45 protein-coding genes and 4 pseudogenes are annotated in these 43,582 nt (G+C 51.6%); 24 read left to right on the forward strand and 25 right to left on the reverse strand.

Annotated elements, in window-relative coordinates; genetic code table 11:
• A pseudogene (locus tag BHE85_RS26130) lies at nucleotides 1-224 on the forward strand (IS110 family transposase); the annotation flags it as partial.
• Nucleotides 225-411: 187 nt separating this feature from the next.
• Here the strand turns inward: BHE85_RS26130 and BHE85_RS26135 are convergent.
• The 6 genes from BHE85_RS26135 to epd all read right to left on the reverse strand — a co-directional run bounded on the left by BHE85_RS26135 (nucleotide 412) and on the right by epd (nucleotide 6,763).
• Nucleotides 412-1,152, reverse strand: coding sequence for an oxidative stress defense protein (locus tag BHE85_RS26135; RefSeq protein ID WP_000669834.1), 741 nt, complete (start codon nucleotides 1,150-1,152; stop codon nucleotides 412-414).
• 92 nt (nucleotides 1,153-1,244) lie between these two features.
• Entirely contained in the window at nucleotides 1,245-1,880 is a 636-nt protein-coding gene (argO, locus tag BHE85_RS26140) for an arginine exporter ArgO (RefSeq protein WP_000493373.1), read from the reverse strand.
• 138 nt (nucleotides 1,881-2,018) lie between these two features.
• Entirely contained in the window at nucleotides 2,019-2,879 is an 861-nt protein-coding gene (gene mscS, locus BHE85_RS26145; protein ID WP_000389818.1) for a small-conductance mechanosensitive channel MscS, read from the reverse strand.
• A gap of 357 nt (nucleotides 2,880-3,236) precedes the next feature.
• Nucleotides 3,237-4,316, reverse strand: a complete 1,080-nt coding sequence (fbaA, locus tag BHE85_RS26150; protein ID WP_000034377.1) for a class II fructose-bisphosphate aldolase — start codon at nucleotides 4,314-4,316, stop codon at nucleotides 3,237-3,239.
• A 214-nt stretch (nucleotides 4,317-4,530) separates the two neighbouring features.
• A complete protein-coding gene (pgk, locus tag BHE85_RS26155) occupies nucleotides 4,531-5,694 on the reverse strand; it encodes a phosphoglycerate kinase (RefSeq protein WP_000111269.1) in 1,164 nt (387 codons plus the stop codon).
• Nucleotides 5,695-5,743: 49 nt separating this feature from the next.
• The gene (gene epd / locus BHE85_RS26160; protein WP_000218480.1) at nucleotides 5,744-6,763 is read right to left on the reverse strand and encodes an erythrose-4-phosphate dehydrogenase; all 1,020 of its coding nucleotides are present in this window, start codon (nucleotides 6,761-6,763) and stop codon (nucleotides 5,744-5,746) included.
• Nucleotides 6,764-7,134: 371 nt separating this feature from the next.
• On the opposite strand from epd, the pseudogene BHE85_RS26165 reads away from it, so the two are divergent.
• From BHE85_RS26165 to BHE85_RS26185, 5 genes and pseudogenes are all read left to right on the forward strand, one after another.
• Nucleotides 7,135-7,565, forward strand: a pseudogene (locus tag BHE85_RS26165) (PPC domain-containing DNA-binding protein).
• A gap of 22 nt (nucleotides 7,566-7,587) precedes the next feature.
• Nucleotides 7,588-8,166, forward strand: a complete 579-nt coding sequence (locus BHE85_RS26170; protein ID WP_000124312.1) for an ECF transporter S component — start codon at nucleotides 7,588-7,590, stop codon at nucleotides 8,164-8,166.
• The gene (locus BHE85_RS26175; protein ID WP_000553222.1) at nucleotides 8,167-8,874 is read left to right on the forward strand and encodes an energy-coupling factor transporter transmembrane component T; all 708 of its coding nucleotides are present in this window, start codon (nucleotides 8,167-8,169) and stop codon (nucleotides 8,872-8,874) included. It begins immediately after the preceding gene.
• A complete protein-coding gene (locus BHE85_RS26180; protein ID WP_000256969.1) occupies nucleotides 8,862-9,539 on the forward strand; it encodes an ABC transporter ATP-binding protein in 678 nt (225 codons plus the stop codon). The genes BHE85_RS26175 and BHE85_RS26180 overlap by 13 nt, the downstream gene beginning before the upstream one ends.
• Nucleotides 9,533-10,210: an ABC transporter ATP-binding protein gene (locus BHE85_RS26185; protein WP_000956893.1), complete on the forward strand. Its 678-nt coding sequence runs from the start codon at nucleotides 9,533-9,535 to the stop codon at nucleotides 10,208-10,210. The genes BHE85_RS26180 and BHE85_RS26185 overlap by 7 nt, the downstream gene beginning before the upstream one ends.
• On the opposite strand, the gene BHE85_RS26190 is transcribed toward BHE85_RS26185, so the two are convergent.
• From BHE85_RS26190 to tkt, 7 genes are all read right to left on the reverse strand, one after another.
• Nucleotides 10,182-10,895, reverse strand: coding sequence for a nucleoside/nucleotide kinase family protein (locus tag BHE85_RS26190; protein WP_039064260.1), 714 nt, complete (start codon nucleotides 10,893-10,895; stop codon nucleotides 10,182-10,184). The genes BHE85_RS26185 and BHE85_RS26190 overlap by 29 nt on opposite strands.
• Nucleotides 10,892-11,401, reverse strand: a complete 510-nt coding sequence (fumE, locus tag BHE85_RS26195) for a fumarase E (protein WP_001096659.1) — start codon at nucleotides 11,399-11,401, stop codon at nucleotides 10,892-10,894. Before fumE ends, BHE85_RS26190 begins: the two co-directional genes overlap by 4 nt.
• A 21-nt stretch (nucleotides 11,402-11,422) precedes the next feature.
• Nucleotides 11,423-12,388, reverse strand: coding sequence for a class II fructose-bisphosphatase (gene glpX / locus BHE85_RS26200; protein WP_000987291.1), 966 nt, complete (start codon nucleotides 12,386-12,388; stop codon nucleotides 11,423-11,425).
• Nucleotides 12,385-13,662, reverse strand: a complete 1,278-nt coding sequence (locus BHE85_RS26205; RefSeq protein ID WP_000853236.1) for a zinc-binding dehydrogenase — start codon at nucleotides 13,660-13,662, stop codon at nucleotides 12,385-12,387. The genes glpX and BHE85_RS26205 overlap by 4 nt, the downstream gene beginning before the upstream one ends.
• A gap of 14 nt (nucleotides 13,663-13,676) precedes the next feature.
• Nucleotides 13,677-15,065 (reverse strand): PTS mannitol transporter subunit IICB, encoded by a 1,389-nt coding sequence (cmtA, locus tag BHE85_RS26210; protein ID WP_000428796.1) that lies wholly within the window; start codon nucleotides 15,063-15,065, stop codon nucleotides 13,677-13,679.
• A 27-nt stretch (nucleotides 15,066-15,092) separates the two neighbouring features.
• Nucleotides 15,093-15,536, reverse strand: coding sequence for a PTS mannitol transporter subunit IIA (gene cmtB, locus BHE85_RS26215; RefSeq protein WP_001239649.1), 444 nt, complete (start codon nucleotides 15,534-15,536; stop codon nucleotides 15,093-15,095).
• Nucleotides 15,537-15,849: 313 nt separating this feature from the next.
• Nucleotides 15,850-17,841, reverse strand: a complete 1,992-nt coding sequence (gene tkt, locus BHE85_RS26220; RefSeq protein ID WP_000098609.1) for a transketolase — start codon at nucleotides 17,839-17,841, stop codon at nucleotides 15,850-15,852.
• Nucleotides 17,842-18,118: 277 nt separating this feature from the next.
• Between tkt and loiP the strand changes: the two genes are divergently transcribed.
• Nucleotides 18,119-18,877: a metalloprotease LoiP gene (loiP, locus tag BHE85_RS26225; RefSeq protein WP_000701842.1), complete on the forward strand. Its 759-nt coding sequence runs from the start codon at nucleotides 18,119-18,121 to the stop codon at nucleotides 18,875-18,877.
• Nucleotides 18,878-19,081: 204 nt separating this feature from the next.
• Here the strand turns inward: loiP and speB are convergent, their stop codons facing one another.
• The 5 genes and pseudogenes from speB to yqgD all read right to left on the reverse strand — a co-directional run bounded on the left by speB (nucleotide 19,082) and on the right by yqgD (nucleotide 22,854).
• Complete coding sequence (speB, locus tag BHE85_RS26230; protein ID WP_000105566.1) at nucleotides 19,082-20,002, reverse strand: agmatinase; 921 nt, start codon at nucleotides 20,000-20,002, stop codon at nucleotides 19,082-19,084.
• Nucleotides 20,003-20,138: 136 nt separating this feature from the next.
• Entirely contained in the window at nucleotides 20,139-22,115 is a 1,977-nt protein-coding gene (gene speA / locus BHE85_RS26235; protein ID WP_001295380.1) for a biosynthetic arginine decarboxylase, read from the reverse strand.
• 8 nt (nucleotides 22,116-22,123) lie between these two features.
• Nucleotides 22,124-22,255: an acid stress response protein YqgB gene (yqgB, locus tag BHE85_RS26240; RefSeq protein ID WP_001297406.1), complete on the reverse strand. Its 132-nt coding sequence runs from the start codon at nucleotides 22,253-22,255 to the stop codon at nucleotides 22,124-22,126.
• 93 nt (nucleotides 22,256-22,348) lie between these two features.
• On the reverse strand, nucleotides 22,349-22,492 hold the full coding sequence (gene yqgG, locus BHE85_RS28160) for a protein YqgG (RefSeq protein ID WP_005043917.1): 144 nt from the start codon (nucleotides 22,490-22,492) through the stop codon (nucleotides 22,349-22,351).
• A gap of 110 nt (nucleotides 22,493-22,602) precedes the next feature.
• A pseudogene (gene yqgD / locus BHE85_RS28165) lies at nucleotides 22,603-22,854 on the reverse strand (protein YqgD).
• Between the two features lie 55 nt (nucleotides 22,855-22,909).
• Here yqgD and metK point away from each other — a divergent pair.
• From metK to ruvX, 8 genes are all read left to right on the forward strand, one after another.
• Complete coding sequence (metK, locus tag BHE85_RS26255; RefSeq protein ID WP_001062133.1) at nucleotides 22,910-24,064, forward strand: methionine adenosyltransferase; 1,155 nt, start codon at nucleotides 22,910-22,912, stop codon at nucleotides 24,062-24,064.
• A 435-nt stretch (nucleotides 24,065-24,499) separates the two neighbouring features.
• The gene (gene galP / locus BHE85_RS26260) at nucleotides 24,500-25,894 is read left to right on the forward strand and encodes a galactose/proton symporter (protein ID WP_001112301.1); all 1,395 of its coding nucleotides are present in this window, start codon (nucleotides 24,500-24,502) and stop codon (nucleotides 25,892-25,894) included.
• A 76-nt stretch (nucleotides 25,895-25,970) separates the two neighbouring features.
• Nucleotides 25,971-26,468 (forward strand): SprT family zinc-dependent metalloprotease, encoded by a 498-nt coding sequence (locus tag BHE85_RS26265; protein WP_001300769.1) that lies wholly within the window; start codon nucleotides 25,971-25,973, stop codon nucleotides 26,466-26,468.
• A gap of 94 nt (nucleotides 26,469-26,562) precedes the next feature.
• The gene (gene endA / locus BHE85_RS26270) at nucleotides 26,563-27,270 is read left to right on the forward strand and encodes a deoxyribonuclease I (RefSeq protein WP_000286500.1); all 708 of its coding nucleotides are present in this window, start codon (nucleotides 26,563-26,565) and stop codon (nucleotides 27,268-27,270) included.
• 79 nt (nucleotides 27,271-27,349) lie between these two features.
• Nucleotides 27,350-28,081, forward strand: coding sequence for a 16S rRNA (uracil(1498)-N(3))-methyltransferase (gene rsmE / locus BHE85_RS26275; protein WP_001222508.1), 732 nt, complete (start codon nucleotides 27,350-27,352; stop codon nucleotides 28,079-28,081).
• Between the two features lie 12 nt (nucleotides 28,082-28,093).
• The gene (gene gshB, locus BHE85_RS26280) at nucleotides 28,094-29,044 is read left to right on the forward strand and encodes a glutathione synthase (RefSeq protein WP_000593283.1); all 951 of its coding nucleotides are present in this window, start codon (nucleotides 28,094-28,096) and stop codon (nucleotides 29,042-29,044) included.
• Between the two features lie 108 nt (nucleotides 29,045-29,152).
• A complete protein-coding gene (locus tag BHE85_RS26285; protein ID WP_004986431.1) occupies nucleotides 29,153-29,716 on the forward strand; it encodes a YqgE/AlgH family protein in 564 nt (187 codons plus the stop codon).
• Complete coding sequence (gene ruvX, locus BHE85_RS26290) at nucleotides 29,716-30,132, forward strand: Holliday junction resolvase RuvX (protein ID WP_000017111.1); 417 nt, start codon at nucleotides 29,716-29,718, stop codon at nucleotides 30,130-30,132. Before BHE85_RS26285 ends, ruvX begins: the two co-directional genes overlap by 1 nt.
• A 175-nt stretch (nucleotides 30,133-30,307) precedes the next feature.
• Here ruvX and BHE85_RS26295 read toward each other — a convergent pair whose 3' ends face one another.
• Nucleotides 30,308-31,288 carry a PilT/PilU family type 4a pilus ATPase gene (locus BHE85_RS26295; protein ID WP_071844792.1) on the reverse strand — a complete coding sequence of 327 codons (981 nt, stop codon included), beginning with the start codon at nucleotides 31,286-31,288 and terminating at the stop codon, nucleotides 30,308-30,310.
• Between the two features lie 17 nt (nucleotides 31,289-31,305).
• Here BHE85_RS26295 and yggS point away from each other — a divergent pair, with 17 nt between their 5' ends.
• Genes yggS through hemW form a run of 5 tightly spaced genes read left to right on the forward strand, consistent with a single transcriptional unit; the run spans nucleotide 31,306 to nucleotide 34,611 of the window.
• The gene (yggS, locus tag BHE85_RS26300; RefSeq protein WP_000997795.1) at nucleotides 31,306-32,010 is read left to right on the forward strand and encodes a pyridoxal phosphate homeostasis protein; all 705 of its coding nucleotides are present in this window, start codon (nucleotides 31,306-31,308) and stop codon (nucleotides 32,008-32,010) included.
• A gap of 17 nt (nucleotides 32,011-32,027) precedes the next feature.
• Complete coding sequence (gene yggT / locus BHE85_RS26305; protein ID WP_001094829.1) at nucleotides 32,028-32,594, forward strand: osmotic shock tolerance protein YggT; 567 nt, start codon at nucleotides 32,028-32,030, stop codon at nucleotides 32,592-32,594.
• Nucleotides 32,591-32,881 carry a DUF167 family protein YggU gene (yggU, locus tag BHE85_RS26310; protein WP_000994920.1) on the forward strand — a complete coding sequence of 97 codons (291 nt, stop codon included), beginning with the start codon at nucleotides 32,591-32,593 and terminating at the stop codon, nucleotides 32,879-32,881. The genes yggT and yggU overlap by 4 nt, the downstream gene beginning before the upstream one ends.
• Before the next feature lie 7 nt (nucleotides 32,882-32,888).
• Nucleotides 32,889-33,482 carry an XTP/dITP diphosphatase gene (locus BHE85_RS26315; RefSeq protein ID WP_001174735.1) on the forward strand — a complete coding sequence of 198 codons (594 nt, stop codon included), beginning with the start codon at nucleotides 32,889-32,891 and terminating at the stop codon, nucleotides 33,480-33,482.
• Entirely contained in the window at nucleotides 33,475-34,611 is a 1,137-nt protein-coding gene (gene hemW, locus BHE85_RS26320) for a radical SAM family heme chaperone HemW (protein WP_000239922.1), read from the forward strand. The genes BHE85_RS26315 and hemW overlap by 8 nt, the downstream gene beginning before the upstream one ends.
• A gap of 154 nt (nucleotides 34,612-34,765) precedes the next feature.
• On the opposite strand, the gene BHE85_RS26325 is transcribed toward hemW, so the two are convergent.
• From BHE85_RS26325 to trmB, 5 genes are all read right to left on the reverse strand, one after another.
• Nucleotides 34,766-35,773, reverse strand: a complete 1,008-nt coding sequence (locus BHE85_RS26325; RefSeq protein WP_000745224.1) for a DUF1202 family protein — start codon at nucleotides 35,771-35,773, stop codon at nucleotides 34,766-34,768.
• 116 nt (nucleotides 35,774-35,889) lie between these two features.
• Nucleotides 35,890-36,936 carry an L-asparaginase 2 gene (gene ansB, locus BHE85_RS26330; RefSeq protein WP_000394125.1) on the reverse strand — a complete coding sequence of 349 codons (1,047 nt, stop codon included), beginning with the start codon at nucleotides 36,934-36,936 and terminating at the stop codon, nucleotides 35,890-35,892.
• A gap of 175 nt (nucleotides 36,937-37,111) precedes the next feature.
• Nucleotides 37,112-37,831 (reverse strand): YggN family protein, encoded by a 720-nt coding sequence (locus BHE85_RS26335; RefSeq protein ID WP_000984796.1) that lies wholly within the window; start codon nucleotides 37,829-37,831, stop codon nucleotides 37,112-37,114.
• A 183-nt stretch (nucleotides 37,832-38,014) separates the two neighbouring features.
• Nucleotides 38,015-38,341: a YggL family protein gene (locus BHE85_RS26340; protein WP_001107564.1), complete on the reverse strand. Its 327-nt coding sequence runs from the start codon at nucleotides 38,339-38,341 to the stop codon at nucleotides 38,015-38,017.
• Nucleotides 38,341-39,060 (reverse strand): tRNA (guanosine(46)-N7)-methyltransferase TrmB, encoded by a 720-nt coding sequence (gene trmB / locus BHE85_RS26345; RefSeq protein WP_000786903.1) that lies wholly within the window; start codon nucleotides 39,058-39,060, stop codon nucleotides 38,341-38,343. The genes BHE85_RS26340 and trmB overlap by 1 nt, the downstream gene beginning before the upstream one ends.
• 160 nt (nucleotides 39,061-39,220) lie before the next feature.
• Here trmB and mutY point away from each other — a divergent pair, with 160 nt between their 5' ends.
• The 4 genes from mutY (at nucleotide 39,221) to nupG (ending at nucleotide 43,178) form a co-directional block, all read left to right on the forward strand.
• Nucleotides 39,221-40,273, forward strand: coding sequence for an A/G-specific adenine glycosylase (gene mutY, locus BHE85_RS26350; protein WP_001295382.1), 1,053 nt, complete (start codon nucleotides 39,221-39,223; stop codon nucleotides 40,271-40,273).
• 27 nt (nucleotides 40,274-40,300) lie between these two features.
• Nucleotides 40,301-40,576, forward strand: a complete 276-nt coding sequence (locus tag BHE85_RS26355) for an oxidative damage protection protein (protein ID WP_000091700.1) — start codon at nucleotides 40,301-40,303, stop codon at nucleotides 40,574-40,576.
• A gap of 64 nt (nucleotides 40,577-40,640) precedes the next feature.
• Complete coding sequence (mltC, locus tag BHE85_RS26360) at nucleotides 40,641-41,720, forward strand: membrane-bound lytic murein transglycosylase MltC (RefSeq protein WP_001298916.1); 1,080 nt, start codon at nucleotides 40,641-40,643, stop codon at nucleotides 41,718-41,720.
• A 201-nt stretch (nucleotides 41,721-41,921) separates the two neighbouring features.
• Nucleotides 41,922-43,178, forward strand: a complete 1,257-nt coding sequence (gene nupG / locus BHE85_RS26365; protein WP_039064259.1) for a nucleoside permease NupG — start codon at nucleotides 41,922-41,924, stop codon at nucleotides 43,176-43,178.
• A 49-nt stretch (nucleotides 43,179-43,227) separates the two neighbouring features.
• On the opposite strand, the pseudogene BHE85_RS26370 reads toward nupG, so the two are convergent.
• Nucleotides 43,228-43,485: pseudogene (locus BHE85_RS26370) on the reverse strand (Orn/Lys/Arg family decarboxylase); the annotation flags it as partial.
• Between the last annotated feature and the right edge of the window lie 97 nt (nucleotides 43,486-43,582).

The raw sequence follows: 43,582 nt of genomic DNA on the forward strand, positions 1-43,582 counted from the left end.
GCGGTGAGCATCCCTCGCGACGGGGTAATAAAGCTCTCAAACGGGCGTTGTTCCTGTCGGCCTTCGCCGCGCTCAGGGATCCGCTCTCCAGGGCTTACTACACCCGCAAAATGAGTCAGGGAAAACGACACAATCAGGCGCTTATCGCCCTGGCGAGACGACGCTGCGACGTTCTGTTCGCCATGATGCGCGACGGGACTTTTTATACCCCGCAGGGGTCATAACATGCTTGACAACTTAATAGGGGCACCTCCCCGCATCCTTGTCCGCTTAACCGTTTCAGTCAGCCTATCCTTGATGAAACCGCGAGCAAAGATAGGTGATTACGTCATGGTTTTACAGAAAATTACAGAAAAAGGAGGCAATATCGGGTAAAGGCATTAGCCCGACGAATACGTCGGGCTACAAGTATTATTGTGCTGCAGGTGTTTTAGCGGGTTGTTGATCCACAGGTTCTAACTGGAAGACCACATCGACCTGATCATCAAACTGAATAGCGGCCTGCTCGTAAGTTTCCTGGGCAGACACCGGCGCGGCATCGGCTTTCATCATCCGCACCATTGGGCTGGGCTGATAGTTGGAAACATGGTAGCGCACGCTATATACCGGCCCCAGTTTACGATGAAAGCCGTTCGCCAGTTCCTGCGCCTGATGAATCGCGTTATCAATCGCTGCCTTACGCGCTTTGTCTTTATAGGCATCCGGCTGCGCCACGCCCAGCGACACTGAACGAATTTCGTTAAGACCCGCCTTCAGCGCGCCATCCAGCAAGGAATTCAGTTTGTCTAACTGACGGAGCGTGACTTCCACCGTTCTCACAGCGCGGTAGCCTTTCAGGATACTTTTACCATCCTGATAATCATAATCTGGCTGGGTGCGTAAATTCGCTGAGCTGATATCTTTTTTCGCGATCTGATTGAGTTCAAGGAAGGAAATGTATTGTGCGACGCGCTCATCTGCCTGTTTCTTGGCTGTAGCGGCATCCTTCGCGGCCACGTTAACTTCAATCGCAAGAGTGGCAATGTCTGGCACCGCATCCACACTTGCCGTACCGGAGGTGACAATATGCGGTCCATCCGGCAATTCGTTAGCCTGCGCTGCCATCCCGCTAATACCCATTAATGCCGCTAGGGCGATAACTTTGAACTTCACGTTAGTCTCTCCGTGTTAATTGACTTGCCCAAAATTCAGGACCTCTGGAGGCAAGCTTAGCGCCTCTGTTTTATTTTTCCATCAGATAGCGCCTAACTGAACAAGGCTTGTGCATGAGCAATACCGTCTCTCGCCAGCTGCAAGGCTATAAACCACATGACACATCCCACTACCAGATTGATAATGCGCTGTGATTTTGCCGTGCGCAGGCGCGGTGCCAGCCAGGCTGCGAGAATAGCCAGACCAAAGAACCACAGGAAAGAGGCGCTAATTGTCCCGAGCGCAAACCAACGTTTTGGTTCGACGTCAAGCTGCCCGCCAAGGCTGCCCAGTACAACAAAAGTATCCAGGTAAACATGCGGATTCAGCCAGGTCACTGCCAACATGGTGGCGATAATTTTCCATCTGCCTTGCTTCAGGACTTCGGCACTAGCTAACTCAATATTACTACTCATCGCTGTTTTAAAAGCGCCAAAACCATACCAGAGCAAGAAGACTACGCCGCCCCAGGTGACCAGCGCCAGCAACCACGGCGACTGCATCAATAACGCGCTACCACCAAAAATCCCCGCGCAAATCAGGACCAAATCGCTGATAGCGCAAAGTAAGGCAATCATAATGTGGTACTGACGACGAATGCCCTGATTCATCACAAAAGCATTTTGTGGGCCGAGCGGCAGAATCATAGCTGCCCCAAGATCAAGACCTTGAAAGTAATAAGAAAACACGTTGGATATTCCGAATTAAGTATCTGATGCAGAGACTATATCGCGGGATTGTTATTAGCGGAAATTGATAATATTAATTGGCAATCAGAATAACTAATAAGAGAGAGGCCAGAGAGTATTATCTGGCCTCAGCGTTGATTACGCAGCTTTGTCTTCTTTCACCCGCTTAAAGTTCACATCCATTTGCGGGTACGGGAAGCTGATACCGGCGGCATCAAATTCACGTTTAATACGCTCCAGCACATCCCAGTACACGTTTTGCAGATCGCCGCTGTTGCTCCAGACGCGGACCACGAAATTAATCGACGATGCACCAAGTTCGTTCAGGCGCACAGTCATTTCGCGATCTTTCAAAATGCGATCTTCAGACTGGATAATATTGGTCAGGATCTGCTTAACCTGATCGATATCGGAATCATACGCCACGCCAATAATAAATTCGTTACGGCGAACTGGCTCGCGGGAGAAGTTAATAATATTTCCGGCAATAATTTTACCGTTCGGAATAACGATAATTTTACCGTCTGCAGTACGCATGGTGGTGGAGAAAATCTGCACACTCAGCACAGTACCGGCTACGCCGCCGAGGTCAACATATTCTCCGGCACGGAACGGTCGGAACATGACAAGTAACACGCCAGCGGCCAGGTTAGAAAGTGACCCCTGCAAAGCCAGACCAACAGCTAAGCCTGCGGCACCGAGTACAGCAATGACTGACGCTGTTTGTACACCCACGCGTCCCAGGGCAGCGATTAGCGTAAAGGCGATAATACCGTAACGGACTAATGCAGAAAGAAAATCAGCAACAGTGGCATCGATTTTACGGGAGATCATCAGGCGATTCACCGCGTTGGAAATCATCCGCGCGATAATCAAACCAACGATGATGATCGCGAGTGCCGCCACGATGTTTACTGCATAACTTAGCAGCAGCGCCTGGTTAGCTACCAGCCAGCTTCCCGCGCCGTTTATGCTATCGACAACATTCAAATCTTCCATTCAATATTCCTTTTCAACTGACTCAAAATGGAGAAATACACTCCGCCGCCTTATGACGGGCAGTCTGACAAGGGTAAACAATAAAGCATAATTTTGCCAAATAGGTCACAGATTTCTCATCTGAATCACCTTGCTTTTGGCGAAAAAATCCCCGCAGAGCGGGGCTCAGACAGATATCAATGTGCGCTTTGTCATGCCGGATGCGGCGTGAACGCCTTATCCGGCCTACAAAAACCTGCAAATTCAATATATTGCAGGATACGTGTAGGCCTGATAAGCGTAGCGCATCAGGCAATTTTGCTTTTGGCGAAAAAAAGACCCGCAGAGCGGGCCTTGAGATAAGCAGAAAGGAATATCTTACAGAACGTCGATCGCGTTCAGTTCCTGGAATGCTTTTTCCAGACGAGCGATCATCGAAGTCTGACCGGCACGCAGCCATACGCGCGGATCGTAGTATTTCTTGTTCGGCTGATCTTCGCCTTTCGGGTTACCCAGCTGACCCTGCAGATAAGCTTCGTTCGCTTTGTAGTAGTTCAGAACGCCTTCCCAGGTTGCCCATTGGGTATCGGTATCGATGTTCATTTTCACTACGCCGTAGCTTACGGAGTCTTTGATTTCCTGAGCAGTAGAACCGGAACCACCGTGGAATACGAAGCTCAGGCTGTTGTGCGGCAGGTTGTGTTTCTTAGAAACATATTCCTGAGAATCACGCAGGATGGTCGGAGTCAGAACCACGTTACCCGGCTTGTAAACACCGTGTACGTTACCGAAGGACGCAGCGATGGTGAAACGCGGGCTGATTTTGCTCAGCTCGGTGTATGCGTAATCAACGTCTTCCGGCTGGGTGTACAGTGCAGAAGCGTCCATGTGGCTGTTGTCCACGCCGTCTTCTTCACCACCGGTGCAACCCAGTTCGATTTCCAGAGTCATGCCGATTTTGGACATACGCTCCAGGTATTTAGAGCAGATTTCGATGTTCTCTTGCAGAGATTCTTCAGACAGGTCGATCATGTGAGAAGAGAACAGCGGCTTACCGGTAGCTGCGAAGTGTTTTTCACCCGCGTCCAGCAGACCGTCGATCCACGGCAGCAGTTTCTTCGCGCAGTGGTCAGTGTGCAGGATAACCGGAACACCATAATGTTCAGCCATCTGGTGAACGTGATGCGCACCAGAGATCGCGCCCAGGATAGCAGCACCCTGCGGAACGTCAGATTTCACGCCTTTACCAGCGATAAAGGAAGCACCACCGTTGGAGAACTGAACGATAACCGGCGCTTTAACTTTAGCAGCAGTTTCCAGTACGGCGTTGATGGAGTCAGTACCGACGCAGTTTACTGCTGGCAGTGCGAAGTTGTTTTCTTTTGCTACCTGGAAAACTTTCTGTACGTCATCACCAGTGATTACGCCAGGTTTTACGAAATCAAAAATCTTAGACATGTCTCTTGTCCTGTATCGTCGGGCCTTATACTCATCATACTTCAAGTTGCATGTGCTGCGTCTGCGTTCGCTCACCCCAGTCACTTACTTATGTAAGCTCCTGGGGATTCACTCTCTTGTCGCCTTCCTGCAACTCGAATTATTTAGAGTATGAAAAAATGCGTGCTCTAAAAGCGCGCTGAAACAAGGGCAGGTTTCCCTGCCCTGTGATTTTTTACTTCTTAGCGCGCTCTTCGAGCATCGCTACTGCAGGCAGTACTTTACCTTCCACGAATTCGAGGAATGCGCCGCCGCCAGTGGAGATGTAGGAGATTTTGTCAGCAATGCCGAACAGGTCGATTGCTGCCAGAGTGTCGCCGCCGCCAGCGATGGAGAACGCTTCGCTGTCTGCGATAGCGTTAGCCACGATTTCAGTACCTTTGCGGAAGTTCGGGAATTCGAACACGCCAACCGGACCGTTCCACAGAATGGTTTTCGCATTCTTCAGGATTTCAGCCAGTTCCTGAGCGGAAGCATCACCGATATCCAGGATCTGCTCGTCAGCTTTCACATCGTTAACAGATTTCAGGGTAGCCGGTGCAGTTTCAGAGAACTCGGTTGCTACGCGAACATCAGACGGAACCGGGATGTTGCAGGTGGTCAGCAGACGTTTAGCTTCGTCAACCAGGTCAGCTTCGTACAGGGATTTACCCACATCGTGGCCTTGTGCCGCGATAAAGGTGTTAGCGATACCACCACCAACAATCAGCTGGTCAGCGATTTTAGACAGGGAGTCCAAAACGGTCAGTTTGGTAGATACTTTAGAACCACCAACGATAGCCACCATCGGGCGAGCAGGTTCTTTCAGTGCTTTACCCAGCGCGTCCAGTTCAGCTGCCAGCAGCGGGCCTGCGCACGCAACGTCAGCGAATTTACCGATACCGTGAGTAGAAGCCTGCGCGCGGTGAGCAGTACCGAATGCGTCCATTACGAACACGTCACACAGTGCAGCGTATTTTTTGGACAGGGTTTCGTCGTCTTTCTTCTCGCCTTTGTTGAAGCGAACGTTTTCCAGAACAACCAGTTCACCTTCAGCAACGTCAACGCCGTCGAGGTAATCTTTAACCAGACGAACCGGGTTAGACAGTTTGTCTTTCAGGTAGTTAACAACCGGCAGCAGAGAGAATTCTTCGTTGTACTCGCCTTCGGTAGGACGACCCAGGTGGGAAGTTACCATCACTTTTGCGCCTTGTTTCAGGGCCAGTTCGATGGTCGGCAGAGAAGCACGGATACGCGCGTCGCTGGTTACTTTCCCGTCTTTTACTGGTACGTTCAGATCCGCACGGATAAATACACGTTTCCCAGCAAGATCCAGATCGGTCATCTTAATTACAGACATGGTGAATCCTCTCGTTGATTCTAAAAGTTTTGCAGACGCTGCTTGCGTCTTACCTGAAAGCAACAGTAGCCATAGCTAACGTCGTGTCGAGCATTCGGTTAGCAAAGCCCCATTCGTTATCGCACCAGACCAACGTTTTGATCAGGTGTGCGCCACTGACCCGGGTTTGGGTGCCATCGACAATGGCACTGTGCGGATCGTGGTTAAAATCTACAGAGACCAACGGCAATTCCGTATAGTCAACTATACCATGAAATGCACCTTGTGCTGCTTTTTGCAGCAACAGGTTGACTTCATTGGCTTTTACAGGTTTCTTCACCGTCACGCTTAAATCGATTGCCGTCACATTTATGGTTGGCACACGTACCGCAATCGCTTCAAAGCGATCGTTAAATTGCGGAAAAAATCGTGTGATACCGGCGGCCAGTTTAGTATCGACCGGAATGATCGACTGGCTGGCTGCCCGGGTGCGACGCAGGTCAGGATGGTATGCATCAATAACCTGTTGATCGTGCATGGCGGAGTGAATTGTGGTCACAGTGCCGGACTCAATACCGTACGCATCATCTAACAATTTGATGACGGGAATTATGCAATTCGTGGTACAGGAAGCGTTAGAAACGATGCGGTGTTCCGCACGAAGTTGATCCTGATTGACGCCGTAAACAACGGTCGCGTCGAGATCGTTACTGCCAGGATGTGAAAAGAGCACTTTTTTGGCCCCGGCGGCAATATGCGCTTCGCCATGCTCGCGGGAGCCATATACGCCGGTGCAGTCGAGGACTACATCAACGCCAAGTTCACGCCAGGGGAGCGATTGCAGTGAACGTTCATGCAATACGCGGATGGCGTCATCACCAACAAAAAGTTGATCGCGTTCCTGTCGTACTTCCCATGCAAAACGGCCATGGCTGGTGTCATATTTCAACAAATGCGCCATGCCCGCAGCATCCGCCAGTTCGTTGATTGCCACCACGGTAATTTCCGCCCGGCGTCCGGATTCATACAAAGCACGAACCACATTACGCCCGATGCGACCGAAGCCATTTATCGCTACGCGTACGGTCATAGATCTCCTGCAAGGTTTTCCCTGAGCAAATTTGCCAGACAGAGTAATCCAGCAAATCGTCCGGGGAAACCTTACCTGTCGCAAACTGCGACTGATTGGTTAATTGTCGAACATTTAATCGACTGAAACGCTTCAGCTAGGATAAGCGAAACGTGGAATAAAAGGAATGATTGTCCAGTCAAAGAAAGCAATTATCTGACTTACGTCACGTTTTCAGCCCCGCCCCTGTAGAATTTATTCCACTTTGCAGAATCACGAATAAGCGTAGCAAAATCTTTTCGTTGTGCCGTCACAAACCCTGACTTATATCAGAATATGACTGATGCAGCGTCGATATTATCCGCAATACGTCCGAGTTTCGGAGTACTCCAATGATGACATTGCCCTACCCATATTCTTCCTCCGCACGCTTTTACGCACTGCGCCTCCTCCCCGGGCAGGAAGTTTTTTCCCAGCTACACGCTTTTGCACAGCAGCATCAACTTCATGCGCCTGGATTGCAGGCTGTACCGGTAGCCTGACTGACGTCGCCTTGCGCTATGCCAGGCAAGAAGGCACCACGCTCCTGAACGGTACATTCGAAGTGATCTCACTAAACGGCACGCTGGAACAGAGTGGTGAGCATCTTCATCTCTGCGTTTCCGATCCACACGGCACGATGCTTGGCGGTCATATGATGCCCGGCTGTACCGTGCGGACCACGCTTGAACTGGTGATCGGTAGCCTTGAGGAACTGGCGTTTAGCCGCCAACCTTGCGCGCTTTCTGGTTACGACGAGTTGCATATTTCCCCCGTTAAATAACTACTTTCAAAGAGGTTTTCTTATGGCGCGTAGCCACTTTTCCAGTCAGGCACTGGTGTTGATCGTTATATCTATCGCCATCAATATGATCGGCGGGCAACTGGCCAGCATGGTCAAATTACCTATATTTCTCGACTCCATCGGCACACTTATTAGCGCGGTACTGCTTGGTCCGGTGATCGGAATGCTGACCGGCTTACTGACCAATTTACTCTGGGGATTGCTGACCGACCCGATCGCCGCCGCATTTGCACCCGTCGCGATGGTCATCGGCCTGGTCGCCGGTTGGCTGGCGCGAGCGGGTTGGTTTCGCACCCTGCCAAAAGTCGTTGTCAGCGGCGTGATTATTACGCTTGCGGTAACGGTCGTCGCTGTACCGCTGCGTACTGCGCTGTTCGGCGGTGTCACCGGTAGCGGAGCCGATTTGTTCGTTGCCTGGATGCACTCGATGGGGCAAAACCTGGTGGAGTCGGTGGCGATTACGGTGATAGGCGCGAACCTGGTCGATAAAATTCTTACAGCGGTGATTGTCTGGCTTTTACTGCGCCAGCTGCCGATTCGCACCACGCGCCATTTTCCGGCAATGGCTGCCGTGCGCTAAATGCATCCATTTACCTCATTAACACTGTGGGCATTGGCGGCCTGCACCACGCTTATCCTGCCCGCGCAGACCATTTTGCCGATCTATAGCGCGGCGACCTTTTTCTGCCTTATTGCGCTAAAGGCCACGCGGCGGCGGGCAAAATATGTCGTCTGGCTGATGTTCTCGCTGGGAGCCGGGCTGTGGCTGGTACACGGTGGCTGGCTACCAGAATGGCTAAGCGGCACGCCACGCTCGCCAGAACGGTGGTCGCATGCTATTACGCTCTGGTTGCGGATTCTGGTGATTGTTTCAACCTCACAGTTGTGGATGCAGTACGTCCCCGTGCAATGTTTTATTCGCGCTCTGTTTGCTTCTCGCCTGCCGCCAGGCGTCGCTTATCTGTTTGCCGGGCCGTTATTGGTCGTTGAGCAGTTAAAACGGCAATTAGCGATTATTCATGAAGCGCAGCGTGCCCGCGGCGTGCCGCTGGATGAGGGCTGGTATCAGCGTTTACGTGCGATGCCCGCGTTAATTATTCCGCTAACACACAATGCGCTTAACGATCTGGCTGTCCGAGGTGCGGCGCTGGATATGCGGGCATTTCGGATCCACAACCGACGAACAACGTTGTGGGCACCAGCCGATAGCACCCTACAACGCGTAGCGCGTTACACCATGATCTTGCTGATGCTGACAGAATTCGGAGCGTGGATATGGTTACGTTAGAACAGTTCCGTTATTGCCCGACACACTCAACGCATCCTCCGTTCTGTTATGACTTTCACTATGTCAAACCGGGGATGGTCGCCATCTTTGGTGACAACGGCAGTGGCAAAAGTACGCTGGCACAGCTGATGGCGGGCTGGTATCCGGACTTTCTGCCAGGAGAGATAACAGGCACGGGGACGCTCCTCGGTACGCCCATTGGGCATCTCCCGCTTAATGAACAATCCGCCACCATCCAGCTCGTCCAGCAATCGCCCTATTTGCAGCTCTCCGGCTGTACCTTTAGCGTGGAAGAAGAAGTTGCCTTTGGGCCAGAAAATCTGTGTCTTGCTGAAGCAGAGATTATGGCGCGGATTGATGCCGCCCTGACTCTGACCGAGTGCCAGCCGTTGCGCCATCGTCACCCGGCAACACTCTCCGGTGGAGAGACACAGCGCGTGGTCATCGCCTGCGCCATCGCGATGCAGCCAAAGCTCTTAATTCTTGATGAAGCCTTTAGCCGCCTGACGCCGCAGGCCAGCGAAATGCTGTTGCAGCGCTTACAACACTGGGCGTTTGAACGTGGTTCGCTGATTATTCTTTTTGAACGTCATCGCACACCTTTCCTGAACTACTGCCAGCAAGCGTGGCAATTGCAAAACGGAGCGCTCCAGCCACTATGTTAACGTTAAATCAGATATCTTATCGCTGGCCTGGCGCGGCAACGGATTGTCTTTGCGACATTTCTCTGCAACTCAAACAAGGTGAATGGTTGGCGCTGACCGGTGACAATGGCGCAGGGAAATCGACGCTGTTACGAGTAATGGCAGGTCTTCTTACGCCCACAGCCGGTACGGTTATGCTGCAACAACAGGCGATGAAAAACCTGAAAAACCGCCAGCGCGCGGCAAAGGTTGGCGTACTGTTTCAGGAAGCGGAAAACCAACTTTTTCACAGCACCGTCGCTGACGAGATCGCATTTGGTTTGAAACTGCAAAAATGCCCGGCGGATGAAATCACTCAACGTACCCATGCTGCCCTGCAATGTTGTCAGTTAGCAGACACTGCCAACTCGCACCCGTTGGATCTGCATAGTGCGCAGCGACGGATGGTCGCCGTCGCCTGCCTGGAAGCACTCTCTCCGCCACTATTACTGCTGGACGAGCCGAGTCGGGATTTTGACGAAAATTGGTTGAGCGTGTTTGAAAGCTGGCTGGAGAAGTGCCGCCAGCGAGGCACGAGCGTGGTAGCAATCAGTCATGACGCCGCATTTACCCGGCGTCATTTCTCTCGTGTGGTGCGACTGGAAGATGGTGTAATCAGGAACGTTAATCCACCAGACGATATTCACCCGTAGCGGTCATCATTAAGGTCAAATTTGCAGGCAGACTCTCTTCCAGCACCCGGCGAACATTCGGCCCGTCGGTACGGTCATAAAAGGTTTCTGCATCTGCCAGCGATACCCCTCCCGCCAGCTTGCGCCCCACCAGACGCTCCCGCAACGCAGTAGCTGGCGCGTTGATAAAGATCGAGAAATCACAAAATTGCGCAAGCTGGCACCACTTCTCGTCGTCCAGCAACAACCAGTTTCCTTCGACGATGACGAGTGGTGCGGTAACGTGCAACGCATCTTCAACAGGATCATGCTTTTGTCGATCGTACTGCGGCCACGTACAATCCCCTTCCACCACCTGGCGCAGATTTTCCGCCAGTTTCGCAACGTCAAATGTCTCTGGTGCGCCTTTGAAGGGGCGCAATTGATGCGCGTCCAGCCAGCTATTGTAATGGTGAAAACCATCCATCGGGAGCGTCTGAATAGCGGGCAGCTCCGGGTCTTGTTGCGCGAGATATTCCCAGAAGGTGGTTAGGGTAGATTTACCCGTCCCCGGCGGAGCGCAAAGAAAAACCACCGTACGCCGCTGCGGATTTACCGTCTGTAAGGCCGCCAGCATACGCAGCAACGGTTTATGTACATTTTCAATCTCTTCGTTCTGGTACTGTGCCTGTATCTTCAGCCCATTCACCGTTAATTCAATTTTCACGGCGTTAATTCCTTTAAGATTGTCGTTACTGCCAGCGTCAGCGCCGTTTTGACCATCCCGCTAAAACGCGCCTCTGACCAGACGGCGAAATCGGCGAACTTCATCGCTTTCAACGCGTCATAGAGCATCGCATTGCGGGTTATGCTATTGACGTTGCTGATAAAATCCCAGGTCATGTCATCGGCAAATCCGGGCGTTTCATCCTGTTCGTTCAGGTAATGCCAGAACTGGGAAAAATGCGTGATATCGGCGTACAGCCATTTATCCATTTTCCCCAGCGCATAAATCAAACGCAGCGCAACATCAATATCGTCAAGCGGGCCGCTTTGGGCGAGTAACGGCTTCACTGCATATTCCACGATCTCTTCATCGTTATCGACAAACAGCGACGGCAGAAACTGGCGTATCCCCTGGAGCAAAATAGAATGCGCAGTTTTCATAAATGAAAATAAATTGTCCTGTGCATCCAGTTGCTCAAGCACATCATCTTCTGTCAGCTTCGCCATTGGTCTTCCGATAGATCACCATCAATGCAGGGAGTCTATTATATTACACGTTTGGTCCGCGCCGCCGATCAGTAATGTCTGCGTCCGCACCCCATTCGCCGTCTGTTGGATACCGTTCACCAACTCGCCGCCCGTCACGCCCGTAGCGCTAAAGAGGATATCGTTCCCCCTCACCAGTTCATCGAGCGAGTACACACGGTTAACGTCAACGCCCATTGCCTTGCAACGCTTGCTCTCCTGCTCTGCAATCTGCCGATTTTCCGTGTAATCCCCTTTAGCCTGACAAAAGTCAATCAGCTCGGCCTGCATATCCCCGCCTAATGCTTTAACGGCACAGGCAGAAATCACGCCTTCTGGCGCACCGCCGATGGTGTACATCACATCGTAAGGATTATCCTGCCAGCAGGTCAGCACGCTGGCGGCGACATCGCCATCCGGCAGGGCAAAAACCTTCACGCCCAGCTGTGTTGCTTCCTCAATCGCGGCACTCAGGCGCGGTTTATCCAGCGTAACCATGCGCAGCTTGTCCAGCGGTTTACCTAACGCCCGCGCCACGTTACGCAAGTTGTCCGCCAGAGGCAAAGACAGATCAATCACCCCGGCAGCCAGTCGATTAACAACCAGCTTTTTCATATACATATCGGGCGCATGTAACAGGCTATCCCGAGGGGCGAAAGCCATGACCGCCAGCGCATTGCTCTGCCCCATCGCCACCATCCGCGTGCCTTCAATGGGATCAACCGCGATATCGACTTCTGGCCCATCGCCTTTGCCCACCTCTTCGCCAATCCACAGCATCGGCGCATGGTCAATTTCTCCTTCGCCGATAACCACTCGTCCACGAAAAGCGACGTCGTTTAATGCCTGGCGCATCGCGGTGACCGCCAGGCCATCAATTTTATTTTTGTCGCCACATCCGGTTTGCGGCCAGGCAGCTAACGCTGCCTGTTCCGTAACGCGAAATAATGGCCACGCCAGGGACATCATTGCGCGGCCTCCCCGATATCAATGCCAAATTGTGCCAGCAGATATTTCTCGGCCTGTTCATTCCAGATGCCGTGCGTTTCCTCAACCAGCCGCGCCAACTCTTTAAATAGCGGATCGGTTTTGCCTTTTTCGGCAAAATCGGCAATGGCAGTGAGCGGCATGGTCACGCCGTTATAAATGAGTTTTTTACCGCCAGGGATATCCGGCAGATTGAGCACGGTATCTGGCACCGCATCCAGCCCACCGATATGCGTGACCATAAAGGACGGCTGCAACTGCCCCGTGGCGCTTAACGCAATCGCCTCTTTCATGTCGTCCGTTGAACCGCCGGATGTACCGACTACGTGCGTGCTGTTGTAATGGACGTTGTAGAAATTAAACGGCACTTTGAAGTTTTTATCCGTCGGCCCGGCAAAGAAGTTCAGACAGCCATCTTCCGCCAGTAATTCGTCAGCCATCTCAACGACAGCAGGCACCGCCGCATAAACAAAAATGTCATCGAACCCGACATCTCCTGTCAGCGCCCGCAGCGTCTGGACCGGATCGCTCATCCCTTTGGTATTCACATACACCAGCTCAATGCCTTTACTGGCCGCCAGATCCACCGGCAGCAGCTTCTGCACCTGCGCCAGGCGTTTGTCGTCGATATCGACCACCACCACCCGTGACGGTTGTATGCCACCGTTAATGGCGTAATCGATAGCGCCAATGCCCATCGGACCCGCACACGCCAGCAGTGCAATATTGCCGCCAGGTTTGACGCCCATGCGATGCTCATAAACATATTGCGTGGTGTGATAATTGGCATGATAAGCACCAATAATGCAGCACATAGGCTCTACCAGCGACGCCGCAGCAAAATAAGAGCCGTGATACGGTAATACGCAGCCCAAATTAATGGCGATTTCGGGAATAATCATATAGGTGGCGTTACCGCCAAAATATTCGTAGCTGTAGCCTGCTGAATATCCGCTTGGTAACCCCATCGCCGGTTGCAATACAAAACGCTGGCCTTTTTTATATTTGCCAGTGAGATTTTTACCCACTTCGACAATAACCCCGGCACATTCATGCCCGGTAATGACCGGATGATTTTCTAAATCGTCGGGTACGCGTTTATGTTCACTACCGAGTAACGCCGCTTTCCAGGTCGATAAACAGACGCTGTCAGAAATTACACTCACTAACAGTTCATTATCGGTAATTTCTGGCAGTTCAAATTCGCGCAGACGGACATCCCGCTTGCCATAAATAGCAGCAACTTTGGTTTTCATTTTTACCTCTGTAATCAGTGTTTATGTTCGGCGGTTAATTGATTAAATAAAGTGTCGAGTTTTGGATCGCCAATATAGTTATTAATCAATATCAGCGGTTTATCCGTCACACGTTTCACGCGCCCTTCCAGACTGGCGTGAGTGACGACGATATCGGCATCCGCAGGCACGTTTTCTATCGCGTAATGTTTTACTTCTATTGCCAGCCCCGCTTTTTCCAGGCGTTTACGGAAGGTGGTCGCGCCCATCGCACTGGAGCCCATCCCCGTATCGCAAACAAAGGCGATACGCTTAACCCTGCTTAACGAGAATGCACCCTCTTGTTTCATCGCCTTAACCGCATTGGTTGACTGAGCAAACTCATCTTCGCTCTCCGTTTCCACCGTTTTTTCCATCTTCAGTATCAGCGAAGTAATAGCAAAGGACACCAGGGTACCTACCGTAACACCGGCAATTGTCGCCAGGAACGAGCCTTTCGGCGTCAGTGCCAGGTAAGCAAAGATAGACCCCAGACTTGGGCCAGCCACCAGACCACCGTCCAGTAAGTTAAACATCCAGGTACCAGACATACCGCCCGCAATCATGGCAATAATAGTCAGCGGCTTCATCAGCACATATGGGAAATACAGTTCGTGGATCCCACCGAGGAAGTGAATAATCATCGCCCCGGGCGCAGAACGTTTACTCATCCCTTTACCAAACAAGGTAAACGCCAGCAGCAGCCCCAGGCCCGGACCTGGGTTAGAGGCCACCATAAAGAAGATGGATTTACCGTTAACCGAAGCCTGTTGCATTCCCAGCGGATAATAGACGCCCTGATCGATCGCATTATTAAGGAAAAGCACTTTCGCCGGTTCATTGATGACTGACAGCAGAGGCAGATAACCCGCATGTACCAGCGCCTCGATACACTCTTTGACGAAAGTATTGGCAATTAACACCGCCGGGCCGATCACTTCAAAACCCAGCAGACAAAGGAGCATCCCCGCGATACCTAATGAGAAGTTATTGATAACCATCTCAAAACCGGCAGGTATGCGTTTTTCCAGTGCCTTATCGACATATTTTATGACCAACCCACCGAGCGGCCCCATGATCATTGAGCCAAGGAACATCGGGATCTCTGCGCCAACGATCACACCAATAGTACCTATTCCGCCCATGACCGCCCCGCGTTTACCGCCGACCAGATGACCACCTGTAGAACCAATCATCACGGGCAATAAATAGGTAATCATCGGGCCGACAATTTTGGCGAAATGTTCGTTAGGCAGCCAACCGGTGGGAATAAATAACGCAGTAATAAAACCCCAGGCAATAAAAGCACCAATATTGGGGATGACCATTGCAGTCAAAAAGCCCCCAAAAGCCTGGACCTTTGCACGAGCAGACTTGTTTTCCATAATATTATCCTGTAGAGGAGAGAGTAATTATCTGTGGCTGATAATGTCCGCTAATTGTTTTTCTGATGATGCTGTTAAGAGTTGTTCGAGTATTTCTTCTTCGCACAGTAATTCACTTAACGCCTGAATAGCGCCAATGTGCGAATCGGCATCGGCAGCAGAGAGTCCGATGAGTAATTTAATTGGTTCGTCATTCCCCGGAAAATAAACACCTTGTTCAAGTAATGTCAAAGACATCCCGGTTTTAAGCGCCCCACATTCCGGTCGCGCATGAGGCATTGCCACGCCTGGTGCGAGAATATAATAAGGGCCATTGTTAATGGTGGAATCTTTAATTGCCTGAATGTAATTCTCGCTGATATAGTTTTTATCCAGCAATGATACCATCGAGAAATCGATAGCTTCCTGCCAATCTTTTGCTGAATGTATAACTGAGATTGATGATTCTGGAAAATAGTCACTAAGCCGCATAAATTATCCTTATTTTATTTTTAGGGTACCGTCCGGCGGTAAAAATAAAATACTCGTGCGGTTTAATGAAAGCAATTGAGCAGGGAAACCGGTGTTTTGAAAACAGTGAATTATTAATTTCTTATATAACATTGAGTTATAGATATAACAACAAATGTCAATACGCATATCGTGATGCATATTACATAATTGATATTTATTGCATATAAATATTTGTGATCTGCAACACGCTTTATCTATTGCTTGTCCGCAAACGGACATATCAAGGTAATAAAAAAGGTCGCCGAAGCGACCTTTTTACCCGAAATGCTAATTACAGCAGTTCTTTTGCTTTCGCAACGACGTTGTCGACGGTGAAGCCGAACTCTTCGAACAGCAACTCTGCCGGAGCTGACTCACCGAAGGTGGTCATACCGATGATAGCGCCATTCAGGCCAACATACTTGTACCAGTAGTCAGCAATACCCGCTTCTACCGCAACGCGTGCAGTAACCGCTTTCGGCAGTACGGATTCACGGTAAGCAGCATCCTGCTTGTCAAATGCGTCGGTAGACGGCATGGACACCACGCGCGCTTTCACGCCTTCGGCAGTCAGTTTTTCGTAGGCAGCAACAGCCAGTTCAACTTCTGAACCGGTAGCGATGAAAATCAGTTCCGGCTGACCGGCGCAGTCTTTCAGCACATAACCACCGCGCGCGATGTTTGCCAGTTGCTCTTCAGTTCGTTCCTGCTGCGCCAGGTTCTGACGGGAGAGGATCAGTGCGGTCGGGCCGTCCTGACGCTCAACACCGTATTTCCACGCGACCGCGGATTCAACCTGGTCACACGGACGCCATGTAGACATGTTCGGGGTTACGCGCAGAGAAGCGACCTGCTCTACCGGCTGGTGAGTCGGGCCATCTTCGCCCAGACCGATGGAGTCGTGGGTGTAAACCATCACCTGACGCTGTTTCATCAGCGCAGCCATACGTACGGCGTTACGTGCGTATTCCACGAACATCAGGAAGGTGGAGGTGTACGGCAGGAAACCACCGTGCAGGGAGATACCGTTAGCAATCGCGGTCATACCGAACTCGCGAACACCGTAGTGGATGTAGTTACCCGCAGCATCTTCGTTGATTGCTTTAGAACCAGACCACAGGGTCAGGTTAGACGGTGCCAGGTCAGCAGAACCGCCGAGGAATTCCGGCAACAGCGGACCGAAAGCTTCGATAGCATTCTGAGACGCTTTACGGCTGGCGATTTTCGCCGGGTTAGCCTGCAGTTTAGCAATGAACTCTTTTGCTTTCGCGTCGAAGTCAGACGGCATTTCGCCTTTCATACGGCGGGTAAATTCAGCGGCTTCCTGCGGATAAGCTTTCGCGTAAGCAGCGAATTTCTCGTTCCATGCGGATTCTTTCGCCTGGCCTGCTTCTTTCGCATCCCACTGAGCATAGATTTCAGACGGGATTTCGAACGGTGCATATTTCCAGCCCAGCTGTTCGCGGGTCAGGGCAATTTCAGCGTCGCCCAGCGGCGCACCGTGGGAGTCGTGAGTACCGGCTTTGTTCGGGGAACCGAAACCGATGATGGTTTTGCACATCAGCAGGGACGGTTTGTCAGTCACTGCGCGCGCTTCTTCTACTGCGCGTTTGATGGATGCCGCGTCATGACCGTCGATGTCGCGAATAACGTGCCAGCCGTAAGCTTCGAAACGCATTGCGGTGTCGTCGGTGAACCAGCCTTCAACGTGACCATCAATAGAGATACCGTTGTCATCGTAGAACGCAATCAGTTTACCCAGCTTCAGCGTACCCGCCAGAGAGCAAACTTCGTGGGAGATGCCTTCCATCATGCAGCCGTCGCCCATGAAGGCGTAGGTGTAGTGGTCGACAATGTCGTGGCCCGGACGGTTAAACTGCGCCGCCAGCGTTTTTTCTGCAATCGCCATACCGACTGCGTTGGCAATACCCTGACCCAGCGGACCGGTGGTGGTTTCCACACCAGCGGTGTAACCCACTTCCGGGTGGCCCGGAGTTTTAGAGTGCAGCTGACGGAAGTTTTTCAGTTCTTCCATCGGCAGATCGTAACCGGTGAGGTGCAGCAGGCTGTAGATCAGCATGGAGCCGTGGCCGTTGGACAGCACGAAGCGGTCACGGTCAGCCCAGGACGGATTCTGCGGGTTGTGTTTCAGGAAATCACGCCACAGGACTTCGGCAATGTCAGCCATACCCATAGGGGCACCCGGGTGACCGGATTTGGCTTTCTGTACTGCGTCCATGCTCAGCGCACGAATAGCATTGGCAAGCTCTTTACGTGAGGACATTTTGACTCCAGATCGGATGATGAAGGGCACGCCCTTAACGACTTGACGACAGCGCGTTTTGGGCTACGCCGGAAAATTTGCCAACAATTTACCGCAAGCCGCGCGTCATGTACATGGAACATCCTTTTGCCGCTTCAGAAATCTCTGGATCATGCTCGCATGTTGCGCAATCTACTCGCCCGTCCGCTGCGCTTTTCCTTATACTGAGACTGAGCGTCGATTCACCTGCAAACGGCGCATTTTTAGAATAATCCTGACCTTGTGCGGAAGAGAAAACATGAAAATTCGCGCCTTATTGGTAGCAATGAGCGTGGCAACGGTACTGACTGGTTGCCAGAATATGGACTCCAACGGACTGCTCTCATCAGGAGCGGAAGCTTTTCAGGCTTACAGTTTGAGTGATGCGCAGGTGAAAACCCTGAGCGATCAGGCATGTCAGGAGATGGACAGCAAGGCGACGATTGCGCCAGCCAATAGCGAATACGCTAAACGTCTGACAACTATTGCCAATGCGCTAGGCAACAATATCAACGGTCAGCCGGTGAATTACAAAGTGTATATGGCGAAGGATGTGAACGCCTTTGCAATGGCTAACGGCTGTATCCGCGTCTATAGCGGGCTGATGGATATGATGACGGATAACGAAGTCGAAGCGGTGATCGGTCACGAGATGGGGCACGTGGCGTTAGGCCATGTGAAGAAAGGGATGCAGGTGGCGCTTGGTACAAATGCCGTGCGAGTAGCTGCGGCCTCTGCGGGCGGGATTGTCGGCAGTTTATCTCAATCACAACTTGGTGATCTGGGCGAGAAATTAGTCAATTCGCAATTCTCCCAGCGCCAGGAAGCAGAAGCCGATGATTATTCTTACGATCTTCTGCGCCAACGCGGCATCAGCCCGGCAGGTCTTGCCACCAGCTTTGAAAAACTGGCGAAACTGGAAGAAGGCCGCCAAAGCTCAATGTTTGACGACCATCCGGCATCCGCCGAACGCGCCCAGCATATTCGCGATCGCATGAGCGCGGATGGGATTAAGTAAAGCCTGGTGGTGTCGAACGTAGGTCAGATAAGGCGTTCACGCCGCATCTGACATTAATGGCACATTTGTTACCTTGTGCGCATTGCCGGATGCGATGCTGGCGCATCTTATCCGGCCTACGGGTGCCGAACGTAGGTCGGATAAGGCGTTCACGCCGCATCGACATTAATGGCACGTTTTACCCGTGCGCATCGCATCTGGTGCTTACTCGCCCTTTTTCGCCGCCTGAATATACAGCATCTCCAGCGCCAGCGTCGCCGCAGCCAGAGCGGTGATTTCCGACTGATCGTATGCCGGAGCCACTTCCACTACGTCCATCCCAACAATGTTGAGATCTTTCAGGCCGCGTACCAGTTTAATGGCGCGATCGGAGGTCAGGCCGCCAATCACTGGCGTACCGGTTCCCGGCGCGAAAGCAGGATCTAGGCAGTCGATATCAAAGGTCAGGTAAACCGGCATATCACCCACAATCTGTTTCACTTGGGCGATAACGTCATCCACGCTGCGATCGTTCACCTGGCAGGCGTCCAGCACGGTAAAACCGTTGTCTTTATCAAACTCGGTACGAATACCAATCTGCACGGAATGATTCGGGTCGATCAGACCTTCTTTCGGCGCGGTATAGAACATGGTGCCGTGGTCAAATTCACAACCGTTCGCGTAGGTATCGGTGTGGGCGTCAAAGTGTACCAGCGCCATTTTGCCGAAATGCTTCGCATGAGCACGCAGCAGCGGCAGCGTAACAAAGTGATCACCACCGAAAGAGAGCATACGCTTACCGGCAGCCAGCAGCTTCTCGGCGTGTGCCTGCAGTTTTTCGCTCATCTCACGGGCATCGCCAAAGGCATATACCAGATCGCCGCAGTCCACGACGTTCAGGCGCTCACGCATGTCGAAATTCCACGGGAAGCGATTGTGTTCCCAGGCAAGATTCGTCGAAACCTGACGGATCGCTGCCGGACCGTGGCGTCCCCCCGCACGACCAGAAGTGGCCATATCGAACGGCACACCAGTAATCACCCAGTCAGCATCGCTGTCATACGGCTGGAAGTTCATCGGCAGGCGTAAAAAACCAAAGGCGTTGGAAACCAGTGAGTTATCGTATTGATGACCTAAGGTGCTCATGGATGGACTCCTATTACAAAGTCGATATAAAAAAACCCTTCCGCGTCGTTAGGCCCGACGAGGAAGGGTTGGATTTGTCACAATAAATTGTGGCGGATTATCACCGCTAAATTAAGCGGATTCAAGTAATACGGACTTACTCATCTTCCAGATAAGTATAACCGTACAAACCTGCCTCGAACTCTTCAAGGAACTGTTGTTGCAGTTCAGCATCAAGATCGGTTTTCTTCACTTGATCGCGGAACTGAGTTAACAGCGTTTTCGGATCGAGCTGCACATATTGCAGCATATCCGCAACGGTATCGCCTTCGTCAGACAGTTCCACTTCTACACTACCGTCAGGGAAGACGAACACGTCAACCGCTTCGGTATCACCGAACAGGTTGTGCATGTTGCCGAGGATCTCCTGATATGCGCCGACCATAAAGAAACCGAGCATCGGCGGATTCTCTGGATCGTACTCCGGCATTGGCATTGTCGTGGCAATACCATCACCATCAATATAGTGGTCGATAGCACCGTCAGAGTCACAGGTAATATCCAGCAGCACAGCGCGACGTTCCGGCACTTGATCCAGCCCTTCCAGCGGCAGAACCGGGAACAACTGGTCGATCCCCCATGCGTCCGGCATTGACTGGAACAGCGAGAAATTGACGTACATTTTGTCCGCCATACGTTCCTGCAGTTCGTCGATTATCGGACGATGCGCACGGTTTTGCGGATCCAGTTGCTTCTGCACTTCATGGCACATGCTCAGATAGAGTTGTTCTGCCCATGCACGTTCTTGCAGGCTAAAGGTGCCGGAAGAGTAGCCGATATGAATGTCGTGCAGATCCATCTGACTGTCGTGTAACCATTCACGCAGAGAACGGCGAGTTCCCGGTTCGTGCATCTCCTGCCAGGTTTCCCACATGCTTTGCAGCGCGCGCGGCGCATCTTCTGCAGGCGCGGTCGGCACCGTGTATTCGTTACGTTCCACGCCGATGATATTAGACACCAGCACGGTGTGATGCGCAGTCACCGCACGACCCGATTCGGTGATTACCGTCGGATGCGGCAGACCGTTTTCTTCACACGCATCACCAATCGCCCAGATGATGTTGTTGGCATATTCATTGAGGCCGTAGTTTACGGAGCAGTCAGACTGCGAACGGGTGCCTTCATAGTCCACGCCCAGACCGCCGCCGACGTCGAAGCACTGAATATTGACGCCCAGCTTGTGCAGTTCCACATAGAAACGCGCGGATTCACGAACGCCCGTGGCGATATCGCGAATATTCGCCATCTGCGAACCGAGGTGGAAGTGCAGTAGTTGCAGGCTGTCGAGACGCCCAGCTTCACGCAGCGTTTCAACCAGTTGCAGTACCTGAGTCGCAGCCAGGCCGAACTTCGATTTTTCCCCGCCGGAAGACTGCCATTTACCCGAGCCCTGCGAAGCCAGACGTGCACGCACGCCCAGACGAGGAACGACATTCAGACGTTCTGCTTCATCCAGCACAATGGCGATTTCTGACATCTTCTCAATGACCAGATAGACCTTGTGCCCCATCTTCTCGCCAATTAATGCCAGGCGGATATATTCGCGGTCTTTATAACCGTTGCAGACGATGACGCTACGGGTCATGCCAGCATGTGCCAGCACTGCCATCAACTCGGCTTTGGAACCGGCTTCCAGACCCAGCGGTTCGCCCGAATGAATCAGGGACTCAATCACGCGGCGGTGCTGGTTAACTTTGATCGGATAAACAAGGAAGTAATCGCCGTTATAGCCGTAGGATTCCCTCGCACGTTTGAACGCGGCGTTAATGGAACGCAAACGGTGCTGCAGGATCTGTGGGAAACAGAACAGTGCAGGCAGACGCTGACCCTGTGCTTCACGAGTTTTCACTAACTGCGCGAGATCGACGCGAGCTTCCGGGACGTCCGGGTCCGGGCACACGCTGATGTGGCCCAGCTCGTTAACGTCATAGTAGTTATTGCCCCACCAGGCAATATTGTAAGTACGCAGCATCTTGCTGGCTTCCTGGGAGCTCATTGCAACCTCCTGCATGGAGCGTAGTACACCGTGTTCGCCCGCTGACGAAGGCAAACCCATAGACATGTCGTCAGACATAGCGAACCTCAAATTATTTTATTAAGTGTAAAACAGTTAACGACTATCGCAGCCTGGAACTGCGATAACAACCCATAAGCACATGGATTTTCCAGCAGTGAATGCTGACGCTCCAACTGCGCAACCGGTTTCTTTTTCATAACATTATTAAGCACATAACCGAACGTAAGTGTGACAGTTCGGCGAAACCACGAGAAAACTCTTGTTTTTACAAGAGCGCCCTTGTTCAGTCCTCAGTAACTGTAACCAGCTCTTGAATCCTGAGAAGCGCCGAGATGGGTATAACATCGGCAGGTATGCAAAGCAGAGATGCAGAGTGCGGGGAACGAATCTTCACCAGAACGGTGAGACAGGTTAAGCAGCAGACTACGGTTCATTATTTCGTATCACCTCCACGGCCGCCTGTTAAGACGAACCCACAAGCCAAAACTCTGATTTCAACCCGGCTGGAAGTGGCAACACGAAAGAAACGTCGTGTGCTTTTTATTTAAGCCGCGCGCCGCGTTTTATACCCCACAATGGCAGAAAATTGCAAAATATAAATACGCAGAATGCCGGCATTGTCAGAAAAAATTTCCAGCCACGTTTTTAACAGAATGAGACACGATTCAAAAAAAAGTGGAAATCGGGTGAAGAATTGACCTAAAATAGCCATCTAGATGTTAATCCATCCATACCGATTAACACTCAGACTGCCAGTGTTTTTAACCTGCAGAGTCGTGGTAGGATCCGCTACCACAGAAAATCCACACAACAGTTTGAGCTAACCAAATTCTCTTTAGGTGATATTAAATATGGCAAAACACCTTTTTACGTCCGAGTCCGTCTCTGAAGGGCATCCTGACAAAATTGCTGACCAAATCTCTGATGCCGTTTTAGACGCGATCCTCGAACAGGATCCGAAAGCACGCGTTGCTTGCGAAACCTACGTAAAAACCGGCATGGTTTTAGTTGGCGGCGAAATCACCACCAGCGCCTGGGTAGACATCGAAGAGATCACTCGTAACACCGTTCGCGAAATTGGCTATGTGCATTCCGACATGGGCTTTGACGCTAACTCCTGTGCGGTTCTGAGCGCTATCGGCAAACAGTCTCCTGACATCAACCAGGGCGTTGACCGTGCCGATCCGCTGGAACAGGGCGCGGGTGACCAGGGTCTGATGTTTGGCTACGCAACTAATGAAACCGACGTGCTGATGCCAGCACCTATCACCTATGCACACCGTCTGGTACAGCGTCAGGCTGAAGTGCGTAAAAACGGCACTCTGCCGTGGCTGCGCCCGGACGCGAAAAGCCAGGTGACTTTCCAGTATGACGACGGCAAAATCGTTGGTATTGATGCTGTCGTGCTTTCCACTCAGCACTCTGAAGAGATCGACCAGAAATCGCTGCAAGAAGCGGTAATGGAAGAGATCATCAAGCCAATTCTGCCCGCTGAATGGCTGACTTCTGCCACCACATTCTTCATCAACCCGACCGGTCGTTTTGTTATCGGTGGCCCGATGGGTGACTGCGGTCTGACTGGTCGTAAAATTATCGTTGATACCTACGGCGGCATGGCACGTCACGGTGGCGGAGCATTCTCTGGTAAAGATCCATCAAAAGTGGACCGTTCCGCAGCCTACGCAGCACGTTATGTCGCGAAAAACATCGTTGCTGCTGGCCTGGCCGATCGTTGTGAAATTCAGGTTTCCTACGCAATCGGCGTGGCTGAACCGACCTCCATCATGGTAGAAACTTTCGGTACTGAGAAAGTGCCTTCTGAACAACTGACTCTGCTGGTACGTGAGTTCTTCGACCTGCGCCCATACGGTCTGATTCAGATGCTGGATCTGCTGCACCCGATCTACAAAGAAACCGCAGCATACGGTCACTTTGGTCGTGAACATTTCCCGTGGGAAAAAACCGACAAAGCGCAGCTGCTGCGCGATGCTGCCGGTCTGAAGTAATCTTTCTTCACCTGCTTTCAAAGGCCAGCCTCGCGCTGGCCTTTTTCTTTTACCTCACCGCGGTGGATAGGCATTCACGCCGCATCCGGCAAAAAGCTGCCCGCACAATAACATCATTCTTCCTCAACACGTTTTATCGCAAATTATCATCACTACTGAAACCGATTACACCAATAACACCAGCCAAATATTTGTAATATTTTCATATTATTATTCAGTTTTCACAGTTGTTACATTTCTTTTCAGTAAAGTCTTAATTGCAGATAACAGCGTTTAATCTATGATGATATAACTCAATTATTTTCATGCACTTAAACCATAACTAAGATAAATGTTAGTGTAAGCGATTACACTGATGTGATTTGCTTCACATCTTTTTACGTCGTACTCACCTATCTTAATTCACAATAAAAAATAACCATATTGGAGGGCATCATGCCTGACGCTAAAAAACAGGGGCGGTCAAACAAGGCAATGACGTTTTTCGTCTGCTTCCTTGCCGCTCTGGCGGGATTACTCTTTGGCCTGGATATCGGTGTAATTGCTGGCGCACTGCCGTTTATTGCAGATGAATTCCAGATTACTTCGCACACGCAAGAATGGGTCGTAAGCTCCATGATGTTCGGTGCGGCAGTCGGTGCGGTGGGCAGCGGCTGGCTCTCCTTTAAACTCGGGCGCAAAAAGAGCCTGATGATCGGCGCAATTTTGTTTGTTGCCGGTTCGCTGTTCTCTGCGGCTGCGCCAAACGTTGAAGTACTGATTCTTTCCCGCGTTCTACTGGGGCTGGCGGTGGGTGTGGCCTCTTATACCGCACCGCTGTACCTCTCTGAAATTGCGCCGGAAAAAATTCGTGGCAGTATGATCTCGATGTATCAGTTGATGATCACTATCGGGATCCTCGGTGCTTATCTTTCTGATACCGCCTTCAGCTACACCGGTGCATGGCGCTGGATGCTGGGTGTGATTATCATCCCGGCAATTTTGCTGCTGATTGGTGTCTTCTTCCTGCCAGACAGCCCACGTTGGTTTGCCGCCAAACGCCGTTTTGTTGATGCCGAACGCGTGCTGCTACGCCTGCGTGACACCAGCGCGGAAGCGAAACGCGAACTGGATGAAATCCGTGAAAGTTTGCAGGTTAAACAGAGTGGCTGGGCGCTGTTTAAAGAGAATAGCAACTTCCGCCGCGCGGTGTTCCTTGGCGTACTGTTACAGGTAATGCAGCAATTCACCGGGATGAACGTCATCATGTATTACGCGCCGAAAATCTTCGAACTGGCGGGTTATACCAACACTACCGAGCAAATGTGGGGGACAGTGATTGTCGGCCTGACCAACGTACTTGCCACCTTTATCGCAATCGGCCTTGTTGACCGCTGGGGACGTAAACCAACGCTAACGCTGGGCTTCCTGGTGATGGCTGCTGGCATGGGCGTACTCGGTACAATGATGCATATCGGTATTCACTCTCCGTCAGCGCAGTATTTCGCCATCGCCATGCTGCTGATGTTTATTGTCGGTTTTGCCATGAGTGCCGGTCCGCTGATTTGGGTACTGTGCTCCGAAATTCAGCCGCTGAAAGGCCGCGATTTTGGCATCACCTGCTCTACCGCCACCAACTGGATTGCCAACATGATCGTTGGCGCAACGTTCCTGACCATGCTCAACACACTGGGTAACGCCAACACCTTCTGGGTGTATGCGGCTCTGAACGTACTGTTTATCCTGCTGACATTGTGGCTGGTACCGGAAACCAAACACGTTTCGCTGGAACATATTGAACGTAATCTGATGAAAGGTCGTAAACTGCGCGAAATAGGCGCTCACGATTAATCTCCCCAAGCTTCCTCCCATCGCGGAGGAAGCCACCTCTTGCAGTCATCTTTTCTTCGCTCTATCCTCTGCCGCTATGAAAACATCCCGTCTCCCTATCGCCATCCAACAGGCCGTTATGCGTCGCCTGCGGGAAAAACTCGCCCAGGCTAACCTGAAATTGGGGCGTAACTACCCGGAGCCAAAACTCTCTTATACCCAGCGCGGCACCTCCGCCGGAACAGCCTGGCTGGAAAGCTATGAAATCCGCCTCAATCCCGTTTTGCTGTTGGAAAACAGTGAAGCCTTTATTGAAGAAGTGGTGCCGCACGAACTGGCACATTTGCTGGTATGGAAACATTTCGGGCGCGTAGCACCACATGGCAAAGAGTGGAAGTGGATGATGGAAAACGTGCTGGGTGTTCCCGCCCGTCGTACGCATCAGTTCGAACTGCAATCCGTGCGTCGCAACACCTTCCCCTACCGCTGCAAGTGCCAGGAGCATCAGCTTACCGTACGCCGCCATAATCGCGTAGTTCGTGGCGAAGCCGTCTATCGCTGTGTTCACTGCGGCGAACAACTGGTCGCAAAATAACCATCTGAACTATCAGGAACTTTCCTGATCTGGCTGATTGCATACCAAAACAACTTTCGCTACGTTGCTGGCTCGTTTTAACACGGAGTAAGTGATGTACCGTTATTTGTCTATTGCTGCGGTGGTACTGAGCGCAGCATTTTCCGGCCCGGCGTTGGCCGAAGGTATCAATAGTTTTTCTCAGGCGAAAGCCGCGGCGGTAAAAGTCCACGCTGACGCGCCCGGTACGTTTTATTGCGGATGTAAAATTAACTGGCAGGGCAAAAAAGGCGTTGTTGATCTGCAATCGTGCGGCTATCAGGTGCGCAAAAATGAAAACCGAGCCAGCCGCGTAGAGTGGGAACACGTCGTTCCCGCCTGGCAGTTCGGTCACCAGCGCCAGTGCTGGCAGGACGGTGGACGTAAAAACTGCGCTAAAGATCCGGTCTATCGCAAGATGGAAAGCGATATGCATAACCTGCAGCCGTCAGTCGGTGAGGTGAATGGCGATCGCGGCAACTTTATGTACAGCCAGTGGAATGGCGGCGAAGGCCAGTACGGTCAATGCGCCATGAAGGTCGATTTCAAAGAAAAAGCTGCCGAACCACCAGCGCGTGCACGCGGTGCCATTGCGCGCACCTACTTCTATATGCGCGACCAATACAACCTGACACTCTCTCGCCAGCAAACGCAGCTGTTCAACGCATGGAACAAGATGTATCCGGTTACCGACTGGGAGTGCGAGCGCGATGAACGCATCGCGAAGGTGCAAGGCAATCATAACCCGTATGTGCAACGCGCTTGCCAGGCGCGAAAGAGCTAACCTACACTAGCGGGACTCTTTTTGTTAACCCCTACCCCACGCGTACAACCGCGTGGGGAGACGACGCGGATTTTTAACTATGCGTATCCCCCGCATTTATCATCCTGAACCACTGACCAGCCATTCTCACATCGCGCTTTGCGAAGATGCCGCCAACCATATCGGGCGCGTACTGCGCATGGGGCCGGGGCAGGCGTTGCAATTGTTTGACGGTAGCAACCAGGTCTTTGACGCCGAAATTACCAGCGCCAGCAAAAAAAGCGTGGAAGTGAAGGTGCTGGAAGGCAAGATCGACGATCGCGAATCTCCGCTGCATATTCACCTCGGTCAGGTGATGTCGCGTGGTGAAAAAATGGAATTTACGATCCAGAAATCGATCGAACTCGGTGTAAGCCTCATTACGCCACTTTTTTCTGAGCGCTGCGGCGTTAAACTGGATAGTGAACGTCTGAACAAGAAGCTCCAGCAGTGGCAGAAGATTGCAATTGCTGCCTGTGAGCAGTGTGGTCGTAACCGGGTGCCGGAAATCCGTCCAGCGATGGATCTGGAAGCCTGGTGTGCAGAGCAGGATGAAGGACTGAAACTGAATCTTCACCCGCGCGCCAGTAACAGCATCAATACGTTGCCGTTACCGGTTGAACGCGTCCGCCTGCTGATTGGCCCGGAAGGTGGTTTATCGGCAGATGAAATTGCCATGACTGCCCGCTATCAATTTACTGATATCCTGTTGGGACCTCGCGTTTTGCGTACAGAGACAACTGCGCTCACCGCCATTACCGCGCTACAAGTACGATTTGGCGATTTGGGCTAACGGAGAAGAATAATGATCAAGCTCGGCATCGTGATGGACCCCATCGCAAACATCAACATCAAGAAAGATTCCAGTTTCGCTATGTTGCTGGAAGCACAGCGTCGTGGTTACGAACTTCACTATATGGAGATGGGCGATCTGTATCTGATCAATGGCGAAGCTCGCGCCCATACCCGCACGCTGAACGTGAAGCAGAACTACGAAGAGTGGTTTTCGTTCGTCGGTGAACAGGATCTGCCGCTGGCCGATCTCGATGTGCTCCTGATGCGTAAAGACCCGCCGTTTGATACCGAGTTTATCTACGCGACCTATATTCTGGAACGTGCCGAAGAGAAAGGGACGCTGATCGTTAACAAGCCGCAGAGCCTGCGCGACTGTAACGAGAAACTGTTTACCGCCTGGTTCTCTGACTTAACGCCAGAAACGCTGGTTACGCGCAATAAAGCGCAGCTAAAAGCGTTCTGGGAGAAACACAGCGACATCATTCTTAAGCCGCTGGACGGTATGGGCGGCGCGTCGATTTTCCGCGTGAAAGAAGGCGATCCAAACCTCGGCGTGATTGCCGAAACCCTGACTGAGCATGGCACTCGCTACTGCATGGCGCAAAATTACCTGCCAGCCATTAAAGATGGCGACAAACGCGTGCTGGTGGTGGATGGCGAGCCGGTACCGTACTGCCTGGCGCGTATTCCGCAGGGGGGCGAAACCCGTGGCAATCTGGCTGCCGGTGGTCGCGGTGAACCTCGGCCGCTGACGGAAAGTGACTGGAAAATCGCCCGTCAGATCGGGCCGACGCTGAAAGAAAAAGGGCTGATTTTTGTTGGTCTGGATATCATCGGCGACCGTCTGACTGAAATTAACGTCACCAGCCCAACCTGTATTCGTGAGATTGAAGCAGAGTTTCCGGTGTCGATCACCGGAATGTTAATGGATGCCATCGAAGCACGTTTACAGCAGCAGTAACCCACCTTAGCGAGAAGGATCTCGTTGAGACTCTGAGTGACAGCGCCCTTCTTTCCACGCATACTGGGCGCTGTTGCTTTTTTGAACCAGGAAACAGAACCTCTGACAATGAATTTACAGCATCACTTTCTTATTGCCATGCCTGCTCTCCAGGATCCGATTTTCCGTCGTTCCGTGGTCTACATTTGCGAACATAATACCAATGGTGCAATGGGGATCATCGTCAACAAGCCGCTGGAAAATCTCAAAATTGAAGGGATTCTGGAAAAGCTGAAGATCACGCCGGAGCCGCGTGATGAATCAATCCGTCTGGATAAACCGGTTATGCTCGGCGGCCCACTGGCTGAAGATCGCGGGTTTATTTTGCATACTCCGCCCTCCAATTTTGCTTCCAGCATTCGCATTTCAGACAACACGGTGATGACCACTTCCCGCGATGTGCTGGAAACGCTCGGCACCGATAAACAACCGTCTGACGTATTGGTGGCTCTGGGCTATGCCTCCTGGGAAAAAGGTCAACTGGAACAAGAAATTCTCGATAACGCGTGGCTAACGGCCTCGGCGGATCTGAATATTCTGTTCAAAACGCCGATTGCCGACCGCTGGCGCGAGGCGGCAAAACTGATTGGTGTGGATATTCTCACCATGCCTGGTGTGGCAGGGCACGCCTGATGAGTGGAACCTTACTCGCCTTCGACTTCGGCACCAAAAGCATTGGCGTAGCGGTCGGCCAACGCATTACCGGCACTGCTCGCCCTTTGCCTGCAATTAAAGCACAGGACGGTACGCCGGACTGGAACCTCATCGAACGTTTACTGAAAGAGTGGCAGCCGGACGAAATCATCGTCGGTTTGCCGCTGAATATGGACGGCACCGAGCAACCATTGACTGCCAGAGCGCGTAAATTTGCCAACCGTATTCATGGTCGTTTCGGTGTTGAAGTAAAGCTCCATGACGAACGTCTTAGCACCGTGGAAGCCCGTTCCGGTCTGTTTGAACAGGGCGGCTATCGGGCGCTCAACAAAGGCAAAGTCGACTCTGCCTCTGCGGTTATTATTCTCGAAAGCTATTTCGAGCAGGGATATTAAGGCGATCTAAAAGCCTGGCGGATAGTCGTTACCGCCATCTTGCCGGATGCGGCGTGAACGCCTTATCCAGCACACATCTGGCAGCGGCTGTAGGTCTGATAAGACGCGTTAGAGTCGCATCAGACATTTATTGCCTTTATAGGCCCTATAAACTTGCGCATCGGGCATGGCAACGTCACAAACGCCCTTCCCCCACCCGCTGCTGATAACTCTGCTGAAACGTTATCATCCCCACCTGCTGCCCGGTTTGAATAACATGCGGTAACTGGTGGGTTTTCCCTTCGCGAATCAAATTCCCCACCGCGGGAGTGTTAATCAATAATTCAAACAGCGCCACGCGTCCTTCCTGTTTATCCACTTCCAGCTTTTGTGACAACACGGCCCGTAAACTACCTGCCAGTTGATTACGTACGGGATCTTTTTCCTGCGCCGGAAATGAATCCACCAGTCGCTCAACTGCCTGCGCGGCACCACGCGTATGTAATGTTGCTAGCACCAAATGCCCGGTTTCTGCCGCCGTCAGTGCCAGACGGATTGTCTCGCTGTCACGCAGCTCTCCGAGCAAAATCACATCAGGATCTTCCCGCAATGCGGCCCGCAATCCCGATGCGAACGTCATACAGTGCAAACCAATTTCCCGCTGCTGGATCAAACATCGCTGGCTGGCATAGATATATTCAACAGGATCTTCCAGCGTCAGAATATGCGCATCGGCATGTTGATTGAGATAGCCAACCATCGCCGCCAGCGTGGTAGATTTGCCGCTCCCCGTCGCCCCCGTCACCAGAATCAGGCCATTCTCGCTCTTGAGTAATTCCGGCAATACCGTTGGTGCGCCAAGCTGTTCGAGCTGCGGGCAGTGCGAAGGTAACAGCCGTAACGCCAGCGAAATGCCATGCCGTTGCGCGAATGCGCTGCCACGCAATCGCTGGTTTTCCGCCAGCGACACGGCAAAATCCAGCTGGCCATTTTCCAGCAATATTGCCCGCTGATCGTCATCCAGCCACTCCCGCAGTAGCTCTTCGACGTCCAGCGCATCAAACGGCGCAGCTTCCATTAGCCCGCGAATGCGCCATCGTGCGGGCCAGGCGCTGCACAGGTGTAGATCCGAGACGTTATGCTTTACACTAAGGGCCACAATTTCTTCCATATTCATACTAAGATCCTCGGAAAATGAACGATATTGCGCATAACCTGGCACAGGTCCGGGACAAAATCTCAGCGGCTGCAACGCGTTGCGGCCGTTCTCCAGAAGAAATTACGCTGCTTGCAGTCAGTAAAACAAAACCTGCGAGCGCCATCGCAGAAGCCATTGATGCCGGGCAGCGTCAATTTGGTGAAAACTACGTTCAGGAAGGGGTAGATAAAATTCGCCACTTTCAGGAACTGGGCGTAACAGGATTAGAATGGCATTTTATTGGCCCGTTGCAGTCTAATAAAAGCCGCCTGGTGGCAGAGCATTTCGACTGGTGTCATACCATCGACCGTTTGCGCATTGCTACCCGCCTCAACGATCAGCGCCCGGCAGAACTTCCCCCTCTTAACGTACTGATTCAAATTAATATTAGTGATGAAAACAGTAAGTCCGGGATTCAACTGGCAGAACTGGACGAGCTGGCAGCGGCGGTCGCTGAACTACCGCGTTTACGTCTGCGCGGGCTGATGGCAATCCCTGCGCCTGAGTCAGAATATGTAAGGCAGTTTGAAGTTGCACGCCAAATGGCTGTAGCATTTGCCGGACTGAAAACGCGCTACCCGCATATCGACACGCTCTCTCTGGGAATGTCGGACGATATGGAAGCCGCCATTGCGGCAGGTAGCACGATGGTTCGTATCGGCACTGCAATTTTTGGTGCGCGTGATTACTCTAAAAAATAAGGAATTAAAGGAACGCCATGAATACGTTGACTTTCCTGCTTTCAACGGTCATTGAGCTGTATACCATGGTGCTGTTATTACGCATCTGGATGCAGTGGGCTCATTGTGATTTTTACAACCCCTTCTCACAGTTTGTAGTGAAGGTAACGCAGCCAATTATCGGGCCACTGCGCCGCGTTATTCCGGCAATGGGTCCCATTGACAGCGCCTCGCTGCTGGTTGCCTATATTCTCAGTTTTATCAAAGCCATTGTGCTGTTTAAAGTGGTGACCTTCCTGCCAATCATCTGGATTGCCGGTTTACTGATTCTGCTGAAAACCATCGGCTTGCTGATTTTCTGGGTCCTGCTGGTGATGGCGATTATGAGCTGGGTAAGCCAGGGTCGTAGCCCGATTGAATACGTGCTGATTCAGCTGGCCGATCCGCTGCTGCGCCCGATTCGCCGCTTGCTACCGGCAATGGGTGGGATTGATTTCTCGCCGATGATCCTCGTTCTGCTGCTGTATGTCATCAATATGGGTGTCGCAGAAGTATTACAGGCAACCGGAAACATCCTGCTGCCGGGGATGTGGATGGCGTTATGAATGCCGTAACAGTTAATGATGACGGTCTGGTTTTACGGCTCTATATTCAGCCGAAAGCCAGCCGTGATTCTATTGTCGGTTTACATGGCGACGAAGTTAAAGTCGCCATTACCGCGCCGCCAGTTGACGGCCAGGCCAACAGTCATCTGGTGAAGTTTCTCGGTAAGCAATTCCGGGTTGCCAAAAGCCAGGTGGTGATTGAAAAAGGCGAACTTGGCCGCCACAAACAAATTAAAATCATTAATCCGCAACAAATCCCGCCAGAAATCGCGGCGTTAATTAATTAGGTATCCTATGCAAAAAGTTGTCCTCGCAACCGGCAATGCCGGTAAAGTGCGTGAGCTGGCGTCGCTGCTTAGCGACTTTGGTCTTGATATCGTGGCACAAACAGACCTCGGCGTTGATTCCGCTGAAGAAACCGGCCTAACCTTTATCGAAAACGCGATTCTGAAAGCGCGCCATGCGGCAAAAGTGACCGGTTTACCGGCAATTGCCGACGACTCTGGTCTGGCGGTAGATGCGCTGGGTGGCGCGCCGGGTATTTACTCCGCGCGTTATTCCGGTGAAGACGCGACCGATCAAAAGAATCTGCAAAAACTGTTGGAAACACTGAAAGACGTACCGGACGACCAACGTCAGGCACGTTTCCACTGCGTGCTGGTATATCTGCGTCACGCGGAAGATCCGACTCCGCTGGTATGCCACGGCAGCTGGCCGGGCGTGATTACTCGCGAACCAGCGGGCACTGGTGGCTTTGGTTATGATCCAATCTTCTTCGTACCTTCCGAAGGGAAAACCGCCGCCGAACTGACCCGCGAAGAAAAGAGCGCCATTTCCCACCGTGGTCAGGCGTTGAAACTGCTGCTGGACGCTTTACGTAATGGTTAAATTACCGCCGCTGAGTCTCTACATTCACATCCCGTGGTGCGTGCAGAAATGCCCGTACTGCGATTTCAACTCTCACGCGTTGAAAGGAGAAGTGCCGCACGACGATTATGTTCAGCATCTGCTTTGCGATCTGGACAATGATGTGGCTTACGCTCAGGGCCGTGAAGTAAAGACAATCTTTATTGGCGGTGGTACGCCGAGCCTGCTTTCCGGCCCGGCGATGCAAACGCTGCTGGACGGCGTGCGTGCGCGTTTGCCGCTGGCAGCGGATGCAGAAATTACTATGGAAGCGAACCCTGGTACGGTAGAAGCCGATCGCTTTGTCGATTATCAGCGTGCTGGTGTGAACCGCATCTCTATTGGTGTGCAGAGTTTTAGCGAAGAAAAGCTGAAACGACTTGGGCGCATTCATGGCCCGCAAGAAGCGAAACGAGCGGCAAAGCTGGCGAGCGGTTTAGGGTTACGTAGCTTTAACCTTGATTTGATGCATGGACTACCGGATCAATCACTGGAAGAGGCGCTTGGCGATCTACGCCAGGCCATTGAACTGAATCCGCCGCATCTTTCCTGGTATCAACTGACCATCGAACCCAATACGCTGTTTGGTTCGCGACCACCGGTGCTGCCGGACGATGACGCGCTGTGGGATATTTTCGAACAGGGGCATCAGTTATTAACCGCAGCGGGTTATCAGCAATATGAAACTTCCGCTTACGCCAAACCCGGTTATCAGTGCCAGCACAATCTCAACTACTGGCGATTTGGTGACTACATCGGTATTGGCTGCGGCGCGCACGGCAAAGTCACCTTCCCGGATGGGCGCATTCTGCGTACCACTAAAACGCGTCATCCTCGTGGTTTTATGCAAGGAAGGTATCTGGAAAGCCAGCGTGATGTCGAAGCCGCAGATAAGCCGTTTGAGTTCTTTATGAACCGCTTTCGCTTGCTGGAGGCCGCGCCACGCGCAGAGTTTAGTGCGTATACCGGGCTTTGCGAAGATGTGATTCGCCCACAGTTAGACGAGGCGATTGCCCAGGGTTATCTCACAGAATGTGCGGATTACTGGCAGATAACGGAACATGGGAAGCTGTTTTTAAATTCGCTGCTGGAGCTTTTTCTGGCTGAGTAAACTTGTATTGCCGGATGCGGCGTGAACGCCTTATCCAGCCTACATGTGGCAACGGTTGTAGGTCTGATAAGACGCGCAAGCGTCGCATCAGACGTTGATTGCCGGATGCGGGGTCAACGCCGCATCCTGCTACAAATCGTGCACTATATCAAACTTACTTAATCACCCCATTGCGCCGCAGTTGTTCGGTATCTTTTTTCCAGCGTTCATTAGCTTGGTTGATATCGTCAATTTTCATCAAAATCGCGACTTTTTTACTGTTTATTTCTGAAACTTTCATCGTTAACGGATATTGCCCTTTTTCGAGCGTTACCCAGTCATCCTGCAATTTACGGCTGAGTTTTTGTGATTGCAGAAAAGTCTGTCGCCGTTGTTCGTTGATATCGAAATCTCGTTTCTGCTGAATCGGCACTTCATAACACTCTTCACTCTGTTTATGACATGCCGCAATCGCCGGTTGATAAACCTCTTTGTCATATTTAACCGCGAACGCCTCGCTATCGTTCTGTTTATTAAACTCATCACGCTGTTGGTGAATTTTTTTAAAGGCTTCTTCGCGGGTCATTTGCTTACCGTTTGCATCTTTTCCCCAATATGCATCCGCTGCTTTCTGCGCCGCCACCATTTGCTTATCAAGCGCTTTCACTTCCTTTTCCAGCGCAGGAATCGAGTTCTTCTGGGTATTCAACGCAGATTCAAGCTGACTAAAGCGATAATTGAAATCTTCGCTATTCACGATCAGATATTTATTATTCGTTTTGATATCGTCGACCACCCGCCCACGATCGCTGGCTGCCGACTGAAAAGAGTAAAAGTTCACCGACCAGCCAGACGCGGGCGTTCCTTTACTGGTTAACATCGCCGAGAATTTTACCGGTTTATCTTTCGTCCAGGTCTGTTCGAGCAGTTCGTAATCTGCCAACTGACCGACCCAGGTATAGAGATCGTCACTGGAAGAGACATCGCCTTCCGCTGACCAGGTGGCCTGATTACCCTTAGCATCAAGATTTTTTAAGGTGATAGCATCAAGCTTGAGAATGCCGTGATACTGCTTTTTGAATTGATCTTTTAAGATATTTTCAGTTGGCGGTTCGCCATCTGCCCAGGCATTACCAGTCATCAACATAAGCAGTGCCGTGCCAACAATCCATTGCTTTTTCACCCGAAAAACCTCACGCGAAATAATTTATTCCGGTGATTATCATTAGGGTAATGAAAATTGGCAATGGACGTAAGTCTGAAGTGAAAAAGCCCCGGCACGATACCGGAGCGAGGTGATTAGTACTGATTGAAGATCTGCTGGATCTGCTGCGGATCTTTGGTTTGCGTCAGAGCCAGCTGCAGCAGGACGCGCGCTTTTTGCGGGTTCAGCGTGCCAGAGGCGACGAAGCCGTATTTCGCATCATCCACTTCAGCATCCTGAGTGGTAGCACCCGTCGGTACGCGGGAAGAACGCACTACTGCAGTGCCGTTTTTCGCGGCGGTTGCCAGGGTGTCGAACACGGATTTATACAGGTTACCATTACCCACACCAGCGCTAACGATGCCATCATAGCCCGCATCTACCAGTGCTTTAGCCGGAAGATCGGATGCGTTAGCGTAGTTATAAACGATGCCGACTTTCGGCAGCTCATTCAGCTTAGAGACATCGAATGGCGTATCGCTGGTGTGCTTACGTGCCGGGGTACGTTGGTAGTCAATCTTACCGTTGTGAATGTATCCCAGAGGACCGTAGTTAACAGACTTGAAGGTCGCTACGTCGGTGGTGTTGGTTTTGGTTACATCGCGACCGTCCAGTACGGTGTCGTTCATCACCACCAGCACGCCACGATTAGCGGATGCTTTATCAGCTGCGGTCACTACCGCGTTATACAGGTTGAATGGACCGTCTGCGCTCATGGACGTGGACGGGCGCATTGCGCCGACCATCACCACCGGTTTGTCGCATTTCACCGTCAGGTCGAGGAAGTAAGCGGTTTCTTCCATCGTGTCGGTACCGTGGGTAATGACGAAGCCGTCGGTTTTATCGCAGTCGGTGTTAATTTTTTTCGCCAGTGTCAGCCAGACATTATCGTTCATGTCCTGGGAGCCGATATTCACTACCTGCTCGCCTTTAACGTTCGCAATGTCTTTTAGTTGCGGCACCGCATTAACCAGATTTTCTACGCCAACTTTACCCGCTGTGTAGTTAGATTTGGTTGCGGAGTCACCACCACCGGCAATGGTCCCGCCGGTTGCTAAAATGGTGATATTGGGTAATGCCAATGCTGCACCACTAAAACCCATAACCAGTGCGGCAAGTGCCGTCTTTTTGAAAAACTCCATTTCATTCCTCCAGTTACGTGAACGCTACGCATTATCCCTTAGCTCTGTATGGGAAATTTGAGGTTAAACAATTTACAACGTGAATATATTTTGGAGCTCTACAAAGTTAGAGGCAGGTAACAAAACGAAGAATTAAACGGCATAAAAAAGTATTATGCCGTCTTAAAATAGAGGATTATTTTAAATTCCCGACCAGGGCTTTGCGGCTATCTTCCAGAGTCACAACGCGGCTACAAACATCTTTGCCAAACTGCTGGAAATCTTTTTCCTGCTTTTTCCACTCGGTTTGGATTGAGGATTGCAGCCCCCCCAGGCTTCCCAGCACATTCTGTAATGGGTTACCGCCGCTTTTCAGCACCGCTTTCGCGCCCATTTCATTAATGCTGTCCTGTAAAATTCCACCCATTGCCTGATTCACTAATTGCTGGCCTTCGGCGCGAACCTGATCAATGGCTTTATAGTGAAACGTCAGGCCATCGCTGCGCGTTTCGATAATGCGGTTCATCTGCTCTTTCAGTTGCGCATCAAGTTTGGTCAGACGGCTGCGCATTTTGCTGCTTTCGCCCATCTCCTGAACGATAATTTTATCCAGCGCAATACGGGCTTTTTCGACGCGGCTTTTCGCGCCTTCATCAATCCACGGCAGCGTGCTGCGTAGTTCAGCCTGATAATCCTTCGCCTGCTCGCGCTGGGCGGCATTCAGGGAATATTGCTTACCGTTATACATCACGTTGCCGTCTGGCGTGATCACCAGATTGCCGTTTTCGCCCTTCACCTGCACGGTTTGCGGGCTGACAATCACATCGTCACGCGGCGTGACGCTGCACTGGTAGTCGGCGTGAGCGGTCATTGCCGTCACTGAAAGTGCTGCCGCCAGCAGCATTTTGCGCATCATAGTCTTCCCTCAAGAAAAAATCAGGCCAGCATTTGCTGGCCCCAGATTGATAACAAAGTACGCGTTTTCCATGCCGGATGCGGCGTAAACACCTTATCCCGCCTACTCGATCGTGCATCTTTCCAGGCCTGATAAGCGTAGCGCATCAGGCAGTTTTGCATTTGTCATCGCCCGTATGCTTTCTTAGTCCCACCAAACGTCGAAAAGTTCGCTGGTGCGTACCTCATCCAGTTTGCGCTCTTCCAGCCACTTACGCACAATCGCCTGATGTTCTTCGGTGCATTTGCCGATTTCCTGCATGCAGATCAGACCTTCCCAGGCCAGATAACCGCTGCCGTCAAAGGCCAGTTTGTTCGGTTCGATAACCTCGTTAATAAAATCATCAACGGTTTTATCAATCTGTTCTTCCGATGTACCTTCCGGGAATCGCCATGCCACCGAAAATCCTAATTCCTGGAATTCGTCGATGTGCATTTTTTTACGCAGACGACGGCTACGGTTCTTTGCCATTATTTCACCCTCTCGAACATTAAGTCCCATACTCCGTGACCAAGACGATGACCACGTTGTTCAAATTTCGTCACCGGACGTGATGCCGGACGCGGTACGTAATCATTGCTCTCTGACAGGTTTTTATAACCGTCAATAGAAGACATCACTTCAAGCATATGTTCCGCATAAGGTTCCCAGTCGGTCGCCATATGGAATACGCCCCCCAGCTGCAGTTTGCTTTTTACCAGTTCGGCAAACGGCACCTGTACGATACGGCGTTTATTATGGCGCGCTTTGTGCCACGGGTCAGGGAAAAAGAGCTGCACCATGCGCAATGAATTGTCAGGAATCATTTTATGCAGCACTTCAACCGCATCGTGACACATCACTCGCAGGTTGTTTAAACCTTCTTCATGCGCAGAAGCCAGGCACGCACCAACGCCCGGTGAATGCACTTCAATGCCGAGGAAGTCCTGCTCAGGGCGATCTTTAGCCATTGCCACCAGCGACGCCCCCATGCCAAAACCAATCTCAAGCGTCACCGGCGCTTCACGGCCAAAAAGCGCGGGGAAATCCAGCATATCTTCGCTGAACTCAACGCCCATCACCGGCCAGTAGTTTTCCAGCGCATGTTCCTGGCCTTTGGTCAGTCGCCCCTGGCGGCGCACAAAACTACGGATACGGCGCAGTGGGCGGCCGTTTTCATCAAATTCCGGTGAAATGACGTCGTTTTTCATAAAGATTTAGTCGCTTGTGAAAGTGTTCTGAAAACGGGCATTATCCAAAGTTAGTTGCCGGATGCAAGCATGATAAGGCCGTGGCTGCGGAAAGTTCCGGTTTACACCCTGCCGTCGCTGTGCTGCAATCTTGCCCCCAACAACAGTGAATTCGGTGACCATGCAAGCGTCGCAATTTTCAGCCCAGGTTCTGGACTGGTACGATAAATACGGGCGAAAAACGCTGCCCTGGCAAATTGACAAGACGCCCTACAAAGTATGGCTCTCAGAAGTGATGTTGCAACAAACTCAGGTTGCGACCGTTATCCCCTATTTTGAACGCTTTATGGCGCGCTTCCCGACGGTGACCGATCTCGCCAATGCGCCGCTCGACGAAGTTCTCCACTTGTGGACCGGGCTTGGCTATTACGCCCGCGCGCGCAATCTGCATAAAGCGGCACAACAAGTGGCGACCTTACACGGCGGTAAATTCCCGGAAACCTTTGAAGAAGTCGCGGCGTTACCGGGCGTCGGGCGTTCCACCGCAGGCGCGATTCTCTCGCTTTCTCTGGGTAAGCACTTTCCGATTCTCGACGGTAACGTCAAACGCGTGCTGGCGCGCTGCTATGCTGTAAGCGGCTGGCCTGGGAAAAAAGAGGTCGAGAATAAATTATGGAGTTTGAGCGAGCAGGTGACGCCCGCGGTCGGCGTGGAACGGTTTAATCAGGCGATGATGGATTTGGGCGCGATGATTTGTACGCGCTCGAAGCCGAAATGTTCGCTCTGTCCGCTACAAAACGGATGTATTGCCGCCGCCAATAATAGCTGGTCGCTTTATCCGGGCAAAAAACCGAAACAGACGCTGCCGGAGCGCACCGGCTACTTTTTGCTGTTACAGCACGAAGATGAAGTATTGCTGGCGCAGCGTCCGCCGAGCGGATTGTGGGGCGGTTTATACTGTTTCCCGCAGTTTGCCGACGAAGAAAGTTTGCGGCAGTGGCTGGCGCAACGGCAGATTGCTGCCGATAACCTGACGCAACTGACCGCGTTTCGGCATACCTTCAGCCATTTCCACTTAGATATTGTGCCTATGTGGCTTCCCGTGTCGTCATTCACCGGCTGCATGGATGAAGGCAATGCGCTCTGGTATAACTTAGCGCAACCGCCGTCAGTTGGCCTGGCGGCTCCCGTGGAGCGTTTGTTACAGCAGTTACGCACTGGCGCGCCGGTTTAGCGCGTGAGTCGATAAAGAGGATGATTTATGAGCAGAACGATTTTTTGTACTTTCCTGCAACGTGAAGCAGAAGGTCAGGATTTTCAGCTGTACCCCGGCGAGCTGGGAAAACGCATCTATAACGAGATCTCCAAAGAAGCCTGGGCGCAGTGGCAGCACAAGCAAACCATGCTGATTAATGAAAAGAAACTCAACATGATGAATGCCGAGCACCGCAAGCTGCTTGAGCAGGAGATGGTCAACTTCCTGTTCGAGGGTAAAGAGGTGCATATCGAGGGCTATACGCCGGAAGATAAAAAATAAAAACAGTGCCGGAGCACGCCTCCGGCAACTTGCATAAAAACAAACACAACACGCACCCGGAATGATGAAAAAATATCTCGCGCTGGCTTTGATTGCGCCGTTGCTCATCTCCTGTTCGACGACCAAAAAAGGCGATACCTATAACGAAGCCTGGGTCAAAGATACCAACGGTTTTGATATTCTGATGGGGCAATTTGCCCACAATATTGAGAACATCTGGGGATTCAAAGAGGTGGTGATCGCCGGTCCTAAGGACTACGTGAAATACACCGATCAATATCAGACCCGCAGCCACATCAACTTCGATGACGGTACGATTACTATCGAAACTATCGCCGGGACAGAACCTGCCGCGCATTTGCGCCGGGCAATTATCAAAACGTTGCTGATGGGTGACGATCCGAGTTCGGTCGATCTCTATTCCGACGTTGATGATATTACGATTTCGAAAGAACCTTTCCTTTACGGTCAGGTGGTGGACAACACCGGGCAGCCGATTCGCTGGGAAGGTCGCGCAAGCAACTTCGCGGATTATCTGCTGAAAAACCGTCTGCAAAGCCGCAGTAACGGGCTGCGTATCATCTACAGCGTCACCATTAACATGGTACCGAACCACCTTGATAAACGTGCGCACAAATATCTCGGCATGGTCCGCCAGGCGTCACGGAAATATGGCGTTGATGAGTCGCTGATTCTGGCAATTATGCAGACCGAATCTTCCTTTAACCCGTATGCGGTCAGCCGTTCCGATGCGCTGGGATTAATGCAGGTGGTACAACATACTGCCGGGAAAGATGTGTTCCGCTCGCAGGGGAAATCCGGCACGCCGAGCCGCAGTTTCTTGTTTGATCCTGCCAGCAATATTGATACCGGCACCGCGTATCTGGCGATGCTGAACAATGTTTATCTCGGCGGAATTGATAACCCAACATCGCGGCGTTATGCCGTCATCACCGCCTATAACGGCGGCGCAGGCAGCGTGCTGCGAGTCTTTTCGAATGATAAGATTCAGGCTGCCAATATTATTAACACCATGACGCCGGGCGATGTTTATCAGACGCTGACGACCCGCCATCCCTCTGCGGAATCTCGCCGTTATCTTTATAAAGTGAATACCGCGCAAAAATCCTACCGCCGCCGATAATTCCATTAACCGCCCCTGACGATGCTCAGGGGCAAAAATGTTATCCACATCACAATTTCGTTTTGCAAATTGGGAATGTTTGCAATTATTTGCCACAGGTAACAAAAAACCAGTCCGCGAAGTTGATAGAATCCCATCATCTCGCACGGTCAAATGTGCTTTTTCAAACACTCATCCGCATCACGATGTGAGGAAATTAACATGAATCTTAAGCTGCAGCTGAAAATCCTCTCTTTTCTGCAGTTCTGTCTGTGGGGAAGTTGGCTGACGACCCTCGGCTCCTATATGTTTGTTACCCTGAAGTTTGACGGTGCTTCTATTGGCGCAGTTTATAGCTCACTGGGTATCGCAGCGGTCTTTATGCCTGCGCTGCTGGGGATTGTGGCCGACAAATGGTTAAGTGCGAAATGGGTATATGCCATTTGCCACACCATTGGCGCTATCACGCTGTTCATGGCGGCACAGGTCACGACACCGGAGGCGATGTTCCTTGTGATATTGATTAACTCGTTTGCTTATATGTCAACGCTTGGGTTAATCAACACCATCTCTTACTATCGCCTGCAAAATGCCGGGATGGATATCGTTACTGACTTCCCGCCAATCCGTATCTGGGGCACCATCGGCTTTATCATGGCAATGTGGGTGGTGAGCCTGTCTGGCTTCGAATTAAGCCACATGCAGCTGTATATTGGCGCAGCACTTTCCGCCATTCTGGTTCTGTTTACCCTGACTCTGCCGCATATTCCGGTTGCTAAACAGCAAGCGAATCAGAGCTGGACAACCCTGCTGGGCCTCGATGCATTCGCGCTGTTTAAAAACAAGCGTATGGCAATCTTCTTTATCTTCTCAATGCTGCTGGGCGCGGAACTGCAGATTACCAACATGTTCGGTAATACCTTCCTGCACAGCTTCGACAAAGATCCGATGTTTGCCAGCAGCTTTATTGTGCAGCATGCGTCAATCATCATGTCGATTTCGCAGATCTCTGAAACCCTGTTCATTCTGACCATCCCGTTCTTCTTAAGCCGCTACGGTATTAAGAACGTAATGATGATCAGTATTGTGGCGTGGATCCTGCGTTTTGCGCTGTTTGCTTACGGCGACCCGACTCCGTTCGGTACTGTACTGCTGGTACTGTCGATGATCGTTTACGGTTGCGCATTCGACTTCTTCAACATCTCTGGTTCGGTGTTTGTCGAAAAAGAAGTTAGCCCGGCAATTCGCGCCAGTGCACAAGGGATGTTCCTGATGATGACTAACGGCTTCGGCTGTATCCTCGGCGGCATCGTGAGCGGTAAAGTTGTTGAGATGTACACCCAAAACGGCATTACCGACTGGCAGACCGTATGGTTGATTTTCGCTGGTTACTCCGTGGTTCTGGCCTTCGCGTTCATGGCGATGTTCAAATATAAACACGTTCGTGTCCCGACAGGCACACAGACGGTTAGCCACTAATTACGCAAAGAAAAACGGGTCGCCAGAAGGTGACCCGTTTTTTTTATTCTTACTTCAACACATAACCGTACAACCGTTTCATGCCATCCGCATCGGTTTCGCTATAAACACCTTGCAGCTCCGGCGAAAATCCCGGCAACAAATTTACCCCTTCTTCCAGTGCAAGGAAATAACGTTGAACCGCCCCACCCCAGACTTCCCCGGGTACCACGCAAAGCACGCCAGGTGGATAAGGCAACGCCCCTTCTGCCGCAATTCGCCCTTCGGCATCACGAATCCGCACCAACTCCACTTCACCGCGAATATAAGGCAGTATGACTTTCCGTGAGACAGATGCTGGCCAACGTGGGATATTTAACGCGGGTTAACATCGTTGTCAGAGCCGCATGGGTGAGCTGTTGCTA

The organism is Shigella sp. FC1567 (assembly GCF_001743015.1).
Classification (GTDB): Bacteria; Pseudomonadota; Gammaproteobacteria; order Enterobacterales; family Enterobacteriaceae; genus Escherichia; species Escherichia coli.

Excerpts from the sequence above, each read along its gene's own strand:
- mscS (WP_000389818.1), bottom strand. The coding sequence starts at position 2,879 with ATGGAAGATTTGAATGTTGTCGATAGCATAAACGGCGCGGGAAGCTGG.
- fbaA (WP_000034377.1), bottom strand. The coding sequence starts at position 4,316 with ATGTCTAAGATTTTTGATTTCGTAAAACCTGGCGTAATCACTGGTGAT.
- pgk (WP_000111269.1), bottom strand. The coding sequence starts at position 5,694 with ATGTCTGTAATTAAGATGACCGATCTGGATCTTGCTGGGAAACGTGTA.
- epd (WP_000218480.1), bottom strand. The coding sequence starts at position 6,763 with ATGACCGTACGCGTAGCGATAAATGGCTTCGGTCGCATCGGGCGTAAT.
- BHE85_RS26170 (WP_000124312.1), top strand. The coding sequence starts at position 7,588 with ATGGCGCGTAGCCACTTTTCCAGTCAGGCACTGGTGTTGATCGTTATA.
- BHE85_RS26175 (WP_000553222.1), top strand. The coding sequence starts at position 8,167 with ATGCATCCATTTACCTCATTAACACTGTGGGCATTGGCGGCCTGCACC.
- BHE85_RS26180 (WP_000256969.1), top strand. The coding sequence starts at position 8,862 with ATGGTTACGTTAGAACAGTTCCGTTATTGCCCGACACACTCAACGCAT.
- BHE85_RS26185 (WP_000956893.1), top strand. The coding sequence starts at position 9,533 with ATGTTAACGTTAAATCAGATATCTTATCGCTGGCCTGGCGCGGCAACG.
- fumE (WP_001096659.1), bottom strand. The coding sequence starts at position 11,401 with ATGGCGAAGCTGACAGAAGATGATGTGCTTGAGCAACTGGATGCACAG.
- glpX (WP_000987291.1), bottom strand. The coding sequence starts at position 12,388 with ATGATGTCCCTGGCGTGGCCATTATTTCGCGTTACGGAACAGGCAGCG.
- BHE85_RS26205 (WP_000853236.1), bottom strand. The coding sequence starts at position 13,662 with ATGAAAACCAAAGTTGCTGCTATTTATGGCAAGCGGGATGTCCGTCTG.
- cmtA (WP_000428796.1), bottom strand. The coding sequence starts at position 15,065 with ATGGAAAACAAGTCTGCTCGTGCAAAGGTCCAGGCTTTTGGGGGCTTT.
- cmtB (WP_001239649.1), bottom strand. The coding sequence starts at position 15,536 with ATGCGGCTTAGTGACTATTTTCCAGAATCATCAATCTCAGTTATACAT.
- tkt (WP_000098609.1), bottom strand. The coding sequence starts at position 17,841 with ATGTCCTCACGTAAAGAGCTTGCCAATGCTATTCGTGCGCTGAGCATG.
- loiP (WP_000701842.1), top strand. The coding sequence starts at position 18,119 with ATGAAAATTCGCGCCTTATTGGTAGCAATGAGCGTGGCAACGGTACTG.
- speB (WP_000105566.1), bottom strand. The coding sequence starts at position 20,002 with ATGAGCACCTTAGGTCATCAATACGATAACTCACTGGTTTCCAACGCC.
- speA (WP_001295380.1), bottom strand. The coding sequence starts at position 22,115 with ATGTCTGACGACATGTCTATGGGTTTGCCTTCGTCAGCGGGCGAACAC.
- yqgB (WP_001297406.1), bottom strand. The coding sequence starts at position 22,255 with ATGAAAAAGAAACCGGTTGCGCAGTTGGAGCGTCAGCATTCACTGCTG.
- yqgG (WP_005043917.1), bottom strand. The coding sequence starts at position 22,492 with ATGAACCGTAGTCTGCTGCTTAACCTGTCTCACCGTTCTGGTGAAGAT.
- metK (WP_001062133.1), top strand. The coding sequence starts at position 22,910 with ATGGCAAAACACCTTTTTACGTCCGAGTCCGTCTCTGAAGGGCATCCT.
- galP (WP_001112301.1), top strand. The coding sequence starts at position 24,500 with ATGCCTGACGCTAAAAAACAGGGGCGGTCAAACAAGGCAATGACGTTT.
- BHE85_RS26265 (WP_001300769.1), top strand. The coding sequence starts at position 25,971 with ATGAAAACATCCCGTCTCCCTATCGCCATCCAACAGGCCGTTATGCGT.
- endA (WP_000286500.1), top strand. The coding sequence starts at position 26,563 with ATGTACCGTTATTTGTCTATTGCTGCGGTGGTACTGAGCGCAGCATTT.
- rsmE (WP_001222508.1), top strand. The coding sequence starts at position 27,350 with ATGCGTATCCCCCGCATTTATCATCCTGAACCACTGACCAGCCATTCT.
- gshB (WP_000593283.1), top strand. The coding sequence starts at position 28,094 with ATGATCAAGCTCGGCATCGTGATGGACCCCATCGCAAACATCAACATC.
- BHE85_RS26285 (WP_004986431.1), top strand. The coding sequence starts at position 29,153 with ATGAATTTACAGCATCACTTTCTTATTGCCATGCCTGCTCTCCAGGAT.
- ruvX (WP_000017111.1), top strand. The coding sequence starts at position 29,716 with ATGAGTGGAACCTTACTCGCCTTCGACTTCGGCACCAAAAGCATTGGC.
- BHE85_RS26295 (WP_071844792.1), bottom strand. The coding sequence starts at position 31,288 with ATGAATATGGAAGAAATTGTGGCCCTTAGTGTAAAGCATAACGTCTCG.
- yggS (WP_000997795.1), top strand. The coding sequence starts at position 31,306 with ATGAACGATATTGCGCATAACCTGGCACAGGTCCGGGACAAAATCTCA.
- yggT (WP_001094829.1), top strand. The coding sequence starts at position 32,028 with ATGAATACGTTGACTTTCCTGCTTTCAACGGTCATTGAGCTGTATACC.
- yggU (WP_000994920.1), top strand. The coding sequence starts at position 32,591 with ATGAATGCCGTAACAGTTAATGATGACGGTCTGGTTTTACGGCTCTAT.
- BHE85_RS26315 (WP_001174735.1), top strand. The coding sequence starts at position 32,889 with ATGCAAAAAGTTGTCCTCGCAACCGGCAATGCCGGTAAAGTGCGTGAG.
- hemW (WP_000239922.1), top strand. The coding sequence starts at position 33,475 with ATGGTTAAATTACCGCCGCTGAGTCTCTACATTCACATCCCGTGGTGC.
- ansB (WP_000394125.1), bottom strand. The coding sequence starts at position 36,936 with ATGGAGTTTTTCAAAAAGACGGCACTTGCCGCACTGGTTATGGGTTTT.
- BHE85_RS26335 (WP_000984796.1), bottom strand. The coding sequence starts at position 37,831 with ATGATGCGCAAAATGCTGCTGGCGGCAGCACTTTCAGTGACGGCAATG.
- BHE85_RS26340 (WP_001107564.1), bottom strand. The coding sequence starts at position 38,341 with ATGGCAAAGAACCGTAGCCGTCGTCTGCGTAAAAAAATGCACATCGAC.
- trmB (WP_000786903.1), bottom strand. The coding sequence starts at position 39,060 with ATGAAAAACGACGTCATTTCACCGGAATTTGATGAAAACGGCCGCCCA.
- mutY (WP_001295382.1), top strand. The coding sequence starts at position 39,221 with ATGCAAGCGTCGCAATTTTCAGCCCAGGTTCTGGACTGGTACGATAAA.
- BHE85_RS26355 (WP_000091700.1), top strand. The coding sequence starts at position 40,301 with ATGAGCAGAACGATTTTTTGTACTTTCCTGCAACGTGAAGCAGAAGGT.
- mltC (WP_001298916.1), top strand. The coding sequence starts at position 40,641 with ATGAAAAAATATCTCGCGCTGGCTTTGATTGCGCCGTTGCTCATCTCC.
- nupG (WP_039064259.1), top strand. The coding sequence starts at position 41,922 with ATGAATCTTAAGCTGCAGCTGAAAATCCTCTCTTTTCTGCAGTTCTGT.